This window comes from Amycolatopsis anabasis, assembly GCF_009765355.1.
In the GTDB taxonomy this organism is placed as follows: Bacteria; Actinomycetota; Actinomycetes; order Mycobacteriales; family Pseudonocardiaceae; genus Amycolatopsis; species Amycolatopsis anabasis.
The window spans coordinates 1-46388 of sequence record NZ_VTHK01000058.1 but is presented as its reverse complement, the minus strand read 5'-3'; the positions used below and the strand labels follow the sequence as shown (position 1 = coordinate 46388).

Annotated in this window: 40 protein-coding genes and 1 pseudogene; 28 read left to right on the top strand and 13 right to left on the bottom strand. The window is 70.5% G+C overall.

Annotated elements, in window-relative coordinates; all coding sequences use genetic code 11:
* From FXO23_RS51975 to FXO23_RS42010, 15 genes and pseudogenes are all read left to right on the top strand, one after another.
* Positions 1-379, top strand: a pseudogene (locus FXO23_RS51975) (ABC transporter ATP-binding protein); the annotation flags it as partial.
* Positions 376-1170: an MlaE family ABC transporter permease gene (locus FXO23_RS42075; protein ID WP_158893015.1), complete on the top strand. Its 795-nt coding sequence runs from the start codon at positions 376-378 to the stop codon at positions 1168-1170. The pseudogene FXO23_RS51975 and the gene FXO23_RS42075, both read left to right, overlap by 4 nt.
* A gap of 56 nt (positions 1171-1226) precedes the next feature.
* Positions 1227-2012, top strand: coding sequence for an MlaE family ABC transporter permease (locus tag FXO23_RS42070; RefSeq protein WP_158893033.1), 786 nt, complete (start codon positions 1227-1229; stop codon positions 2010-2012).
* A complete protein-coding gene (locus tag FXO23_RS42065) occupies positions 2009-3220 on the top strand; it encodes an MCE family protein (protein ID WP_158893013.1) in 1212 nt (403 codons plus the stop codon). The genes FXO23_RS42070 and FXO23_RS42065 overlap by 4 nt, the downstream gene beginning before the upstream one ends.
* On the top strand, positions 3217-4233 hold the full coding sequence (locus FXO23_RS42060; protein WP_158893011.1) for an MCE family protein: 1017 nt from the start codon (positions 3217-3219) through the stop codon (positions 4231-4233). The genes FXO23_RS42065 and FXO23_RS42060 overlap by 4 nt, the downstream gene beginning before the upstream one ends.
* The gene (locus FXO23_RS42055; RefSeq protein ID WP_158893009.1) at positions 4233-5246 is read left to right on the top strand and encodes an MCE family protein; all 1014 of its coding nucleotides are present in this window, start codon (positions 4233-4235) and stop codon (positions 5244-5246) included. The genes FXO23_RS42060 and FXO23_RS42055 overlap by 1 nt, the downstream gene beginning before the upstream one ends.
* Complete coding sequence (locus FXO23_RS42050) at positions 5243-6460, top strand: MCE family protein (RefSeq protein WP_158893007.1); 1218 nt, start codon at positions 5243-5245, stop codon at positions 6458-6460. Before FXO23_RS42055 ends, FXO23_RS42050 begins: the two co-directional genes overlap by 4 nt.
* Positions 6460-7476: an MCE family protein gene (locus FXO23_RS42045; protein WP_158893005.1), complete on the top strand. Its 1017-nt coding sequence runs from the start codon at positions 6460-6462 to the stop codon at positions 7474-7476. The genes FXO23_RS42050 and FXO23_RS42045 overlap by 1 nt, the downstream gene beginning before the upstream one ends.
* Complete coding sequence (locus FXO23_RS42040; RefSeq protein WP_158893003.1) at positions 7476-8588, top strand: MlaD family protein; 1113 nt, start codon at positions 7476-7478, stop codon at positions 8586-8588. Before FXO23_RS42045 ends, FXO23_RS42040 begins: the two co-directional genes overlap by 1 nt.
* A gap of 6 nt (positions 8589-8594) precedes the next feature.
* Entirely contained in the window at positions 8595-9113 is a 519-nt protein-coding gene (locus tag FXO23_RS42035) for a hypothetical protein (RefSeq protein ID WP_158893001.1), read from the top strand.
* Positions 9114-9122: 9 nt separating this feature from the next.
* A complete protein-coding gene (locus FXO23_RS42030; RefSeq protein WP_158892999.1) occupies positions 9123-9614 on the top strand; it encodes a hypothetical protein in 492 nt (163 codons plus the stop codon).
* 264 nt (positions 9615-9878) lie between these two features.
* Complete coding sequence (locus FXO23_RS42025) at positions 9879-10511, top strand: hypothetical protein (protein WP_158892997.1); 633 nt, start codon at positions 9879-9881, stop codon at positions 10509-10511.
* Positions 10512-10602: 91 nt separating this feature from the next.
* The gene (locus FXO23_RS42020; protein ID WP_158892995.1) at positions 10603-11832 is read left to right on the top strand and encodes a lipase family protein; all 1230 of its coding nucleotides are present in this window, start codon (positions 10603-10605) and stop codon (positions 11830-11832) included.
* A 7-nt stretch (positions 11833-11839) separates the two neighbouring features.
* On the top strand, positions 11840-13618 hold the full coding sequence (locus tag FXO23_RS42015) for a fatty acyl-AMP ligase (protein WP_158893031.1): 1779 nt from the start codon (positions 11840-11842) through the stop codon (positions 13616-13618).
* Entirely contained in the window at positions 13615-17196 is a 3582-nt protein-coding gene (locus FXO23_RS42010; protein ID WP_158892993.1) for a type I polyketide synthase, read from the top strand. Before FXO23_RS42015 ends, FXO23_RS42010 begins: the two co-directional genes overlap by 4 nt.
* 1 nt (position 17197) lies before the next feature.
* On the opposite strand, the gene FXO23_RS42005 is transcribed toward FXO23_RS42010, so the two are convergent.
* From FXO23_RS42005 to FXO23_RS41995, 3 genes are all read right to left on the bottom strand, one after another.
* Positions 17198-18439 (bottom strand): PucR family transcriptional regulator, encoded by a 1242-nt coding sequence (locus FXO23_RS42005; RefSeq protein ID WP_158892991.1) that lies wholly within the window; start codon positions 18437-18439, stop codon positions 17198-17200.
* 7 nt (positions 18440-18446) lie between these two features.
* Positions 18447-19775, bottom strand: coding sequence for a PucR-like N-terminal domain-containing protein (locus FXO23_RS42000; RefSeq protein ID WP_246258350.1), 1329 nt, complete (start codon positions 19773-19775; stop codon positions 18447-18449).
* 177 nt (positions 19776-19952) lie between these two features.
* Positions 19953-20894, bottom strand: coding sequence for an alpha/beta fold hydrolase (locus FXO23_RS41995; RefSeq protein WP_158892987.1), 942 nt, complete (start codon positions 20892-20894; stop codon positions 19953-19955).
* A gap of 326 nt (positions 20895-21220) precedes the next feature.
* Between FXO23_RS41995 and FXO23_RS41990 the strand changes: the two genes are divergently transcribed.
* Positions 21221-21862, top strand: coding sequence for a DUF6801 domain-containing protein (locus FXO23_RS41990; RefSeq protein WP_158892985.1), 642 nt, complete (start codon positions 21221-21223; stop codon positions 21860-21862).
* A gap of 54 nt (positions 21863-21916) precedes the next feature.
* Here FXO23_RS41990 and FXO23_RS41985 read toward each other — a convergent pair whose 3' ends face one another.
* Genes FXO23_RS41985 through FXO23_RS41975 form a run of 3 tightly spaced genes read right to left on the bottom strand, consistent with a single transcriptional unit; the run spans position 21917 to position 23567 of the window.
* Positions 21917-22171, bottom strand: a complete 255-nt coding sequence (locus FXO23_RS41985; protein ID WP_158892983.1) for a glutaredoxin domain-containing protein — start codon at positions 22169-22171, stop codon at positions 21917-21919.
* Positions 22168-22911 carry a bleomycin resistance protein gene (locus tag FXO23_RS41980; protein WP_158892981.1) on the bottom strand — a complete coding sequence of 248 codons (744 nt, stop codon included), beginning with the start codon at positions 22909-22911 and terminating at the stop codon, positions 22168-22170. Before FXO23_RS41980 ends, FXO23_RS41985 begins: the two co-directional genes overlap by 4 nt.
* Before the next feature lie 14 nt (positions 22912-22925).
* Positions 22926-23567, bottom strand: a complete 642-nt coding sequence (locus FXO23_RS41975) for a TetR/AcrR family transcriptional regulator (RefSeq protein WP_158892979.1) — start codon at positions 23565-23567, stop codon at positions 22926-22928.
* Positions 23568-23677: 110 nt separating this feature from the next.
* Here FXO23_RS41975 and FXO23_RS41970 point away from each other — a divergent pair, with 110 nt between their 5' ends.
* Both FXO23_RS41970 and mca read left to right on the top strand, forming a co-directional pair.
* Entirely contained in the window at positions 23678-25078 is a 1401-nt protein-coding gene (locus FXO23_RS41970; protein ID WP_158892977.1) for a DHA2 family efflux MFS transporter permease subunit, read from the top strand.
* Position 25079: 1 nt separating this feature from the next.
* Positions 25080-25991 (top strand): mycothiol conjugate amidase Mca, encoded by a 912-nt coding sequence (gene mca / locus FXO23_RS41965; protein WP_158892975.1) that lies wholly within the window; start codon positions 25080-25082, stop codon positions 25989-25991.
* Here the strand turns inward: mca and FXO23_RS41960 are convergent.
* Entirely contained in the window at positions 25888-26781 is an 894-nt protein-coding gene (locus tag FXO23_RS41960; protein WP_246258349.1) for a LysR family transcriptional regulator, read from the bottom strand. The genes mca and FXO23_RS41960 overlap by 104 nt on opposite strands.
* A 205-nt stretch (positions 26782-26986) precedes the next feature.
* On the opposite strand from FXO23_RS41960, the gene FXO23_RS41955 reads away from it, so the two are divergent.
* Positions 26987-27472: a cysteine dioxygenase family protein gene (locus FXO23_RS41955; RefSeq protein ID WP_246258348.1), complete on the top strand. Its 486-nt coding sequence runs from the start codon at positions 26987-26989 to the stop codon at positions 27470-27472.
* Between the two features lie 6 nt (positions 27473-27478).
* On the opposite strand, the gene FXO23_RS41950 is transcribed toward FXO23_RS41955, so the two are convergent.
* Complete coding sequence (locus FXO23_RS41950) at positions 27479-28831, bottom strand: aminotransferase-like domain-containing protein (protein WP_246258347.1); 1353 nt, start codon at positions 28829-28831, stop codon at positions 27479-27481.
* Between the two features lie 104 nt (positions 28832-28935).
* On the opposite strand from FXO23_RS41950, the gene FXO23_RS41945 reads away from it, so the two are divergent.
* The gene (locus FXO23_RS41945) at positions 28936-29745 is read left to right on the top strand and encodes an alpha/beta fold hydrolase (protein WP_158892969.1); all 810 of its coding nucleotides are present in this window, start codon (positions 28936-28938) and stop codon (positions 29743-29745) included.
* A 199-nt stretch (positions 29746-29944) separates the two neighbouring features.
* Positions 29945-30103, top strand: coding sequence for a hypothetical protein (locus tag FXO23_RS41940; RefSeq protein WP_158892967.1), 159 nt, complete (start codon positions 29945-29947; stop codon positions 30101-30103).
* 9 nt (positions 30104-30112) lie between these two features.
* Here the strand turns inward: FXO23_RS41940 and glpK (FXO23_RS41935) are convergent, their stop codons facing one another.
* Both glpK (FXO23_RS41935) and FXO23_RS41930 read right to left on the bottom strand, forming a co-directional pair.
* On the bottom strand, positions 30113-32047 hold the full coding sequence (glpK, locus tag FXO23_RS41935) for a glycerol kinase GlpK (RefSeq protein WP_158892965.1): 1935 nt from the start codon (positions 32045-32047) through the stop codon (positions 30113-30115).
* Positions 32041-32808 carry an IclR family transcriptional regulator gene (locus FXO23_RS41930; RefSeq protein ID WP_158892963.1) on the bottom strand — a complete coding sequence of 256 codons (768 nt, stop codon included), beginning with the start codon at positions 32806-32808 and terminating at the stop codon, positions 32041-32043. Before FXO23_RS41930 ends, glpK (FXO23_RS41935) begins: the two co-directional genes overlap by 7 nt.
* Before the next feature lie 155 nt (positions 32809-32963).
* Here FXO23_RS41930 and FXO23_RS41925 point away from each other — a divergent pair, with 155 nt between their 5' ends.
* The 6 genes from FXO23_RS41925 to FXO23_RS41900 all read left to right on the top strand — a co-directional run bounded on the left by FXO23_RS41925 (position 32964) and on the right by FXO23_RS41900 (position 40061).
* Positions 32964-33797 (top strand): MIP/aquaporin family protein, encoded by an 834-nt coding sequence (locus FXO23_RS41925; protein ID WP_158892961.1) that lies wholly within the window; start codon positions 32964-32966, stop codon positions 33795-33797.
* Positions 33790-35307 carry a glycerol kinase GlpK gene (glpK, locus tag FXO23_RS41920; RefSeq protein ID WP_158892959.1) on the top strand — a complete coding sequence of 506 codons (1518 nt, stop codon included), beginning with the start codon at positions 33790-33792 and terminating at the stop codon, positions 35305-35307. Before FXO23_RS41925 ends, glpK (FXO23_RS41920) begins: the two co-directional genes overlap by 8 nt.
* Before the next feature lie 607 nt (positions 35308-35914).
* Entirely contained in the window at positions 35915-36532 is a 618-nt protein-coding gene (locus FXO23_RS41915; protein ID WP_158892957.1) for a hypothetical protein, read from the top strand.
* A gap of 277 nt (positions 36533-36809) precedes the next feature.
* The gene (locus FXO23_RS41910; RefSeq protein ID WP_158892955.1) at positions 36810-37163 is read left to right on the top strand and encodes a hypothetical protein; all 354 of its coding nucleotides are present in this window, start codon (positions 36810-36812) and stop codon (positions 37161-37163) included.
* Positions 37164-37411: 248 nt separating this feature from the next.
* A complete protein-coding gene (locus FXO23_RS41905) occupies positions 37412-38275 on the top strand; it encodes a phosphotransferase family protein (protein WP_158892953.1) in 864 nt (287 codons plus the stop codon).
* Between the two features lie 112 nt (positions 38276-38387).
* Positions 38388-40061: a hypothetical protein gene (locus tag FXO23_RS41900; protein ID WP_158892951.1), complete on the top strand. Its 1674-nt coding sequence runs from the start codon at positions 38388-38390 to the stop codon at positions 40059-40061.
* On the opposite strand, the gene FXO23_RS41895 is transcribed toward FXO23_RS41900, so the two are convergent.
* Genes FXO23_RS41895 through FXO23_RS41885 form a run of 3 tightly spaced genes read right to left on the bottom strand, consistent with a single transcriptional unit; the run spans position 40021 to position 45191 of the window.
* Positions 40021-40998: an Lrp/AsnC family transcriptional regulator gene (locus FXO23_RS41895; protein WP_158892949.1), complete on the bottom strand. Its 978-nt coding sequence runs from the start codon at positions 40996-40998 to the stop codon at positions 40021-40023. The two genes, FXO23_RS41900 and FXO23_RS41895, sit on opposite strands and share 41 nt — an antisense overlap.
* Before the next feature lie 27 nt (positions 40999-41025).
* Positions 41026-43245 (bottom strand): heavy metal translocating P-type ATPase, encoded by a 2220-nt coding sequence (locus FXO23_RS41890; RefSeq protein ID WP_281356723.1) that lies wholly within the window; start codon positions 43243-43245, stop codon positions 41026-41028.
* Positions 43242-45191, bottom strand: a complete 1950-nt coding sequence (locus tag FXO23_RS41885; protein WP_246258346.1) for a bifunctional copper resistance protein CopD/cytochrome c oxidase assembly protein — start codon at positions 45189-45191, stop codon at positions 43242-43244. The genes FXO23_RS41890 and FXO23_RS41885 overlap by 4 nt, the downstream gene beginning before the upstream one ends.
* A 123-nt stretch (positions 45192-45314) precedes the next feature.
* Between FXO23_RS41885 and FXO23_RS41880 the strand changes: the two genes are divergently transcribed.
* Positions 45315-46103 (top strand): DsbA family protein, encoded by a 789-nt coding sequence (locus FXO23_RS41880; RefSeq protein ID WP_158892947.1) that lies wholly within the window; start codon positions 45315-45317, stop codon positions 46101-46103.
* Positions 46104-46388: the final 285 nt, after the last annotated feature.

The window sequence follows — 46388 nt, the reverse complement described above, 5'->3', positions numbered from 1 at the left end:
GACCAGCGACGAGCCGGTGGTGGAGCAGTTCCTCAACGGCCGCCGCCTCGGCCCGATCGGCATGTCCGAGGAGAAGGACTCCGCGCAGATGGCCCGCGAGCAGGCGCACGCGGAGGCCGGGCATTTCGACGGTCCGGACGAGGACGTGCGCGGCATCGTGCCGCAGTTGCAGCCGACGCCCGGGCTGCCGGTCCGCAACGCCGTGCGGCGCCGCAAGGACCGGGTGATGAAGATCCTGCACACCCTGCCGCCGCTGGCGCAGCACGGGATCCTGGCCAGCCTCACGCCCGAGGAGCGCGCCCGGTACCGGGTGCAGCCGCCGCGCGGTCACCGGCGTGACTCGGTGGTGCCCGCGTTCGGCCCGGGGAGCAGGCGATGACCCAGCTCGTTTCCCAGGCGCCGCAGAAGGCCCTCGCCGCGATGCGGGAGTTCGGCCGGATGTGCGCGATGGGCCTGGACATCATCATCGCGATCTTCAAGCGGCCGTTCCAGGCGCGGGAGTTCATCCAGCAGTTCTGGTTCATCGCGAGCGTGTCGATCACCCCGGCCCTGCTGGTGTCGATCCCGTTCGGTGCGGTGATCTCGTTGCAGATCGGCGGGCTCACCAGCCAGATCGGGGCGCAGCAGGCGAACGGCGCGGCCAGCGTGCTGGTGGTCATCCAGCAGGCCAGCCCGATCGTCACCACCCTGGTCATCGCCGGGGCCGGTGGTTCGGCGATCTGCGCGGACCTGGGTTCCCGGACGATCCGCGAAGAGATCGACGCGATGCAAGTGCTGGGCGTTTCGCCGATCCAGCGGCTCGTCGTGCCCCGGGTGCTCGCCGCGATGCTGGCCTCGGTGCTGCTGAACGGCATGGTCAGCGTGGTCGGGGTGGTCGGCGGCTACTTCTTCACGGTGGTGGTGCAGGGCGGGACGCCCGGGGCTTATCTGGCCAGTTTCAACATGCTCGCGCAGCTGCCGGACCTGTGGATCAGCACGCTGAAGGCGGCGATCTTCGGGTACCTCGCCGGGGTGGTGGCCGCCTACCGCGGGCTCAACCCGAAGGGCGGGCCGAAGGGCGTCGGCGACGTGGTCAACCAGTCGGTGGTCATCACGTTCCTGCTGCTGTTCTTCGTCAACACCGTGCTCACCGCGCTGTACCTGCAGCTCGTCCCGGCGAAGGGAACGTGACCGTGGCGACCATTCCGGACCGGGCACGGGCGGTGCTGAACCGACCCGGCGACACCATGTTCAAGCTCGGCGACCAGCTGCTCTTCTACGCCCGCGCGCTGGCCGCGATCCCGCTGACGCTGGGCAAGTACTTCCGCGAGGTGGTGCGGCTGCTCGCCGAGGTGACCTTCGGCAGCGGCGCGCTCGCGGTGATCGGCGGGACCGTCGGCGTGATGGTCGGCCTGTGCATCTTCACCGGCGTCACGGTCGGCCTGCAGGGGTACAACGCGCTGAGCCAGATCAACATCTCGGCGATGACCGGGTTCCTCACCGCCTACTTCAACACCCGGGAGATCGCCCCGCTGGCGGCCGGGCTCGCGCTTTCCTCCACGGTGGGCTCGGGTTTCACCGCGCAGCTCGGCGCCATGCGGATCTCCGAGGAGATCGACGCGCTCGAGGTCATGGCGGTGCGCAGCATGCCGTTCCTGGTCACCACCCGGATCGTCGCCGGGTTCCTGGCGATCATCCCGCTGTACGTGATCGGGCTGCTGATCTCCTACACCGGTTCCCGGATGACCACGGTGCTGTTCTTCGGCCAGTCCGGCGGCACCTACGACCACTACTTCCGGATGTTCCTGCCGCCCGGGGACGTGCTGTGGTCCTTCGGGAAGGTGCTGGTGTTCAGCGTCGCGGTCATCCTCACGCACTGCTTCTACGGCTACCGCGCGTCCGGCGGCCCGGCGGGCGTCGGGGTCGCGGTGGGCCGCGCGGTGCGGACCTCGATCGTGCTGATCAGCGTCCTGGATCTGTTGCTGAGCATGGCGATCTGGGGCTCGACCACGACCGTGCAGGTGTCCGGATGAGTAAATCGGGACGTGGTGCGCGGTTCGGCACCCAGCTCGCGGGCGTGGCCTTCCTGGTCATCCTCGCGCTGCTGGTGTGGTTCACGGTGGCCATCTACGACAAGCGGTTCACCCCGACCGCGATGGTGACGCTGAAGACCGACCGGGTCGGCAACCAGCTCGAGCCCAGCTCCGAGGTCAAGGTGCGCGGCGTCCCGTTCGGCGAGGTGCGCGCGGTCCGCAGCAGCGGGGACGGCGCGGAGATCGACCTCGCGATGGACCCGGCGCGGATCGGGGAACTGCCGAGCAACGTGTCGGCGCGCCTGCTGCCCAAGACCGCGTTCGGCCAGCGGTACGTGAACCTGGTGCTCCCGGACCAGCCGGACACGCGGAAACTCGCCGCCGGGGACGTGATCCCGCAGGACCGGTCGCGCAACGCGATCGAACTGGAACGGGTGCTCGGCGACCTGCTGCCGCTGCTGCGCGCGGTGCAGCCGCAGAAGCTCAACAGCTCGCTCGGCGCGATCGCGCAGGCGCTGGACACCCGCGGGAAACCGCTGGGCGACAGCATCGTCAAGCTCAACGACCTGCTGGCCCAGACGAATCCGCTGATGCCGCAGTTCAAAGCGGACATCACCGGGCTCGCGGACGTGTCGGACGTCTACGCCGCGGCCGCGCCGGACATCCTGCGCGCGCTGGCCGATCTGGCGGTCCCCGCGAAGACCGTGGTGGACCAGAAGGAGAACCTGCAGGCGTTGTTCTCCAGTGTCACCACGGCTTCCGGGGACCTGAACGACTTCCTGCGGAAGAACAAGGACAGCATCATCGGGCTGTCCGAGTCGAGCCGGCCGACGCTGGAGCTGCTGTCCCGGTACTCCCCGGAGTTCCCGTGCCTGTTCGACGCGGTGAACCGGATGAAACCGCTGATGGAGAAGGCGCTGGGCAAGGGCACCGGGGAGCCCGGCCTGCACCTCGAGCTGTCGGTGCAGCAGCCGCGCGGGAAGTACGTGCCCGGTAAGGACGATCCGGTCTACAACGCGAGCGGTGGACCGCGGTGCCCCGGTCAGGGCGTCTCGGGCGGCGGCGCCGCGGCCGGTTCCCCGGAGGAGCACCAGGTCGTTTCCGAAATCCTCGGGGCGGTGATGGGCACTTCCCCGTCGGAGGTGCCCAGCTGGAGCAGCCTGCTGGTCGGCCCCCTGCTGCGCGGAACGGAGGTGACCCTCAAGTGAAAGGCCTCGCGGGCCCGTTCCTCAAGGGCGCGATCTTCTTCCTGGCCACCGCACTCGCGACCGTGGCGCTCGGCATCACGATCGCCAACGTCGGGGTGAGCAACACGGTCGGCTACACCGCCCGGTTCGCCGACGCCACTTCGGTCAATCCCGGCGACGAGGTGCGCATGTCCGGTGTCCGCATCGGACAGGTCGACGGCGTCAAGGTGGTCGACCGGCGGCAGGCCGAGGTGGACTTCTCGGTGGACGCCAACCGGAAACTCTCCGCCGCGGCCACCGTGGCGATCCGGTACCGCACCCTGGTCGGCCAGCGCTACCTGGCCATCGACCAGGGCCCGGCGTCCACTTCGGACACCCTCCGGCCCGGGGCGTACATCCCGATCGAGCGCACCACCCCGGCGCTGGACCTGACCACCCTGTTCAACGGCTTCAAACCGCTGTTCCAGGCGTTGAACCCGAACGACGTGAACCAGCTCTCGTTCGAGATCATCCAGGTGCTGCAGGGCGAAGGCGCGACCGTGGACAGCTTCCTCAAGCACACGGCCGGGCTGACCGCCACCCTGGCGAACAAGGACCAGGTGATCGGGCAGGTGATCGGCAACCTGAACACCGTCCTGGACACCGTGAACGCCAAGGGGGACCAGCTCGCGAGCCTGGTGGACACCACCGAGCAACTGGTCCGCGGGCTCGCCGCCGACGCGAAGCCGATCGGCGACGCGATCGGGGGCCTGGGTGAGCTGAGCAGCAGCACCGCGGAGCTGCTCCAAGCGGGCCGCCAGCCGCTCAAGGACAGCATCAACACCCTCGGCGACCTGTCCCGCAACCTGGCCGACAACACCCCGGTGTTCGAGCAGTTCCTGAAGAACCTGCCGACCAAGTACGACCGGATCGGCAGGCTGTTCTCCTACGGCTCCTGGTTCAACGCCTACCTGTGCGCGGCGAAGTCCGACGCGCCACCCGCGCCCGGCGGCCCGCCCGTGGGATTGCCCGTGACCCAGGGGAGGTGTAGGTGATGCGGTTCAAGCCTTCGGAGTGGAAGCCGTTCCGGGAGCGCAATCCGGTCATCGTCGGTTCGCTCACCGCGGCCGTGATGGTCGTGCTCGGCACCGCCGCGTTCTTCTCCGAGGACCTCCCGATCGTCGGCGGCGGCACCACGTATGCCGCCGAGTTCACCGAATCGGCGGGGCTCAAGAGCGGGGACGAGGTCCGGGTGGCCGGGGTGAAGGTCGGTGAGGTCACCGGCGTCGAGCTGGCCGGGAACCACGTCGACGTGAAGTTCAAGGTCAAGGACATCTGGCTGGGCGACCGCACCACGGCCTCGATCAAGATCAAGACCTTGCTGGGGCAGAAGAACCTGGTGCTCGATCCGATCGGCGGCGGCGCCCTCGATCCGGACAACCCGATCCCGCGGGACCGCACCACGTCGCCGTACGACGTCACCGAGGTCTTCAACGACCTGGCGAACACGGTCGGCACGATCGACTCCGGTCGCCTCGCGGAAAGTTTCCGCACCCTGTCCGCGACCCTGGGCGCTTCGACCCCGCAGGACGTGCGGACCGCGCTGGACGGGATGTCCGCCCTGTCGCGGACCCTGGCTTCGCGGGACGAGGAGCTGACGAAACTGTTCGCCGGGACCAGCCAGCTGTCCAAGACCCTCGGCGACCGCACGCAGCAGGTGGAATCGCTGATCCGCAACGGGAACACGCTGCTGACCGAGCTGAACGCGCGCCGGGACTCGATCGCGAAGCTGTTCGAGGGCACCAAACAGCTCGGCATCCAGCTCAAGGGCCTGGTCGCGGACAACCAGGCGACGCTCGGCCCGGCGCTCGACCAGCTCGAGCGGGTGACGACCGTGCTGCAACGCAACCAGGACAAGCTCACCGAGAGCCTGCGCCTGGCCGGACCGTACTACCGGTTGCTGGGCAACGCGGTCGGCAACGGCCGCTGGATCGACGCCTACATCTGCGGGCTGGTGCCGTCCGGCCCGCCCGGGAGCTGCCAGCCGCCGAAGGGAGCGGGCCGATGACGCACGCGCTGGAGGATCTGGGCGCGCGGGCCCGGCGGCGGACCCTGTTCCGCCTGCTGGCCCTGGGGGTGGTCGCGGCACTACTGGTGACCGCGGCCTGGTCGATCTTCACCGGCGGCGGGGACAAGAAGATCACCGCGTACTTCGCCGCCGCGGTCGGCATCTACCCGGCCTCGGACGTCCGGGTGCTCGGGGTCACCGTCGGCACGGTCGACGCGGTCGAACCGCAGCCGGAGCGGGTCAAGGTGACGATGACCGTCGACGGGGACGTGGAACTGCCGGCCGAAGCGTCCGCGATCGTGGTCACCCCGAGCCTGGTCGCCGACCGCTACGTGCAACTGACCCCGGTGTACTCCGGGGGCGAGCAACTCGCCGACGGGGCCGAGATCCCGCAGGCGCGGACCGCGACCCCGGTCGAGGTGGACCAGCTGATGTCCAGCCTCAACGATCTGGCCACCGCGCTCGGGCCGAACGGCGCCAACGCCGACGGCGCGGTCACCGAACTGCTCAACCAGGGCGCGAAGACCTTGGACGGCAACGGGAAACCGATGGGCGAGGCGATCAAGCAGCTCGGCGAGTTCGCTCGGACCCTGAGCGGTTCCAAGGACCAGCTCTTCGGCACGGTCGACAACATCAGCAAGTTCACCTCGATGCTCGCCGCGAACGACGATCAGGTGAACCAGGCTTCCCAGCAGCTCACCTCGATCACCAAGGTGCTCGCCGACCAGCGGCAGGAGTTCTCCGGCGCGCTGAACGAGCTGACCCAGGCGCTGGGCACCGTGCAGGGCTTCATCCGGGACAACCGGGACAAGGTCAAATCCAATGTGGACAAGCTGGCCGGGATCGCCAAGATCCTCGCCGACCAGAAGGGTTCGCTGTCCGAAGCGATGGACACCGCGCCGAACGCGCTGACCAGCCTGCTCGGGGCCTACAACCCGCAGTCCAAGACGCTGGACGGGCGCGGCAACCTGCTCGAGTACTACCCGAAGCCCGGCGGCGGCAGTGCCGCCGCCACGGTCTCGGTGTGCGGGATGAACGACAAACTCGACGTGGCCGCCCTGCCCGCCGCGCTGATCAACGACTGCGCGTCGGTGAAACCGCGGTCCGACGGCCTGGTCGCGCAGCCGGAGTCCGCCGCGGACTCCCTGCCGGTGATGCCGCTGCCGACGGTCGGCGCGGTGTACTCGTCGGCGCCGAAGGAAGGTGGGCACTGATGGCCGCGAAACGCCGGACCGGCCGGGTACTGGCCGTCGCACTGCTGGCCGCGCTCACCGCCGCGTGCGGCACCACCGCGGACAGCGTTTACGATCTGCCGCTGCCCGGCGGCGTCGCGCTCGGCGACCACCCGTACCGGGTCACCGCGAGCTTCACCAACGTGCTCGATCTGGTGCCGCAGTCCGGGGTGAAGGTCAACGACGTCGCGGTCGGGCGGGTGGCCAAGGTCGAACTCGCCCCGGACGGCCGCAGCGCCCAGGTGATCCTGGAGTTGAACGGGGACGTCCAGCTCCCGGCGAACGCCGTGGCGCGGGTGCGGCAGTCCAGCATCCTCGGCGAGAAGTTCGTCGATCTCGCCCCGCCCGGGGACGCCACCCCGGTGGGCCGGTTGACCGACGGGGCGGTGATCCCGTTGAACCGCTCCAGCCTCGCCCCGGAGATCGAGGAGGTCTTCGGCGCGTTGTCGTTGCTGCTCAACGGCGGCGGGGTCGCGCAGATCCAGACCATCACGCGCGAGCTGAACCACGCGCTCGGCGGCAAGGAGAGCGCGGCGCGTTCGCTGGTGGAGAACCTGAACACGTTCGTCGGCGGGCTCGACGAGCACAAGGCGGAGATCACCCGCGCGCTGGACAGCGTCAACAAGCTTTCCGCGACGCTCGCCCAGCACACCGGCGAGATCAATGCCACGCTGACCGATCTCACCCCCGGGATCGGTGTCCTGGCCGAGCAACGCGAGGCGCTGACCGGGATGCTCAACTCGCTCGCGAATCTGACCAATGTCGCGGTGGACACGGTGAACAAGAGCAAGGACGATCTGGTGGCCGATCTCCGCGCGCTCGAACCGACGCTGCGCAAACTCGCCGACTCCGGGTCGGCGCTGCCCCAGGCGATGGAGATGCTGCTGACGTTCCCGTTCCCGGACAGTGCGCTCGACGCGATCCGCGGTGACTACCTGAACGGGTTCGTGCACCTGGACACGCGCACCGCGGGCGCCCTGATGGGGGGTGGGCGCTGATGTTGACCCGTCTGGTGCGCGTGCAGGTCGTGCTGTTCCTGGTGATCGCGATCGTCGGGGTGGCCTACGTGGGCGCGAGCTACGCCGGGCTGGACAAGTTGCTGTGGGACCGCGGTTTCACGGTCAAGGCGCGGTTCGTCAGCGGCGGCGGCGTGTTCACCAACTCGGAGGTGACCTACCGCGGGGTGGCCGTGGGCCGGGTGGGGCAGCTCCGGCTCACCGCCACCGGGATGGAAGCGGATCTGCACATCGAACCCGGTACGCCCGCGGTGCCCGCCGACGTGGAAGCCGTGGTGGCCAACCGGTCCGCGGTGGGGGAGCAGTACGTGGACCTCCGGCCGCGGCGCGACGGCGGCCCCTCGCTCGCCGAGGGCTCGGTGATCGAACAGCGGGACACCCGGATCCCGCTGCCGGTGGACGTGGTGCTGAGCAGCCTGTCCTCGCTCGCCGATTCGGTGCCCAAGGACTCGCTGCGCAAGGTGGTGGACGAGCTCTACGAGGCGACCTCCGGCGCGGGGCCGAACCTGGAAACGTTGGTGGACCGCGGGATCGAGTTCATCCAGACCGCGACCCAGCACGTCCCGCAGGTGACCCGGTTCGTCACCGACGCGCAAACCGTGCTCGACACCCAGAAACGGCAGTCCGAGGCGATTTCCTCCTTCGGCGCCAACGCCCGCCTGCTCGCCGAGACGATCAAGAACTCCGACGGCGACCTGCGCAAGCTGATCCCGGCGGTGCCGGCGGCGGCGCAGGAGGTGAGCACCGTGCTCCGGGACAGCGGCCCCAATCTCGGTGTGCTGTTGGCGAACCTGCTCACCACCGCCGACGTGATGGAGGTCCGGCAGCGCGGCCTCGAGCAGTTGCTGGTCACCACCCCGCAGGCCATCGCGGCCGGATCGTCGGTGATCCGCGACAACGGCGTGCACCTCGGGCTGTCGCTCACCTTCTTCGATCCGCCGCCGTGCACCAGCGGCTACGGCGGAACCCAGTACCGCAACGGCCTGGACACCACGCCGGGCCAGCCGCTGAACACCGGTGCGCGGTGCACCCTGCCCAAGGGCGACCCGACCGGCGTGCGCGGATCGCAGAACGCGCCGAAACCGGGGCGGTGACCGGTGATGGCGGGGAAGCCCCGGGGCGCCCAGTTCTGGACCGCCTTCGCCACCGCGCTCATCGCGGTCGCCGCGGTGGTCTGGTTCGGACTGTCCTGGTGGACCGCCGAACACGACGACGGCCTGCGGCAGGGCGCGGTCCGGGAGGAGGTGCTCAGCGCCGGGCGGCAGGGGATCGCGACGCTCAACACGCTCGACTACCGGCGGGTCGACGACGGCTACCGCCGCTGGCTGGACGCGTCCACCGGCGCGCTGCACGACGAGCTCGCGCAGAACCCCGACGCGAGCAAGGCCAAGATCGGGCAGGCGAAGGCCGTCTCGATCGGGAAGGTGGTGGACGCGGCGGTCACCGAGCTGGACGAGGACGCGGGCAAGGCCAAGGTCATCGCCGCGCTGGAGACCACGGTGACCCCGGAGGGCGGCCAGGAAGTGACCAAGCACAACCGGTTCGAGGCCGAACTGACCCGGACCGGCGCCGAATGGAAGTTGAACGCGGTCGGCCAGGTGCCGGTCGCCGAACCGTGAGCAAGCACTATGGAGAAAGCACTCAGCGCGATCGCGGTCGTGGCCGTGGGCATTGCCGGCTGGTTCGCACTCGAATCGCAGGAGGCCCGCGGCGCGGTCGACGGAAACAACTCGGCACTCGTGGACGCATCCGGCACCGCCGAGGTAATCGGTCAGGTGAATGACGGCCTCAGCCGGATTTTCTCGTACAAATTCGACGATCCGGCGGCCACCGATCAGGCGGCCGGTCAGGTGCTCGTCGGCCGGGCGCGGGAACAGTACGACCAGTTGCTCGCCGAGGCGCGCACCCAGGCGACGGCGCAGAAACTCGCGGTCACCACCCGGGCCGCGGTGTCCGGGGTGAAGGTGCTGGACGGCGACCGCGCGCTGCTGCTGGTCTTCCTGGACCAGCGGGCGGTTCGCGGCGACACCGGCGCGCCCGCGGTCGCCGCGTCCCAGCTGAGCGTCACCGCCGAACGCGGGGACGGGCGCTGGCGCATCACCGATCTGCGGGCGCTGTGAGGGGAGCGGAAGTGCGCGCCGATTTTTCGTACGCGGGGGACCGAATTCGAGTTTCCCACCCTTATTCGCGTGATAATTTTCCGGATGTTTCGCGGGTCGGGTAATTTATCGCGGTTTCGACTTGTCTGCCATGTTACGCAGCAGTAAGCTCATTTCAGGCAGAAAGTGGTGACCGCCACGATCCGCTGGTATCGCCGAGCTGGGTATTCGGCATTGCCGCAGTCCCTGCTACGGAATCTTCTGAGGACATAGGAGTTCTGGAAAATGATTCTTAACGCACGTCGCGCGAAGAGCGCTCGCAGACTGGGCGGTATCGCCGCCGTCGGTGCGGCTGCGGCTTTGGTCTGCGGCGTACTCACGCCCGGCACCGCCGCGGCCGCGCCCCTGCAACTCAAGTACAAGGTCACCGGTTCCGCGCACGTCGTCAAGATGAACGCGGACATCCCGATCGACGCGACCGTCGACGTCACGTTCGACGTGGCCAGCGGCAACTTCACCTCGAAGTTCAAGCAGGACAGCGCGCCGCACGTGAAGTTCAAGGCGTTCGGCGCGTTCGACAGCGAGGTGGACGTCGAGTTCTTCGAGGCGGCACCGTCCAGCGGCAAGATCACCGCCGGCAAGGTGGACTTCACCCTGCCGCTGCAGATCCGGTTGAAGAACATCACCGCGTTGGGCTTCCCGATCGGCGGCGGTGACGAGTGCGTGCAGAAGCAGGCCCCCGAGCTGAAGCTGCACTCGACCGGCCCGTTCAACCCGACCGTCGGCGGCGACCTGGAAAGCGAGCCCTACGCGCTGTCGGAGTGGACCGACGGCTGCGGCCCCCTCACCTTCCTGGTCAACGCGAACTCGACCGGGCCGGACAACGCCGCGAAGGTTTCGCTCAAAGCGGTGAAGTAGTTCCGCGGCACCAAGTCTCGTTCCGGCGGGCGGTCGGCGAACCGATCGCCCGCCGGAGCGGTCCAGGCACCTGTCGATGAGGAGTAAGAGAATGTCGATCCCGGTCCGCCGCGCGCTCGCGGCAGCCCTCGTGTCGGCCACCACTCTGGCGGTGCTGACCGTCGGCTCGTCCCCCGCCTCCGCCGACGAGGCTTTCTACACCCCGCCCTCCCCGCTCCCCGCGGGCCGCGACGGCGACGTCATCAAGTCGCAGCCCTCGAATGTGAACAACGCCAAGGCGACCCGGATCATGTACTTGACCCGGGACGCGAAGAACCAGCCGATTCCGGTCACCGGCACGGTTCTGGTGCCGACCAAGCCCTGGACCGGCCCCGGCCCCCAGCCGATCGTCGCCTACGCCCCGTTCACCGCGGGGATGGGCGACCAGTGCGCGGTGTCCAAGACCCTCGCCGGTTCGGGCAGCCCCGACCTCGCCTCCGGTTTCCAGAGTGGATTCATCAATCCCTTGCTGGAGAAGGGAATCGCTGTCGCCCAGACCGACTACCAGGGCCTGGGCACCCCCGGCGAGCACACGTACGTGGTCCGGGCCGCCGAGGCCCACGCGGTGCTGGACGTGGTGCGCGCGGCGCAGCGCCTGCCCGGCTCCGGACTGCCCGCCAACGGCCCGGTGGGCATCACCGGTTACTCCGAAGGCGGCGGCGCGTCGGCCTCGGCGGTGGAACTCGCCCCGGAGTACGCGCCCGAACTCGACGTGAAGGGCGCCTACGCCGGCGCCGCGCCCGCCGACAAGGCCGTGCTCGCCAAGTCCCTGGACGGGGGCTACGCGGTCGGCTTCCTCGGGTACGCGCTGATCGGCATCAACGCGGCCTACCCGGAGACCAAGATCCTCGACCTGGCCAACGAGCAGGGCAGGCAACTCTTCGAGGAGGCCCGCAAGACCTGCACGATGGACGCGGTGTTCAAGTACGCCTTCAAGCAGTCCAGCACCCTCACCAAGGACGGCCGCCCGGTTTCGGCCTACCTCAACGAGCCGCCGTTCCGGGCCGTGGTCGAGGACATGAAGGTGGGCAACCGCAAACCGGCCGCGCCGGTGCTGGTCGAGCACGCCCCGAACGACGACATCGTGCCCGCCCCGCAGGGCAGGCAGCTGGCCAAGGACTGGTGCGGCAAGGGCGCCAACGTCCAGTTCAAGGACATCCCCTCGGTCATCCCGGTGGGCTCGCACGTCCTGGGCATGATGGGCGCCGGCGGCAACTCCGCCAACTGGCTCGCCGACCGGTTCGCCGGTAAGCCCGCGAGCGGTAACTGCGGACAGTTCTGAGCCGATGATGCTGGCGAGTTCCGAGGGCACCTCGGCTCACCGGGCGGAGGCCGAGGGCGCGCGGAACCTGTCCGGGTTGCTCACGGAGTGGGCCCGGATCCGCGGCGACCAGATCGCGGTCACGCATCTGGACTACCGGTTCAACCCCGAAGGCGTCGCGAACACGCTGACCTGGCGCGAACTCGACGCCCGGGTCACCGCGGTCGCCGCGTGGCTGAGCCGGACCACCCAGCCCGGCGAGCGCGCGGCGATCCTCGCCCGGCAGAACGTCGACTACATCGTCGCGTTCCTCGCCGCGCTGCGCGCCGGGCTGGTCGCCGTCCCGCTCTTCGTACCGGGAGCCTTCGGCCGGGCCGAAGGCATCGCGTCCCTGATCGCCGACGCCGTGCCGAGCGTCGTGCTGACCACCCGGGACGTCCTGATGCACGTCCGGACCTTCCTCTCCGGTCGCCAGCCGCGCGTGCGGCAGGTGGTGGCGGTCGACGCCGTGCCGAACGAGGCGGGCACCGGTTTCGTCCCGCCGCCGTGCGGCCCGGAGGATCTGGCCTACCTGCAGTACACCTCCGGTTCGACGCGGTCCCCGGCCGGTGTGATGGTCACGCACGCGAACGTGCTGGCCAACGCCCGGCAGGCCGCGTACGCCTACGGGGCCGCGCCGGACCGGTCGGTCGCGGTGAGCTGGCTGCCGCTGTTCCACGACATGGGCCTGGTGCTGGCGATCGCCGCGCCGGTCACGATCGGGATCCCGGTGGTGCTCATGGATCCGCTGGCGTTCCTGGAGCAACCGGTGCGCTGGCTGCGGGCGCTGTCGGCCCATCCCGGGGCGATCAGCGCCGCCCCGAGTTTCGCCTACGGGCTGTGCGCGGCACGCGTCGGCAACCGGGAGAAGGCGTTGCTGAAACTGGACCAGGTCACCGCGCTGATCAACGGCGGCGAACCGGTCCGGCCCACGACCGTGCACCGGTTCCAGCGGGCGTTCGCCGACTGCGGCCTGAAACCGCAGAGCCACCGGTCCTCATACGGGCTCGCCGAGGCCACCGTGTTCGTTTCGGCTTCCCCGTCCGGGGTCGCGCCGCGGAAGGCCACCTTCTACCGGGCGCAGCTCGCCCTGGGCGAGGCGGTCCCGGCGCCGCCCGGCGAGGCGAGCACCACCACGCTGGTGTCCTGCGGTTTCCCGGTGGGGCAGCACGTGCGAGTCGTCGACCCGGAGACGCGGCGGGAGCTCGAATCCGGGCGGGTGGGGGAGATCTGGGTCAGCGGCCCCAATGTCGGGCGCGGCTACTGGCGGCGGCCGGGCCTGTCCGCGGACACCTTCTGCGCCCTGATCGAGAACGCCGACGAGGAAAGCGAACCGCGCTGGTGGCTGCGCACCGGCGATCTCGGTGTGCTCGCCGACAGCGAGTTGTACGTGACCGGCCGGATCAAGGATCTGGTCATCGTGGACGGACGCAACCACTACCCGCAGGATGTCGAGGCGACCGTCGAGCGGGCGCATTCGGCGATCAAACCGCATGTGGTGGCCTGCTTCGCGGTGCCCGCCGAGGACGGGGAGAAGGCGGTCGTCGTGGCCGAACTCGCGGGCTGGGCGGGCACCGCGGCCGCCGATCGCACCGAGGCCGAACTCGCCGTGCGGCAGGCGGTTTCCGCCGAACACGGGCTCGCCCTGCTCGACGTGCTCCTGCTGCCGCCCGGCGGGGTGCCCCGGACGACCAGCGGCAAGGTGGCCCGCGCCGAGTGCCGGGAACGCTACGCCGCGGGCGCTTTCCTCCCCGGCGTTCCCGGATGAGCGAGTCCGACGAAGCGGCGCGGCTACGGCGCCGCCTCACCGCCCGGATCGCCGAACTCACCGGGCTGGCGCCCGAACACATCGCGCCGGACGTGCCGATCCGCGAACTCGGGATGTCCTCCCGGGACGCGGTGGTGGTCGCGATCGAAGCCGGGGAATCCGCGGGCCGCGCGCTGCCGGTCGGGCTGCTCTGGGAGCACCCGACGATCGAGTCGCTGGCCGCCGCGCTCGCCGGGGAGGCCGGGCGCGTCTCGCCGGTGGAGCCGGGCGAACCGGTGGCGGTCGTCGGGATCGGGTGCCGCCTGCCGGGCGGCATCGAATCCCCGGCCGCGCTGTGGCGCCTGCTCGACCGGGGCGAGGAGGCCGCCGGTTTCCCCGACGTCACGGGTTTCGACGCGGCGTTCTTCGGGATCGCCGCCCACGAGGCCGCCGCGATGGATCCCCGGGAACGCATCCTGCTGGAAGTCGCCTGGGCCGCCCTGGAACACGCCGGCATCCCGCCCGGTTCGCTGCGCGGCGGCCGGACCGGTGTCTTCGTCGGGGCGTCGGCGGACTCGGTGCTGGCCAACCGGCTTTCCGACCGGCTCGGCGTGCTCGGCCCCGGCCTGGTGGTGGACACCGGGTGCTCGTCGTCCCTGGTCGCCGTGCACCAGGCCGTCCACGCCCTGCGGACCGGAGACACCGAACTCGCGATCGCGGGCGGAATCGACCTGGCGGGGTCGCGCGGTGCGGGATGCGGGATCGTGCTGCTCAAACCGCTCGCCGGCGCGCGACGGGACGGCGACCGGATCCTGGCGCTCCTGCGCGGTTCGGCGATCAACTCGAACGGGATGACCACCCCCGATCCGGAAACGCGGGAACAGGTGCTGGCCGACGCCTGCGCCGCCGCCGACTGTCATCCGTCCACTGTGGACTACGTGGAGGCGCACGGGGCCGGTGACCCGGTCGAGGCGTATGCGCTCGCCGAGGTCCTCGGGCGCGGCCGGGACCGGCGGCGGCCGTTGCTGCTCGGCTCGGTGCGGACCAACCTGGGGCACCTCGGATGCGCGGCCGGGATCGCCGGGCTGATCAAGACCGTGCTCGCCCTGGCGCACCGGCGGATTCCGGCCAGCCCGCGCTTCACCGAATCCGATCCGCGGTTCGACTTCGACCGCTGCGGGCTGCGCGTGGTGGCCGCCGCCGCGCACTGGCCGCGGTACTCGGGCACCGCCCGCGCGGGGGTGTCCGCGTTCGGTTCCGACGGCACGGACGCGCATGTGGTCCTCGAAGAGTGGGCGCGGCCCCTTGCGCCCACTCTTCGCACCTCGCGCTGGGGCGCGCACCGGCACGTGTTCGCGTTGTCCGCGCGGACCGAAGACGTGTTGCGCCGCCGGGCGGCCGACCTCGCCGGCTGGCTCGCCACCCCGGCCGCCCGGGAGGTGCCGCCGCGCGAACTCGCCGCGGCGCTGGTGCGGCGGCGCGACCAGCTCCCGGTCCGCGCCGCGGTGGTGGCTTCCGGCCGGAAGGAGCTGATCGGCAAGCTGCGCGCCCTGGCGAACGGCGAGCCCGGCCCGGCCACGCGGACCGGCCGGGCGGGCGGAGGAGCGGGGCCGGTGTTCGTGTTCTCCGGAGTCGGTTCGCAGTGGCCGGCGATGGGCCGATGCCTGCTCACCGAGGAACCGGACTTCCGCCTGGCCGTCGAGGAACTCGAACCGCTTTTCCTGGCCACCGCGGGGTTCTCCCTGCGCAAGCGGCTTCGCGACGCCCACGAGCCGGCCGATCCCGCGCTGGTCCGGCCGGTCCTGTTCGGCATGCAGCTCGCGCTCGCCGGACTGTGGCGCGCGCACGGGGTCGAACCGGCCGCGGTGGTCGGGCACGCGATGGGCGAGGTCACCGCGGCGGTCGTGACCGGCGCGCTGGAGCCCGTGGACGGGCTGCGGATCGTCCTGGCCGGCGAGGTGCCGGACGAGTCGCGGGCGACCGGGTGGTTCACCGACGCGGTCGCCGCGGTCCTGGCCGACGGGCACCGGACCTTCGTCGAGGTCTCGCCGCATCCGATCGCCCTCGACGTGGTCGAAAAGGTCGCCGCCGCGGCCGGGATCGCGGACGTGGTCACGCTGCCCAGCTCGACCCGGGACACCGCGCGGCAGCACGATTTCCTGGTCAGCCTGGCCGAGTTGCACGTCAGCGGCCAGCCCGGCGCGCTGGCCCTGCGCTATCCGGACGCGCCGGTGCTCGAACTGCCGCCACCGCCGTGGCGGCGCACGGCCGTCGAGCCGGTTCCCCGGTCCGGCACGAACTTCGAGATCCGCTGGGAACAGGCCGAGACCCCGGCCGACGTGCCCCGGGGCGCCCGGAGCTGGCTGCTGCTGACCGACGGCGATCCGGACAGCCTGGCCCGATCCGTCTCGTTCGCGCACGCGCTGGCCGCGGTCGGCGACCGGGCGTTCGCCCTGCCGCACGACGAACTCGGCGAACTGCCCGCGGTGCTCGGCGAACCGCGCGCCGGGGTCGTCCTGCTGATCGGCTCGGCGCTGGAGTACGAACTGCCGGACCTCGCGCGGCGCCTGCTGTGCACGATCACCGATCTCGTGCGGCGGCTGGTCGAGGCGGCGAGCGTGCCGCCCCGGCTCTACCTGGCCACCGCGCCCGGCGCGGTCGTGCGCGCCGGGGAGGCGGGTGCGCCCGGGCTCGCGTTCCTGCGCGGACTGGTGCGCGTCCTGGCGTGCGAACACCCGGAGTTGCACGCCACGCTGGTCGAACTGGACGAAGTGTCCGGTGTGGACGCTCTGGTCCGCGAACTGTGCGCCGGGCTGCCCGACGACGAGGTCGCGTGGCGGCGGGGCGCCCGGTTCGTCGCGCGGCTGGCGCGGGTGGAACCGGTCCCGGCCGCGGCGCCGGTGGTCCGCGACGGGGCGTACGTGATCTCCGGCGGGCTCGGCCGGCTCGGGCTGGCCACCGCGCGCTGGCTGGCCGAGCACGGGGCCCGGCGGATCGTCCTTTGTGGACGATCGGCACCGGAGAGGGACGCCGGATCGGCGTTGTTCGCGATCCGCGCGCTGGGCGCCGACGTGCGGGTGGTGCGCGGGGACGTGGCCGAACGCGGTGTCGCCGAACGGCTGATCGAGGTGGCCCGGGCGGACGGGGTCGCGGTGCGCGGGGTCGTGCACGCGGCGGGGGTGCGCGGCGACCGGCCGGCGATCGACGTCGGCACCCGGGAACTGGCACGGGTCTGGCGGCCGAAGGTGCTCGGCGGATGGCGGTTGCACGAGGCCACCGTCGAACTGGAGCTGGACTGGTGGCTGGCGTTTTCGTCCGCCGCGGCGATGTTCGGTGGCCGCGGGCAGACCGCGCACGCCACCGCGAACGCCTGGCTGGACGCGCTCGTGCGCTGGCGCCGGGGCCGCGGCCTGCCCGCGGCCACCGTCAACTGGGGCCCGTGGGGAGAAACCGGTGGCGACGCCGTGCTGACGCCCGCCGAAGGAGTCAAGGCGCTCGAGGCGGTGCTGGCGAGCGGGCGGGTCGCCACCGGCGTTGCCCGCCTCGATCCGGCACGCGCCCTCCCGGCCCGCCCGTTCTTCAGCGACCTGCCGGGCTGAGCTATTCGGGATCTTCGGCGCGGGCGAGGGCGCGGGTGGCGCGCAGGGCGAGGACCATTTCGAAGCGGCGATCGGGATCGGTGAGGCTCGCGCCGAAGAGCGCGTCGAGTTCCTGGGCCCGGGAGCGCACGGTCTGCGGGTGGATCGACAGCCGTTCGGCGACTTCCCGGACGTTGCCCCGGGTCTCCAGCCAGGCGAGCAGGGTGTCGGCGAAGCGGTCGCGCTGTTTCCCGGTGAGGTTGTCCAGCGGGGCGAGCACGCGCTTCGCGAGTTCGGCGACCAGCAGCGGGGCGCCCGCGAGCCAGAGGTCGAAGAGGTGATCGTCGGCCCGGGTGACCGGGGTGTCCGGCAGCAGCCCGGTCCGCACCAGGCGCAGGGTCTGCCGGGCCCGCCGCAGCGAACGCGCGGCCTCGGCGAGGGGCACCCGCGGCCCCGCCGCCGCCCGCCAGCCGGGTAACGCGGCGACCGGCCGCGCGGAGCCGGGGAGCAGCAGGCAGGGCGCGTCGCCCTCCAGATCCACCAGCACGTCGTCGGCCACCGGCGGCGCCGGGGTCTCGTGCAGATCCGCGAGTGGTTCGAGGGCGATCGCGACCACGTGCTCCGGCGCCGTCCACTGCGCCGCGGCGGCCAGTTCCGCGATCGAATGCGCCGGGGCGGGCGGATGCGAAAGCAGCAGCGACATCAACGCGCGCCGCCGCCGCTGGCGGGCCCCGGCGGCACTCGCCTGCGCCGTCGCGTGCCCGTGGACCGACAGCGCGGAAAGTTCGTCGATGTAGGCGAACACCGCTTCGGCCAGCAGGCACAGCGTCGACGCCGACACCCCGGCCGCGGTGCCCACCGCCGACATCCGGCGCCACGCGACCCGCGCGCCCACCCGGTACGCGGCCTGCAGGGTGTCCACGCTCCGGCCCAGCCGCATCTCGCGGCGGCCCAGGTCGCGGAAGATCTGCCCGCGTTCGTCGCGCGAGGATTCCCGGCCCTCCAACCGGTCGAGAAACCGGAGAACGGCCTGCTGGATGACATCGCTGACCCGGGCGCCGCACGGACCCGGATCGGGCGCCGCGTACTCGGGGATCGCCTCGCGGATCTCGCGCAGGATCTCGTCGGTGACGTCGGCGACCCCCGGCCGCAGCACCGCGGCCAGTTCGCGCGGCAGCAACGACCACAGCTGCACCAGCCGGCCGTCGTCCGTGCCCGGACCGGCGGGCGCCAGCAGCGAATCGAAGGTCGCTCGTACGCTCATCGCCGGCTCAGTCCGTTCGCATGAGCCGCTGCGCGCGCAAGGCGATCTCCATGTTCATCCGGTCGTCGGCGTTGTTCAGGCGATCGCCGAACAATTCCTCCAGCCGGTGCATCCGGTAGCGCACGGTCTGCGGGTGCACCTTCAGCTTCTCGGCGATTTCCGGGGCGCTGCCCCGGGACTGGAGCCAGACCAGCAGCGTTTCGCCGAGCCGCGCGCGCTGTTTCGGGGTGAGGTCGCGGAACGGCGCCAGGCTGCGCTCGCTCAGTTCCTTGATCAGGAACTCGTCGGTCAGCAGCCACAGCGTGGACAGGTGATCGGTGGCGTAGGCGACCGGTCCGCATGCGATGACCCCGCGCCGCATCAGGGCCAGCGACCGCCGCGCCCATCGCAGGGAGACCGCCGCGTCGCTGAGTTTCACGCTCGGGCCGACGGCCGCGAGCCAGCCGTTCAGCTGCGGCCGCAAATCCGCCAGGTGCCGGTCCGGATCGGCGGTGAGCAGGCAGGGCGCGGGACCCTCGAGGTCGACGAGCACCTCGCTGTCCAGGGTCAGCTGCGGGCATTCGGCCTGTTCGGAACCCGACGCCAGCGCCACCGCGGTGACCTGGTTCGGCCGCTTCCACCGGGCGGCCGCGGCCAGGCTGGCGATCGCCTGCGGGGAAGCGGGCGGATCGGCGAGGATCAGTTCGAGCAGCCGCCGTCGCCGCCGGGCCATCGCGCCCGCCGCCTGGGCCTGCGCGGCCGTGTACCCCTCGATGGACAGCGCGGAAATCTCGTCCACGTAGGCGAAAATCGCCTCGGCGGCCACGCACAGCGAGTCCGCGCTGCCGCCGAGCGCCTGACCGACCTCGGCGATGTGCCGCCAGGCGACCCGGCCGCCCACCCGGTAGGCCGTCTGCAACTGGTCGAGGCTGCGGCCCTCGCCGAACTCCAGTTTGCCGATGTTGCGGTAGATGCTCATCCAGTTCTCTTGCGGCACCGTGGGATCGCCGACGTTCTCCAGGCAGTGCAGGATCGCCTGCTCGGTGCCGTGCACGAGCACCTCGCCGAGCGGGCCCTCCAGCGGCTGGGCGTATTCGGGCACCACCCGCTGGATCTCCTCGACGATCGCCCGGGCCATGGTGTCGGCGTAGGGCCGGAACTGGTCGGCGAGTTCGCGCGGCAGCGAGGACCACAGGCGGCTCGCCCGCCCGATTCCGGCCGGTCCCTCCGGCGAGGAGTTCCGCCCCGCCGAGGCGCCACCCGGTGACCACAGGAAATCGGGAATGTCCAGTTCACACAACTGTCGTGCACTCGTTCTCGGATCGATCGCGTTCACCGTGTCCGGCCTGGCCATCATGGTTACCTCTGTCCGCCGCGAAACCGGCATCTTCCGCATTGAAGCCAACGAGATTTGCGGCTCTATGGAACGTAAATTCGGGTCGCGCGGGGTGTCAACCGATAGTCGCGCGGTCGACCGGAAGTGATATTTTCCGGAACTTCCACTCGTCTCGGCATGACAATCGCATTCGTACGATCAGGCGATTTCCGCGCGGAGGCGTTCGGCGACCTCCTCGAGCTTCAGCCGGGCCGGTTTGGTTTCGGCCAGGAACGTGGTGAGCGTGTCGGCGAACCGCGCGGGGTCGGCCGCGTGCGGGAAGTGCCGTGCCGTTTCGAAGATCTCCAGCCGGCTGCCCGGCATCAGCTCGGCCGCCCGGTGCGCGTGCCGGACCGGGATGATCCAGTCCTTCGCACCCCAGACGACGAGCGTCGGCGCGTTCTCCGCCAGGTACAGCCGGTCGAGCGCGGTGGCCCGCTGCCCGCGCAGGTCGATGACTCCGCGTGCGGTGTTGACGAACGCGGTCCGCCGTCCCGGATCGGCCAGGGACCACAGGTGGAACCCCAGTTCGCGGGTCTCGGCGGACAGGCGGCCGCCGAGGGCACGGCCGATCGACGCGAGCCCGCGGGCCGCCGCGTGGGTCAACCGGTTGACCAGCAGGGCCAGCGTCGGTTTGGTGCCGGGCAGCGCGGTGGCGCGCAGCACGAAGGTGACCTCCGGGCCGAGCCCGCCGCTGTCCACCAGCACCAGCCGGCCGGTCATCTCCGGGAACTGGTAGGCGAACTGCATCGCGACCCCGCCGCCGAGGGAGTGGCCGACGAGCGTCGCGTGCGAGTGGCCCTCCAGCGCCAGCAGATCGCGGATCCCGCTGGCGAAGCTGCCCAGCCCGTAGTCACCGCGGGGTTTGGCGGATTCGCCGTGGCCGAGCAGATCGGGCACCAGGACGCGACGGGGGAACTTCCGGCGCTCCAGTTCGTCCAGGACCGGTTTCCAGGTCCGCCCGCTGCCGGCGATGCCGTGCAGTAGCACCACCACGTCGGCGTCCAGCTCCGCGGCCCCGGCGGCCGCGGGTTCCGGGACGTACTCCCAGAATCGGATGGTGTGCCCGTGCAGCACGACGTCCCGGGCAATCAGTGTCATGGCAATCCTTTCCAGGGGTGACCCGAAAAAGCTAACCCAAGTTCGGGGCATTCGGGAAAGCCGGGCACTCGGAAGAATGAAAACAATCACGTACGGCACAGTGCCGGCCAGGGGAAGTCGTCCGGATGTGACAACTTCTCCGGAGGCCCGAAACTGCCGGGAAAACTGCTGGTCTGCGCCTTGCGAACCGCTTCACATGTTAGTAACCTACTGGGCAGTCGGGTGTCTCGGCCGCGTTCTTCCAGGGGTCTTTCCAAAAGATTCTTTTCCTGCGATCGCCGACCCTGCCCGCATTCAATCATATCGATCAAATTGAGGAGAGATCGATGTCCCTGCGTTCGTATTCGTTGAGAACCCGCAGTGCCGCGGTGGTCGTGACGGCCGGATTGCTGTCGCTCACCGGTGCGGCGGTCGCTGCCGGGACGGCATCCGCGGACGCACCCGCGATCGCCGGACCGGTGACGAAGTCGGTCACCTTCTCCTGTGAGTTCCCGCTGGTGGGCGTCAAGAAGGTACCCGTCGACGTCTCGCTCAACTTCCCGGACTCCGGGAAGGTCGGCGAGGTCATCCAGGTCACCGATCTCAAGGTGGACGGCAAGCTCGATGCCGACATCACGAGCGCGATGCAGCTGATCGGCGCCAAGACCGTCGAGGCCACCGACGTGTCCACCGATGTCGACGTGAAGATCAACGACACCGAGCTCGGCGTGACCCTGAACGGGTTGAACATGCCGCAGGTTCCGGTGCCGGACAGCGGCGACACGCCGTTTTCCATCTTCGGGCCGATCCCGGGCCTCACCGTGAAGAGCCCGGGTTCGGTGTCCTTCGCGATCGGCAAGAAGTTCGTCGCGCAGAAGGTCACCCCGAAGGACGCCAACGGGCAGCCGACCGACCTCGGCACCTTCCCGCTGAACTGCACCCAGGATGAGGGCCAGGACACCGCGCTGGCGACGATCCCGGTCAGCTGAGCCGTTCCATACCGTCCACAGTGGCCGGACACCCCGCGCGGGGTGTCCGGCCGTTCAGCGTTCCAGGTGCGCGGTCAGCTCTTCGTCGCTCGGTTCGACCAGCTGCGTGCCGTCCGGCCACACCAGCGTGGGGATGCGGCGCTCGCCGTCCTGCAGGCGGCGCACCAGAGCTTCGGCCTGCTCGTCCTGTTCGACGTCGACGTAGCGGTAGCCGATGCCCTCCCGGTCGAGCAGGGCTCGGCTTCGCTTCACGTCGGGGCACCAGTCTGCCCCGTACACGGTCAGCTGCTCGGGTGCGGAGTCGGTCATGATCGCGAATCTACCCCGCCGCCCGCGATCAGGTCTTCGAGATCGCGAATCCGGCGCCGCTCATCGGAAAGCGCGGCGGAATCCGCCTCGCCCAGCGGGATCTTCCCGGCCTGGTCGAGGAACGCGCGGGCCTGCCCGTCCTCGCCCAGCCGGACCGCGACGTCGGCGCGCAGCACCAGTGCCCGGAGCCGGAGGTCGTCCGGAGCGGGACCGGGTTCGGCCAGCGCCCGGTCCAGCAGCCGGGCGGCGGCCGCCGGATCGTCGTGGGAGTCGGCGAAGATGGTCGCGGTTTCCAGTACGCGGGCCAGTTTGGGTTGGTCGGCGGAGCGGACGTCCGCGAGCCCGTTGTTCAGTTCGCCGATCTGCTGGCCGATCCGCACGTAGTTCCCGCCGGGGTCGACCACGACGAACTGGCGCATTCCCGAGCGCAGATCCTTCACCGGGTTGACGCGCGGCACCCCGCGGGCGGGGAGCTTGCCGAGCAACGCGCGCAACCCTTCGGTGAAATCGCGGTAGAGCGTGTCCACGTCGTCGGTCTTCACGTAGCAGGTGCTCCAGTTGGCGGTCGGGTCCAGCTGCTTGAGCACGAAGAACTGCAGTTCGATGCCGCCGCGTCGCACGGCGGCATAGGTGTTCGGCCGAGCCTGGCGGTAGGTCACTTCGAAGCCCAGCGCCTGGTAGAAGGTCAGCGTCTCGTCGATGGACAGGCAGGGGAGGATCGGGATCGTGGTCTCGGTCACCCGGCCGAGTGTACTCAAGTTTGAGTGCCCGGGTAGGCCCCGAGCGACGGTTCGAGCAAATCGAACGCGGCGGTGGCGGAATCCCGCAGCCCGGCGGCGATCGCCGGGTTGTCCTCGCCCGCGAGCGTCCGCCGGAACACCTCGTGGAACAGGACGCGCAGCGTCGCGGTCAGCTGTCCGGCCACCACGCGGGGCTCGATGTCGTCCACCGGGACCCCGGCGGCCTCGGCGAGGGTCTCGGCCAGGGCCTGTTCCAGGTGTTCGTGGATTTCGCGGATCCGGCCCAGCAGGGCCGGGCTGTCGGCGATGGTGCGCACGAACTCGGGGCCGGAGAAGCCGAGCAGGGCGTCCCGCTCGTCGAGCCGTGCGAGGTACCAGCGCCGCAGGGCGGTCAGCGCGGATTCACCCGGCTCGCGCTCCGCGACCGCCCGGGAAGGGGCGGCGACGAGTTCCTCGTGCAGGTCCAGCACGAGGTCCTCCTTGCGCGGGAAGTGGTTCGTCACGGTCATCTTGGCCACCCCCGCGGCCGCCGCGACGTCGGCGATCGTCACCGCGTCGTACCCGCGCTCGATGAACAGCCGGGTGGCCACATGGGAGATCGAGTCCCTGGTCTGCTGCTTGCGGAGTTCGCGCAAGCCCGTCGATGTCCTGCCCATGGGGCCACCTTACAACGGTTGGTTAGGTCGAACATAAATTTAGACTTGACCTAGTTGATGGGTTCGACCTAATGTTAGGTCCGACCTAATCAACTGGGAGGAAGACCTCGATGACCGCACCTTCGGCCGCCGCGCGGCGGCTGGATCCGGCCCTGCTGCGCATGGGTGGCGTGCTGAGCCTCGGCGCCATCCTGGCCACGCTGGACACGACGATCGTCAACGTCGGCATCGACGCGGTCGCCCGTGACTTCGCCAGCCCGCTGGCGACCATCCAGTGGGTTTCCACCGGTTACCTGCTGGCGCTGTCGGTGGTGATCCCGCTGACCGGCTGGATGATCTCGCGCTTCGGCGCCCGGAGGATGTGGATCGCCTCGGTCGCGGTGTTCACCGCCACCTCCGTCCTCTGTGGACTGGCCTGGTCGGCGCCGGCGCTGATCGTGTTCCGGGTCCTGCAGGGCCTCGGCGGCGGCCTGATGCAACCGATCGGCCAGGCGATGATCGCGCAGGCCGCCGGGCCGTCCCGGATCACCCGCGTGATAAGCGTCCTCGTCGTGCCGATCACGTTCGCGCCGGTCGTCGGCCCGGTGCTCGGCGGCTTCATCGTGCGTGAACTCGACTGGCGCTGGATGTTCTTCGTCAACGTGCCGATCGGCGTGGTCACCGTGCTGCTCGCGGCCCGGGTCCTGCCCGCCGACGGCCCCCGGGAAGCGGGCGCCCGCCTGGACACGCTGGGCCTGTGCTTGCTGTCGCCGGGGCTGGCGGCGGTCGTCTACGGCCTGTCCGAGGCGGGCAACACCGGGGGATTCGGCGCCGGGCACGTCGTGTTCGCCCTGCTCGCCGGGGTGGCGCTGCTGCTGGGCTACGGCGTGCACGCAGTGCGGGGCCGCATCGCCGCGCTGATCGATCTGCGGCTGTTCGCCCGGCGCGGATTCGCCGCGGCCACCACGAACTCGTTCCTGCTGGGCGCCTCGCTGTACAGCTCGATGCTGCTGCTTCCGCTGTACTACCAGCAGATCCGGCACGCCGACGCGTTGGCGGCCGGGCTGCTGCTCGCGCCGCAGGCACTGGGCACCGCGGTGGTGCTGACCTTCGCCGGCCGGCTGACCGATCGGTTCTCCCCGCGTGCGGTGATCCTCGGCGGGATCGGCCTGTCCCTGGCCGGGACCGTGGCGTTCACCCAGCTCGGCTCCGCGCCGCCCGCCTGGCTGCTCACCGCGTCCCTGGTGCTCCGCGGTGCCGGGATCGGCTCGATCATGGGGCCGAACATGGGCGCGGTGTACGCGAGCGTCGATCGCGCGGACGTGCCCAAGGCCTCGGCCGCGCTCAACGTGCTCAACCGGGTCGGCGGTTCGCTCGGCACCGCGGTGCTCGCGGTGATCCTGCAGAACCAGCTCCAGCACACCCCGGACGCGCCCGCCGCGTACGGCCACACGTTCTGGTGGGCGCTCGGGCTGTCCGCGGTGACCGTGCTGCCCGCGCTGTTCTTTCCCCGTCGTACCGAGAAGGACTGAGATGACCCTGCGCCTGATGACCGTGCACGCCCATCCCGACGACGAGTCGAGCAAGGGCGCCGCGACCATGGCCCGGTACGCCGCCGAAGGCGTGGACGTGCTGGTCTGCACCTGCACCGGTGGCGAACGCGGCGATGTGCTGAACCCGCGCCTGGACCGGCCCGAGGTGCGGCGGGACCTGCCCGCGATCCGGCGCCGCGAGATGGCCGCGGCCCGGGAGATCCTCGGTGTGCGCCACCGTTTTCTCGGGTTCGCGGACTCCGGGTTGCCGGGGCCCGGCGAAGCCCTGCCCGAGGGGTGTTTCGCCCGGCAGCCGGTGGCCGAGGCGGCGCGGCCGCTGGTCGCCGCGATCCGCGAATTCCGGCCGCACGTGCTGGTGACCTACGACGAGAACGGCGGCTACCCGCATCCGGACCACCTCATGACCCACCGCGTCACCATGGCGGCGATCGACGCCGCGGCCGACCCGGCTCGCCATCCGGAAACCGGTGCGCCCTGGGAGACGCCGAAGCTGTACTACCTGGTGTCCTTCTCCCGGGAATGGTTCCAGGCCATGTACGACGGGATGACCGCGCGCGGACTGCCGTCGTCGCATGGCGAGGTGCTCGCGGAACTGGACCCGGACGCCCCGTCCTGGCCGGTGACCACCCGGGTCCCCTGCGGGGAGTACTTCGAGGTGCGGGACCGGGCGCTGCTCGCGCACGCCACCCAGATCGACCCGGACGGGCCGAACTTCTCCTGCCCGCTGGACGTGCAGCGCGAGATCTGGCCGACCGAGGACTACCACCTGGTCCGCAGCACGGTCGAGGTCAGCCTGCCGGAAGCGGATCTGTTCGCGGGGATCGCGCCGCCTCGCCCAGGGCGTCGAGCACGACCCGGATCGTCGGCACCCGGCTCAGTTCCGGCCAGATGAACGCCGAGATCGCGCGCCGCATCTCGGGTTCCACCGGGCGGGTGGCCAGATCGGCGTGGCGGGCCGCGGCCAGCAGGAGCTGCGGGATCACCGCCACGCCGAGCCCGGCGGCGACCAGGCTCTGCACCGCCAGGTTGTCGTCGGTGGCGAAGGCGAGATCGGGGGTGAATCCTTCGGCCGAACACGCGGTGAACAGATATTCCTGGCAGCGCGGACAACCGCCGATCCACGGTTCGTCCGCCAATTCGGTGAGCCGCACCGCGGGCCGCGCGGCCAGGGCGTGTTCGGCGGGCAACAAGGCGATAAGCGGATCGGAAAGCAGGGGCAGCCGGAGCAGTCCGTTCGTCTCTTCGGCGGTGTCCGGATAGTCGAACGCGAGGGCGATATCACATTCTCCGGCGCGCACCAGATCAATCGATTCCGGGGGTTCGGCCTCGGTCAGCGACAGGGCGATTTCCGGATGCCGCCGACGCACTTCCGCGGCCGCCGGGGGCACCAGGGTCGCGCTTCCGCTGGGGAACACCACCAGCCGGACCCGGCCGGCCCGGCGGCCGGCGATCGCGGCCAGGCTGGTCTCCGCGGCGGCGATGTCCCGCAGCACCACCTCGGCATGCCGGAGCAGCTCCCGGCCCGCGTCGGTGAACACCACCTTCCGGCCGGCCTTGACCGTCAACGGCGTGCCGACCGCCCGTTCCAGCGCCCGCATCTGCTGGCTGACCGCGGGCTGGGTGTAGCCGAGACTGCGCGCGGCGGCGGAGTAGGAACCGGCACGGGCGATCTCTCGCAACATCCTCAGCTGGCGGACTTCAAGCACTGGTAAATATCTACCACTTCGTGATCGGGAAAGCGACAACGGTCGCGCCAGTGACCTATAAGAAAGAGTTCGGGCACCGCTGTGAATTTCTTATTGGACCAAAGTTATGGCCAGTCGTGACAATTCGTGGCGGAGGTGGTTCTGCGTGCTCACGGCGGCCATGCGTGGATTTGTCGGCAGGATGGAAAGATTGGTCGATCGGGTGGGTGACCCGGATGAGCGGGCGCGTGCGGCGGCGGAAGCGTTGCGCGGGCTGCTCGCGCGGGACGATGTTCTCACCCCCGAGCACCGGGAGCCCGATCCGGAACGTTACCGCCAGCACCTGGTCCACGTGGACCCGCGGGGCCGGTTCTCGGTGGTGTCGCTGGTCTGGCTGCCCGGTCAGTGCACCCCCGTGCACAGCCACGCGTGCTGGTGCGTGGTCGGGGTGCTCGCGGGCCGGGAAGAGGAGACCCGGTACCGGTTCGACGAACGGCGGCGGTTGGTCAAGGACGGCACCGCGGTCAACGAGCGGGGCGACGTCTGCTGGCTGGTGCCCCCGGACCGGGACATCCACAAGGTCACCAACGCGGGTGCGGCCCTGGCGGTTTCGCTGCACGTGTACGGCGCCGACATCGGCGAACTCGGCTCCAGCGTGAACGAGATCTTCCCCGATCCGGACGCCTGAGCGGGATCAGTCCACCCCGGTGTCCTCCGGCAATCCACGGGCGAGCCCGGCGAGCTGGTCGAGCGCGGTGGCCAGGACGTCGAGGGCGGGCGAGGCGAGCGCGAGCCGCACGGCGTTCGGCGCGTGGCCCGAGCCGACGGTGAACGCGGCCGCGGGGGTCACCGCGATGCCCCGGCGGGCCGCGGCGGCCACGAACGTCTCGGCCCGCCACGGTTCGGGCAGTTCCCACCAGCAGTGGTAGGCGTGCGGGTCGGCGCGGATGCCGAATCCGGTGAGCCGCTCGCGCACGATCTCCTGGCGGGCCGCCGCGTCCCGGCGCTTGGCGTCCTGGACCGTGCTCGCGGTGCCGTCGCTCATCCAGCAGGTCGCCGCGTCGAGCGCGAAATGCGAGGCCGTCCAGGTGCCCGACCGCAGGGCCGCCGCGACGCGATCGGTGAGGTCCGCGGGCGGGGCGACGAAACCCAGGCTCAGCCCGGGCGCGAGGCGTTTGGACAGCCCGTCGGCGAGTACGGTCCGCTCCGGTGCGAAGGCGGCCAGCGGGGGCAGTGCGTCGTCCAGGAAGGCGTAGATGGTGTCCTCGATCGCGGGCAGGTCGAGTACGCGCAGGGTTTCCGCGAGTTCGGCACGCCGCGACTCGGGCATCGTGCTGCCGAGCGGGTTGTGCAGCGTCGGCTGGAGGTAGACCGCGCGCAGCGGGGCCGCGCGGTGCGCGGCGGTCAGCGCCTCGGGCAGCAGCCCGCGCTCGTCCACGGCGATCGGGACGAGGGTGACACCGAGGCGGGCCGCGATTCCCTTCACCACCGGGTAGGTGAGCGCCTCGACGCCCAGCCGCTCGCCGACCGGGACGAGGGTGGCGATGGCGGCGGCGATCGCCTGGCGGCCGTTGCCGGCGAACAGGAGCCGATCCGGATCCGGCGCCCAGCCGGTGCGGGTGAGCAGGGCGGTGGCGGCCTCGCGTGCGGCCGGGGTGCCGGTGACGCTCACCGGGAGCAGGGCGGCGCCGAGGCGGTCGGGTCGGAGCAATCCCGCCAGGCTGCGCGCCACCAGGTCGGGTTGATCGGGGAGGACCGAGAAGTTCAGCTCGAGGTCGACCCGGGCCGCTCCGGGTTCGGCGAGCGCGGGTTCCGGCGGGCGTTCGGCGGCCCGGATGAAGGTGCCGCGACCGACCTCGCCCACGGCCAGGCCGCGCCGGACCAGTTCGCCGTACACCCGGCTGGCGGTCGATCCCGCGATGCCCCGCCGCCGCGCGAACTGGCGTTGCGGCGGCAACCGGTCACCCGGCCGCAGGCGCCCGGCCGCGATGTCCCCGGCGAGTTCGTCCGCGATCAGCCGGTAGTCCTTGTCGGGCGCAGCAGCCACGCGAACTCCCATAATTGCACCGAGATCAATGTTTTCATTGCTCCGACATATTGCACCGGTTAGTTTCGGATCGTCAAGCGGAGCAATGCTGGAGGCGGTGCGGGATGACGAGGGTTTCGCTCGGTGAAATCACGATCGGATACGACGACCGGGGCAGTGGGCCGCCGCTCCTGCTGGTTCACGGGCACCCGTTCGACCGGTCGATGTGGGGACCGCAGCTGGAGCACTTCGCGGCGGCCGGGTGGCGCGTGGTCGCCCCGGACCTGCGCGGGTACGGCGAGAGCACGGTCGTGCCCGGTAAGACGCCGCTGGCCACCTTCGCCGGCGACCTGGCCGCCCTGCTCGATCACCTGGGACTGGACCGGGCCGTCCTGTGCGGGCTGTCCATGGGCGGGCAGATCGTCCTCGAATTCCAGCGGCTGTTCGCCGACCGCGTCCGCGGGCTCGTCCTCGCCGACACGTTCGCGCGGGCGGAGACCACCGAGGGGCGGAAGGTCCGCAACGCCACCGCCGACCGGCTGCTGCGCGAGGGGATGGCGGGGTACGCCGAGGAGGTGCTGACCAAGATGGTCTCGCCGGAAAACGCCCGAACCCAGCCGTGGGTGGCCGACCACGTGCTGACGATGATGCGCGGCGCGCACCCCGAGGGCGCCGCGGCCGCGTTGCGCGGACGAGCCGAGCGGCCCGATTACGTCGGCCTGCTCCCGCGGATCGCGGTGCCGGCGCTGGTCGTGGTCGGCCGCGACGACGAGCTGACCCCGGTCGGGGACGCCCGGCTCCTGCACGAGCGGATTCCCGGAGCGAAGCTCGCGGTCGTCGAGGGCGCCGCGCACCTGCCGAACCTGGAGCGCCGCGCCGCGTTCAACCGGGTTCTGGCGGGCTTCCTCGAAGGGGTATTCACCTCAATCGGGTGAGTTCTAATGGAGCAGGTGCGAGAGATTTTCGGAAGTGGCTCGCGTACGGTTACCCCCGGTAGGTAGTATTACTCCCGGTAACAGCCAGTCAGGGCATGGGAAGCCCGGGTGCAGGGACCGGGGCGGCATGCCGCGGGGACGCATCGCGTGGAGATGCGTTCGCGCGAGGTCCTGAACGGCAGCGAGGGGAAGGACGACCATGAACGCCACCGAAGAGCAGGAGAGCACGCCCATTTTCGCCGAGCTCGCCGAGCAGTTCGGTTTCGGTCAGGACACCTCGTCCGGGGCCGAGGGCAAGCACGGCAAGGCGGAGCAGCCGGCCGCGGAGCCGCAGGGGGAGACCGGGAAACACCGCTGAGGCGGCTTCCTACGGTGCGACGGAACCGCGCGCGCTGGTGAATCGCCTGCCCAGCGCGGCGCGGTCCGGAGCGGACAGGGTGCGCCGCAGGTGGTTGAGCACGGTCCGCTCCTCGGCGCTCGCATGGGCGCCCACGATCGCGGCGAGCCGCTCCAGCGCCTCGTGGTAGGCGTCGGTCTCGCCGGGTTCGATCTCCATCAGGGCGCGCAGCGCCTTGACGACCTCGACGTGTTCGGTGTCGACGAGGTGCTCGCGCTGCAACGCCGGATGCAGCATGCGTTCGGTCGCCTCCAGATGCGCGGTGAGCAGGCTTTCCAGTTCCGCGCGCGCCGCCTTCCGGTCGGCCTCGGCGTTGCGCAGTTCGCGGAAGAGTTCGTCGAACCTGCGATGATCGGCGAGGACCAGTTCGACGATGTCCGCGGCCGGGCCGGGATCGGTGCCGCTGGGCCGGATCCAGCCGAAGGTCAGCTCGACCGCCCGCCGCCACGCGGCGAACTCGCCGGCCCGGCGACCGGGCTCCATGCTCGGCGACCATTGCGCGGCCCGGTGCCAGTTCCGGCGCAGCCCTTCCAGATCGGGCCAGTACCCCACGGACAGCCCCGCGGCGTAGGCCGCGCCGAGCGACACGGTTTCCGCGACCATCGGGCGGACCACCGGCACGTCGAGCACGTCCGAGACGAACTGCATCAGCAGGTTGTCCGCGGTCATGCCACCGTCCACTTTGAGCGTGGACAACGCCAGCCCGGAGTCGGCGTTCATCGCGTCGACCACCTCGCGGGTCTGCCAGCCGGTGGCCTCGAGCACCGCGCGGGCCAGGTGGCCCTTGGTGATGTACGAGGTGAGCCCGGCGATCACCCCGCGGGCCTCGCTGTGCCAGTGCGGCGCGAACAGACCGGAGAAGGCCGGGACGATGTAGCAGCCGCCGTTGTCGTCGACGGTCCGGGCGAGCGTCTCGATCTCCGGGGCGCTGCCGATGAGTTCCAGGCCGTCGCGGAACCACTGCACGAGCGATCCGGTGACCGCGATGGAGCCTTCCAGTGCGTAGACCGCGGGCTCCTCGCCGATCTGGAAGCCCACCGTGGTGAGCAGGCCGTGGGCGGAATGCACCGGGGTGCCGCCGGTGTTGAGCAGCAGGAAACTGCCGGTGCCGTAAGTGCATTTCGCCTCGCCCGGCGCGAAACAGGTCTGTCCGAAGAGGGCGGCCTGCTGATCGCCGAGCGCGGCGGCGATGCGGATACCGGGGACCACGCGGGACGTGCGGCCGTAGGTCTCGGTGGACGACCGGATCTCCGGCAGCATCCTGGCGGGCACGCCGAAGAACGCGAGCAGTTCGTCGTCCCAGGCGAGGGTGCGCAGGTTCATCAGCATGGTGCGGCTGGCGTTCGTGACGTCGGTGACGTGCACACCGCCGTCCGGGCCGCCGGTGAGGTTCCAGATCAGCCAGCTCTCCATGGTGCCGAACAGGATGTCGCCGCGTTCGGCGCGTTCGCGCAGCGCGGGGGAACGTTCGAGCAGCCAGCGGATGCGGGGCGCGGAGAAGTAGGTCGCCAGGGGGAGCCCGCACCGCTCGCGAACGCGCTCGGCCCCGGGCTCCTGGCCGAGTTCGGTGATCAGATCGTCGGTGCGGGTGTCCTGCCAGACGATCGCCCGGCCGACCGGCACGCCCGTGTGGCGGTCCCACAGCACGGTGGTCTCCCGCTGGTTGGCGATGCCGAGGGCGACCACCTGGTCCGCGGTGGCCCCGGCCTGCTTGATCGCCTGCGGGACGATTCGCTCCAGATTGCGCCAGATCTCCACCGCGTCGTGCTCGACCCAGCCGGGTTTCGGGAAGTGCTGCTGGTGCTCGCGCTGCACGACCGAGACGAGCCGCCCGCGGGAGTCGAACAGGATGCACCGCGTGGAGGTGGTGCCCTGGTCGATCGACATCACGTACCGCGTCACCATCGCGACGCTCCGAGATCCCGGGACACCGCACGGGCCGCGTCCCGCACCTGCGCCACCAGCTTCGTGCCGGGATTGCCTTCGCTGTCGCAGATCCGTTCCACCGCACCGGAAATCCCGATCGCGCCGACGACAAGGCCGCCGTACCCGCGGATCGGCGCGGCGATACCCGCCTCACCCGGGGTCATCTCGCCGTTCTCCGCGGCCCAGCCGGTTTCGCGGACCTTGGTCAGGGCGCGTTTGACCGTGGTCGCCGACACCAGGGTCCGGCGGGTGTAGGACTCGAGCCGCCCGCCGCGCAGCGACGCGGTGAGGTCCGCGTCGTAGGCGAGCAGGACCTTGCCCAGTGCGGTCGCGTGCAGCGGCAGCAGCGACCCGACATCGAGGGTCTGCAACGAGTCGTCCGGGCGGAAGACGTGATGTACGACGAGCACCTGGCCCTCCAAGGGGGCTCCGATGCGGACGGCCTCACCGCTGCGTGCGGCCAGCGCGTCCGCCCAGTTGATCGCGCGTGAGCGTAACTCGTTCACGTCGAGATAGCTCGTGCCGAGATGCAGAAGTGCCGCGCCGAGTTGGTATTTGCCGCTGTCGCGGTCCTGTTCGACGAACCCGACTCGCTGTAGCGTACGCAGGATTCCGTGAGCGGTTCCCTTGGCCAGCTCCAATGAAGTGGCGATTTCACCAACTCCGAGGCGGCCGGAACCGCGCGCGAGCAACCGCAGGATCGCCGCCGCGCGCTCGATGGACTGAACCGGGCCGGGCATACCGGTGACCCTAGCGTGACCGGCGGGTATTCGACAATGTCGAACCCGGTTTCCGGGGGTTCGACATTGTCGACCGAGGTTTGTTGACCGGGGGTTACGCCGAATTTAACGTCCCTGGCCAGTGCAAGGGGGCACGGTCCTTTGTGGAGGAAGCAATGGCGCAACGCCTGAAGGCCCACGGATTGCTCGGCGAACTCGCCGCCGAGTTCGTGGGAACGCTGATTTTGATCCTGTTCGGTTGCGGGGTGGTGGCCCAGGTGGCCGCCGGTGACATCGGCGATCACGACAGCATCGCCTGGGCCTGGGGGCTCGGCGTCACGCTGGGTGTCTACGTGGCTTCGCGGGTCAGCGGCGCGCATCTCAACCCCGCGGTGACCGTCGCGCTCGCCGTCTTCAAGGGTTTCTCGTGGCGCAAGGTCGCCCCGTACGCGCTGGCGCAGACGGCGGGTGCGTTCGTCGCCGCGTTGCTCGTGCGGTGGAACTACAGCGAGGTGCTGGCGAAGGTCGACCCCGGGCACACGATCAAGACCCAGAGCGTGTTCTCCACGTTGCCGGGTAACGGCACGCTCCCGGTGACCGACTGGGGCGCCTTCCGCGACCAGGTGATCGGCACGGCGATCCTGTTGCTGCTCATCCTCGCCATCACCGATCTGCGCAACACCGCGCCCGGCGCCAACATGGCACCGCTGATCATCGGATTCGCGGTCGTCGGGATCGGCATGGCCTGGGGCACCAACGCCGGATACGCGATCAACCCGGCGCGGGATTTCGGCCCGCGGCTGGCGTCCTTCTTCACCGGTTACGACACGGCGTTCTCCGATCAGTACGGATCGCCGTACTGGTGGGTGCCGATCGTGGCGCCCGTGCTCGGCGGCCTGATCGGCGCCGGCCTGTACAAGCTCCTGATCGAACGCTTCCTGCCCGCCGACGGTGCGCCGGAAGCCGTGAGCATCGAAACCCCCACCGCGGCAAGGAGTTCCCATGCCTGACTTCGTCGGCGCGATCGACCAGGGCACCACCAGCACACGTTTCATGATCTTCGACCACGGCGGCAACGAGATCGCCCGCCACCAGCTCGAGCACGAGCAGATCCTGCCGCGCCCGGGCTGGGTGGAGCACAACCCGACCGAGATCTGGGAACGCACCCGCGCGGTGATCGAAACCGCGCTGCACAAGGCGAACCTGACCGCCACCGATCTGGCCGCGATCGGCGTCACCAACCAGCGCGAGACCACGGTCGTGTGGAACCGCCGCACCGGCCGCCCGTACTGCAACGCGATCGTCTGGCAGGACACGCGCACCGATCGGATCGCCTCGGCGCTGGACCGTTCGGGCCGCGGTGACGTGATCCGGAAGAAGGCCGGCCTGCCCCCGGCCACCTATTTCTCCGGCGGCAAGCTGCAATGGATCCTGGAGAACGTCGACGGGGTGCGGAAGGCGGCCGAGGACGGGGACGCGATCTTCGGCAACACGGATTCCTGGCTGCTGTGGAACCTGACCGGGGGAGTCGACGGCGGCGTGCACGTCACCGATCCGACCAACGCCAGCCGCACCATGCTGATGGACCTGGAAACGCTGCGGTGGGACGACGAGCTGCTGTCCTTTTTCGACATTCCCCGGGCGATGCTGCCGGAGATCAAACCGTCGTCCCATCCGGGGTTCTTCGGGGTGACCAGGGCGCTGGGCCCGGTCGGCGGCGAGGTGCCGTTGACCGGCGACCTCGGCGACCAGCAGGCGGCGACCGTGGGCCAGGTGTGCTTCCGGCCGGGTGAAGCCAAGAACACCTACGGCACCGGTAACTTCCTGCTGCTCAACACCGGGCACGAACTGGTCCGGTCGAAGCACGGCCTGCTCACCACGTTGTGCTACCAGTTCGGCGACGACAAGCCGGTGTACGCGCTGGAGGGTTCGATCGCGGTGACCGGTTCGGCCGTGCAGTGGCTGCGCGACCAGCTCGGCATCATCAGCGGTGCGGCGCAGAGCGAGGCGCTGGCCCGCGAGGTGGCCGACAACGGCGGGATCTATTTCGTCCCCGCGTTTTCCGGTCTGTTCGCGCCGTACTGGCGCTCGGATGCGCGCGGCGCGATCGTCGGGTTGTCCCGGGCGACCACCAACGCGCATCTGGCGCGGGCGACCCTGGAGTCGATCTGTTACCAGAGCCGGGACGTGGTCGAGGCCATGCAGGCGGATTCCGGGGTCACCCTGGACGTGCTGCGTGTGGACGGCGGGGTGACGGCGAACCAGTTGTGCATGCAGTTGCAGGCCGACGTGCTGGGTGTGCCGGTATCCAAACCGGTGGTCGCCGAGACCACCGCGCTCGGCGCCGCCTACGCCGCCGGGCTCGCCGTCGGTTTCTGGCGGTCCACCGACGAACTCGAACAGAACTGGAACGAGGACCGGCGCTGGCAGCCGTCCTGGAGCGACGAGCAGCGTGCGAAGGGCTACGCGGGCTGGCAGAAGGCCGTCGGCCGCACCCTCGACTGGGTCGACGTGGACTGACCGAGACGACTGACGCGGGGGAGTGACCGGGGAGCCAGAGGTCCAAGTGGTGTCGACTCGGACGGGTGCATACGAACGCCTACCCGGGTGACAACCGGCCCAGCAGCACGAGAAAGTGGTAATTCAGAGGGACCACTGCTTTCTCGCTACCTGGGCGAAGGAGGTGAGAAAAGTGCTCCTGATGGCCACATTCCCACTCGGACTTGCTCTTGCATCCCTTGCGGGAACCCTCGCGGCGGGGATCGCCGGCGTTCTGTTGCCACGTTGATCGATCGCCGGTACCGCGAATTCACCGAGAAGCCGTGATCCGGTGGCTGACGTGCGGGGAAGGCCCGCACCAGCTCGGCCGGGCCACCACGGGCTCGTCGATGTCCAGACCGACCGTGTCGGCCCGCCAGCCGAGAACCCGGGCTGGCGGGCGACATGTTCGGCGACAGCCACCGAGCTTTTCCGGACCAGGAATTGGCGGATCGTCGCGTTGCCGCCTCCCGGGTGGGAGCCGAGGGCACGGGTGCGGCGGGAAGCCCCGGGTGTACGGATTGCTTCGTCTCGGCGCACACTTGCTGATATGCAGGACGAAACGGATACGGCTGCCCGCAGCGCGCCCATGGCCGACGCTGCGGAGGGCGCCCGGGACGAGCGGGATCGCGCCGCCGACCAGCGCGAGCAGACGGCTGACGAACGCGAGCAGGCGGCCGACCAACGCGAGCAGGCGGCCGACCAACGGGAGAGCCTGGCTGATGGGCGTGAGCAGGGGCTCGCCGACTGGGAACAGCGGCTGGACCGGCGCGACCGCCAGCTCGGTATGCCGGTCCCCACTTCGCAGGAGCGAGGGCGGGAAGCCATCGGGCGGGCCCGCGCGGCGTTGGAAGCCAGCATGGCACGGCTGGACCGCAGTGAAGCGGCGTTGAGCCGCACGGAGCAGGCACACGACCGGGAGCAGCAACAGGTCGATCGCGAGGCAGCCGAATCGCTGCGGGAATGGGCGTCGCACGACGACGACGGCGGATCGGCGCTCGCGCTGGCGGCCGCGGCCGAGCAGCTGCGGACCGAACTGGTCACGGCGGCCCGCAAGCTGTCCGAGGTGCAGGATCTCATCGCCGCCCGTGGTGACCGGCTGGCCACCCAGGAGCCAGAGAACGAGCAAGAGCACCGGCGCCTGGCCGAGAGTGCTCGCACCACAGCACAGCGGGCGCGCGACACAGTGCATCGGTTCTCGTGCTGACCGGCGAGGACGATTAGCCCGCCGCACTCCTTCGGATCGGCCAGTGCCGGGTGCGCCGGCTCGGGCAACAGCACGGTCGAGCCCTGCACCCGGGGTGAGGCCCGGACCACGTCGGCGGCATGAGCCGGTTGAGCAGTACGTTGAGCACGCCCAAGTCGGTTTCGATCGTGGTCACGCTGACTCCGGCGACGTTGCGGGCGCGCGGGTATCGGTCACGGAATCGTCCTCCGCGGTATCGAATGTGGATTTGGTACTGCGACGTGGGACAATGCGGCGCATGAGGTTCCGGCCGACCCGTGCACACGCCATCGCCGTGCTGCTCGCACTCGACGTCGGCGCGCGGACCCTGGCCGGGGCGAGTAAAGCCCTCACCCTGTGGCAGTGGGTGTTTCTGGTAGTCGCCGTGCTTGTGGCGGGTTCGACAGGGCTGCTCAACGAATCTGTTTTCAAAAAATCCTTGCGACACCACTTTTGGTCCAACACTGGCGCAGTTGTGGGGCGAAGAGACCACCGCGTGGATCTTGAAGTGCTCTCTTGTGGTCATGCGGTTGAACAGGCGCGGGAATGGTCGTCCCGCTGTTCGGCGCGCCTCTGCTCGCGGGTGACGGGCTTCAGCGCGCAGTCGCACTAGCCTCAGCCCGGTGGCACGTCGGCGGAACCGGCCGAGTGCGGTCGATCAGTGAGGCGAACAGGTCGCTTGCGTTCGAACAACTCGGGTGGGTGGATTCGTGAGCGGTGTGTGGGGGTTTTCCGCCTCGACACTCCGGGCGGGCATCGCTAACTTGGCAGCAGGACGTTGCACAGAATGGGGATCACGTGACTGGGGAGCTCCTTCCGGAGCGGGCGCTTCACTGGGTGCGTCGGGTTGTCGGTGCGGAGATGGCGATCGGCTCCGTTCGTTACCTGGGCCGCGGTTCGACCACGCTGCATGCCATCGATGCCGAGGCGGCGACCGTGGCGGAAACCGAAGAATTCGTGCTGCGCCGCTTCCACGACACCGAGCGGATAGTCCGGGATCCGTGGTATCGCCCGGCCAATGAAGCCGTGGCGCTCCGCTTGCTCGCCGAGACCGAAGTTCCGGCGCCCGAACTCGTCGGGATCGACCTCACCCCGCAGACCTGTGACGTTCCGGCCCTGCTCACCACTCGGATTCCCGGCGACACCGAGGACGTTCCCGACGACCTCGACCGATTCCTCGGTCAGCTCGCGGATATGCTGGCCACCATCCACGAGGTCGAAATCGACCCGGGCGATCCCCTCGCCCCGCAGCCGTACGACACCTACTACGACCCCGCGATCGACGGGGAACGCGAAGTTCCGCGCTGGTCGGCGAAACCCGTTGTCTGGGAGAAGGTTTTCACCATCCTCGACGGCCCGCCGCCGCGCGACACCGTCCGGGGCGCCGACGGTTTCCTCCACCGCGACTTCCACCCGGACCAGGTCCTCTGGCGCGACGGGATCCTGACCGGGGTCGTGGACTGGACCACCGGCTGCATCGGTCCGCACGGCATCGATCTCGCGCGCATGCGGATCAACCTCGTCCAGCAGTACGACATCGGCGTCGCGGACCGGTTCCTCGCCGGGTACCGGTCCGCGTCCGGGCAGGATCGGCATCACCCGTACTGGGACCTCCTCGACGCGGCCGATTCGGTCCTCGACGAAGTGGAACCGGAAACGGCTGATGATCACGTCGCCTGGCAGCACTTCGAGAACTGGGTGGAACGCGCATTGCTTAGCCTCTGAAACTAACGGGCACTGCGTCATTCGGAGGATAATCGGACACAATCCGGCCGGGTGGGCCTATCTTGTCCTCGGGACGCCGCGCGGGCTGCGCCGGCGTGAAGGGGGACTTTCGATGGTGATGCCAAGAAGCGCGCAAACCGGCCTGCTCGCGACCTATCTGCTTCCGTTCCTGCGCCGCACGGCGGCCGAAGACCAGGAGACCCGCCGGGAGACGTTCCGGCGCAGGCGGCGGCCCGCCCAGCACGATCCCGATCTCGACGGCGCGCTGCTCACCGAACTCGCCCTGCTCCTGGAAAAGGACCCGGAACTGCGCGGCCTCGCCGAAGACGGGTCTCCCGACGCCCGCCGCCAGGCCGCGGCCCGCCTGGCCACCCTGCTGGTCGACGTGGACCCGAGCGCGCTGGAAATGATCTGGGCCCGGATCGCCGAGCCCGTGGGTGGGTCGCCGGGCGCGAAACGGCCCGCCAAGCCCAAGCGCGCCACCTGGCTGCGCCGCCAGATCGCCAGCGGCGCCATGAACCTGCTGATCGGCCTGGTGGTCCTGGTGACGTTCGTGTTCGCCTGGCTGCCGGCCCACCGGCACTGGCCGCTCGATGTGACCTTCCTGGCGCTGTTCGCGTTGTGGTGCCTTTCCTTCCTGCCCGGCTGGCTCTACATCCGGTTCCTCGGCCAGCGCGCGGGCGCGCTCTGGGACGAATACGTGCTGTACCTGCACCGGTTGAAGCTGGACGAACCGCAGTACCTGCCGCGGCCCCCGTCCACTTCGGAATACTTCGCCGAGTGGGTCAGCGGCGGCGGTCCGCTGTACACCGGGCGGCACAGCATCTACCGGCAGAAGTTCGACGCCTACTACGGCCAGTCCGTGTCCAGCGGCGAGGTCGACGCCGAGTCCGGGGTGCGGGTCGGGAGCCTGTTCCCGCTCTTCCTGCTCACCGTCACGCTCGCGGTGGGCTGGGCCGCGGTGCTGTGGGACTTCGGTTTCCTCACCGCCCCCGAGGGCGGCTGGGACGTGCTCAAGTACGCCTTCCTCGGCGCCTACTTCTTCATCACGCAGACGTTGCTCCGCCGCTTCTTCCAGAGCGACCTGCGGCCGAGCGCGTACGCGGCCGCGGTGCTGCGCATCATCGTCGCGTTGCTCGTCGTCGCCGCGCTGTACCAGGTGATGGGCGGGATCGAGGTGCACGTCCAGCTGGTCGTCGCGTTCGTGGTCGGCCTGTTCCCGATCGTCGGCCTGCGCGCCCTGCAGCGGGCCGCCGCCGTCGCGCTGCGCGACGCGGTTCCGTCGATCAGCCCGGACTACCCGCTGACCCAGCTCGACGGGATGAACGTGTGGTACGAGTCGAGGCTGCTCGAAGAGGGCATCGAGGATCTGCAGAGCCTGACCACGGCGAATCTGGTCGAGGTCATCCTGCACACCCGGGTACCGGTCAGCCGGATCGTCGACTGGCTCGACCAGGCGCACCTCTACCTGCGGCTGGGCCGGACGGAGAACACGCGCAAGGAACGCAAACTCGCGAAGGACAACCCGGACGTGCATCTGCGACAAGGCACCAAGGACCGCGATCTGTTGCGGAACCAGGGAATTCGCACGGCAACCGACTACCTCAAGACGTACCCGCCGGTCGACGGCGAAGTCCCGGCCCACCCCGGGCAGGTCGACGAGGCCACCAAATGGCGGGTGCTCAGCCACGTGCTGCACGCCGAACCGGCCCTGAACCCGGTGTGGAACTGGCAGAAGCGCGGCGTCAAAGGGATCGAAGCGGTAGCGGCGTCCCCGACCGCTTGACCGTCCGGACCACCGGCGCCGTCTCCACGGTGTGCACGGCGTCCAGCGGGCTGACGCGTTCGGTCAGGTACCGGTACAGATCGGCGGAGTCCCGGCAGGCGACCACCGCGACCAGGTTCGTCGCGCCGGTGGTGACCGCGACGAACAGGATCTCGGGGTGCCCGGCGAGCGTTTCGGCCACCGAGACCAGATCGGACGGCCGTACCGACATCCACAGCCTCGCCTCGGCGCGGTACCCGAGCGCCGCGGGCGGGATTTCCAGCTGGTAGACCAGAATCCCGGTGCGGCGCAGCTGTTCCAGACGCCGTTTCACGGTGGATTCCGACCAGCCGGTGCTCGCGGCCAGTTCCGCGTAGCTCGCCCGCCCGTCGCGGGACAGCGGCTCCAGCAACGCGTGCTCGTCCTCGGCCAGGGCGATCGGCTCGTCCCCCGGATCCGGCGGGGCGGGCCGCAGGCGTTCGGCCTGTTTCGCCGACAGCGCGACCGCGCCACCCCAGCCGTCCGGTCCGGCGAAGCCGCGCAGGATGGAATGCGCGCTCATCGCGAGCACCCGGTTCGTGCGCGGTAGTTTCTCCAGCAGCAGCGCGTCCCGTTCGTCCTCGCCGCGAGCCTGGGCGTTGCAGGAGATCTCGGTGCCCCCGGACAGGATGTGCACCCAGAACGTGTCCGGCCGCCGCGCGAGCGCCGCGGCCAGCGGGCTCGCCGCGTCCGGGGTGCACCGCAGCCGGATGGTCCACGAGACGTACCCGAGCCGGACCCCGTCCACGGCGCCCACCACCCGCAGCACTCCGGCCGACCGCAGCCGCCGGTAGCGGCGGGCGACGGTGTTCTCCGAGACGCCGAGCACGTCGGCGATCCGGCTGAACGGGGCGCGGCCGTCGAGGTGGAGCGCGTGCACGAGACCGCGATCCACCCCGTCGAGGGTGACGGTTTCCACCCTGGGGAACCTAGTCCATGCCGGAAATCAGCTCCCGGTGAAGTTGCGCAGCCGCAGGCTGTTGGACACCACCAGCACCGACGACAGCGACATGGCCGCGCCCGCGATCAGCGGGTTGAGCAGCCCGAACGCGGCGAGCGGGAGCGCGGCGAGGTTGTAGCCGAACGCCCAGAGCAGGTTGCCGCGAATCGTGCGCAGCGTGCGGTGCGCGAGCCGGATCGCGTCCGGCGCGACCCGCAGATCCTCGCGGACCAGGATGAGGTCGGCCGACTTCATCGCGATGTCCGTGCCGTGCGCCATCGCCATCCCGAGGTCGGCGGTGGCCAGCGCGGGCGCGTCGTTGATGCCGTCGCCCGCCATCGCGACCACCCGGCCCTCGTGCTGCAGGCGGCGGATCGTGGCGGCCTTCTCGTCCGGCAGGACCTCGGCGATCACCTCGCCGATGCCGACCTCGGCGGCGACCGTCCGCGCGGTCGCCGCGTGGTCCCCGGTGAGCAGCACGGTCCGCAGGCCCAACCGGTGCAACGCGTCGACCGCGGCCCGTGCCGACGGTTTGACCTCGTCGTGCACCGCGAGGGCGGCCAGGGTGCGATCGTCACATGCGAGCACGACCACGGTGGCGCCGCGTTCCTGTTCGGCGGTAACGGTTTCCGCGAGCTCGTCGGGGACCGGGACGCCGTGCTCGGCGAGCAGCCGGGACCGTCCGATGAGGACTTTCCCGCCGTCCACAGCGGCCCGGGCGCCGAGGCCGGGCAGCGCCTCGAAACCGGTCGCCTCCGGCAGCGCGCCCACCTCTTCGCGGGCGAGGGCGGTGATCGCGGCGGCGATGGCGTGTTCGGACGCGGCCTCCACCGCACCCGCCAGGCGCAGGACCTCCGCACGCGACACCCCGTCGACGGGATGCACCCCGCTGACCGTCATGCGGCCGGTGGTGACCGTGCCGGTCTTGTCCAGCACCACGGTGTCGATCTCCCGGCTGGCCTCCAGCGCGTCCGGCCCCTTGATCAGGATGCCGAGCTGCGCGCCGCGCCCCACGCCGACCATCAGGGCGGTGGGCGTGGCGAGCCCGAGCGCGCACGGGCAGGCGATGATCAGCACGGACACCGCCGCGCCGAACGCCGCCCGGCCCGGTTCGCCCGCGAAGAGCCAGCCCGCGAAGGTCACGGCGGCCAGGGCCAGCACCGTCGGCACGAAGTAGAAGCAGATCCGGTCGACCAGCTTCTGCACGTTCGCCTTGCGTTCCTGCGCCTGTTCGGCGAGCACGCTCATCCGCGCGAGCTGGGCCGCGGCGCCGACCGCGGTCGCGCGCACGACGAGCCGCCCGCTGGTGCTGACGCTGCCGCCGATGACCCGGTCGCCGGGGCCGATCTCGGCGGGGACCGATTCCCCGGTGACCGTGCTGGTGTCCACCGCCGAGCCGCCCCGCACGACCACCCCGTCGGCGGCGATCTTCTCGCCGGGTTTGACCACGAACTCGTCACCGGTGGCCAGCTGCCCGATCGGCACCAGTCGCTCGACGCCGTCGGCGAGGACGCGCACCTCCTTCGCGGCCAGGGCGTCGAGCGCGCGGAGCAGGTCGGCGGCGCTGCGCCGGGACCGGGACTCGAAGTACCGCCCGGCCAGCAGGAACGTGGTGACCCCCGCGGCCACGTCGAGGTAGACCGCGTCCGCCCCGGCCGCGGTGGCGCCGAACCCGAGCCAGTAGCCCGGCCCCGACGGATCGCCGAACAGCACCGACCAGGCCGACCAGCCGTACGAGGTCAGCACGCCGAGCGAGACCAGGGTGTCCATAGTGGACGTCCGGTGCCGGAGCCCGCGCAGGGCGGCGCGGTGGAACGGCAGCGCGGACCAGAACACGACCGGGGTGGCCAGTGCGAGGCAGACCAGCTCCCAGTACGGGAAGCGCAGGGACGGGACCAGGGCGAGCGCGATGGAGAGGTTGCCGAGCGGCAGCGCGAGCAGTGCCGCGACGGTCATCCGGCGGCGCAGATCGAGCGCGCGAGCCGTGTTCTCGTCGACGGGCTCGGGGCCGGCGAGCGCGGCCGAGTACCCGGCGCGCTCGACGCAGGCCACCAGCTCGCCGGGGTCGAGGTCGGCCGGAGGGTGCACGGTCGCCTTCTCGGTCGCGTAGTTGACCGTGGCCCGCACGCCGGGGAGCTTGTTCAGCGAACGTTCCACGCGCGCCGCGCAGGCCGCGCAGGTCATGCCACCGACCGCGAGCTCAACCGGCTCGGTTTGGGAGATCACGGTCCACCAGTCGGGTGCCGGGCGTCCCGAGTTCCCGCGGCGAGCTGGGCGAGCATCGCGTTGTAGGCGGCCAGCTCGTCGTCGTGGCCCTGATCGGCTCGGCGGTCCGCGCGGCGGGCGGCGCGTTCGTCGTGCCGGGCCCACTGGACGAGCAGCGCGATCAGCACGATCACCAGCGGGATCTCCCCGGTCGCCCACGCGATCCCGCCGCCGAGCCGCTGGTTGCCGAGCAGATCGGGCAGCCAGGGCAGCGAGAGGTAGCGGTAGAACGTCTCCGCGATCACGGTCTGCTTGTTCATCAGGACCACCGCGAAGAACGCGTGGAACGGCATGACCGCGAACAGCATGCCGAGCTTCGCCAGATGCGGCAGGGTCCGCGGCGCCTGGTCGACACCGATCACCAGCCAGTAGAAGAGGTAGCCGGTGACCAGGAAGTGCACGTTCATCAGCTGGTGCGCCCAGTGGTACCGCATCGCCTCGCCGAACAGGCCGGAGAAGTAGAGGGCGTAGTAGGAGCCGACGAACAGCGCGGCGGCGACCAGCGGGTGGCCGAAGAACCGCGCGACCCGGGAGTGCACGACCGACCGCAGCCACTCGCGCGGACCGGGCGGATTCTCCTTGCCCGCCACCGGAAGCGCGCGCAGTGCGAGGGTGATCGGACCGGCCAGGACGAGCAGCACCGGGGCCAGCATGTTCAACGTCATATGGGTGACCATGTGCAGCGCGAACGTGCTGGGGGAGTACTTGCCCAGCCCGGACGAGGTGGCGGCGAGCACCGCGGCCCAGCCGCCGATCCACGCGATCGTGCGGCCGACCGGCCACCGGTCGCCCCGCCGCCGCAACCGGCGCACGCCCAGCAGGTACAGCGTGACGGCCAGGACCCCGAACGCGCCGAGGATCAGGTCGAACCGCCATTCGGTGAGCAAGGCGAGCACGGTGGGCGGGTCCGGCAGCTCGTACCCGATGAGCGTTTCGATCGCCGACGCCGGATGGCTGAAGAACGTCGGCGGCGGCAGGTGGGCGAGGCCGACCGACACGCCCATCATCAGGCCGAGGATGACGAGTTCGACGACCACCACCCGGCTCGCCGAGTTCGTCCCGAAGCGGCGGCGGACGAACACGCACCCCGCGCCGAGTGCGAGGAGCCCGGCGAGTTTCACCAGGACGAGGCGCCCGTATCCGGTCGACGTGAGGCCGCCCCACCCGGCGCCGATCACCCCGTTCACCACGCCGGACGCACCGAGCACCACCCAGCAGCACACGGTCAGCCGGTGGTAGCGGCGCAGCGCCAGGTCCCCGCCGCCGCGCCGGAGCCGGGCCAGCAGCGCGACCAGCGCGCCGATCCACACCGACGCGGCCACCACGTGCCACACGATCGAGTTCGTCGCCACGTCGTGCCAGGCGCCGATCGACGCGTGCCCGACCAGGACCGGCGGCAGCAGGGCGAACAGCGCGAGCACGGCCAGCAGCAGCGTGGTGCGCCAGGACAGCACGAACCGGCAGGCGACGGCGACGATCGTGGTCGTGGCCAGCGTGATCAGCCACGCCTTCGGCTGCTCCATCGCGTCGATCAGCTCGGGCAGGTGCGCGAGGGACACCGGCTGCCCCGAGCCGTCCGCCGCGTCGAACGGCACCAGCGCGGCCGCGGCCACCGACCACACGGCGGCCGCCCGCCCGGCGAGCCGCAGCGCGGCGTACCCGTCCACGTCGAGCCTGCCCGTCGAGCTTCTGGCCAGGAACACGGCGAACACCAGCGCGCCCGCGCACACCGCGCCCGCGCCCTTGGCGACCAGTCGCAGCAGACCCGCGCCGAACGAGGTCAGGGCGCCGGGATCGGTGTCGCCGAGCAACGCGTACACGTCGCTCGAGGCGAGCGTGATGGCGACCACCACCGCGGCCGCCAGGAGCGCGGCGACCAGGAGAGCACCGCGAGAACGTCCCAGCACGATTCCACTGGTCGGCCGCGGTTCGGACCGAGTTCCCGCTTGTGGTCTCGGTCGCACCGGGAACCGAACCGGTCCGGTATCCGACTCGTGAGACGGACGAGAAGTACGCGAAAGGGATCTTCAGTGGCTGGAACCGGGAATCGGAAGCGGAGCAAGGGCGCGAAGGCGGTGGCCGCCGCGAGACCGGGCGCCCGGCGCTCGACGATCGTCGCCGTGGTCGCCGTGGTCCTGCTCGCCGCCGGGGTCATCGCCGGGGTGTACTTCACCAAGTCGAAGACCGAGCGGACCGCCGAGCAGGCGATTCCCGTGGTGTCCAAGGAGGTGGGCTACCCGGTCGCCCGCGACGGGGGCACCGTGCTCGCGGGCAAGGACACCGCGAAGCTCACCGTGGACGTCTACGCGGACTTCCTGTGCCCGGCCTGCGGGCAGTTCGAGAAGGCGAACTCCGCGGACCTGGAGCGGAACCTCAACGCGGGCACGATCAAGGTCCGCTACCACATGCTGCCGATGCTGAACTCCGCTTCGAACCCGCCCGGGTACTCGCTCGATTCGGCCAACGCGGCGCTGGCCGCGGCCGACGGCGGCAAGTTCGTGCAGTTCCACGACAGCCTGTTCGGCAGCCAGCCCGACGAGGGTGGCCGGGGGTACGACAAGCAGCAGCTCATCGCGCTCGGCCGCGCGCTCGGCCTCGGCGACGACTTCGCGCAGGCGGTCACGAGCGGCAAGTACGACCAGGAGGTCAACGCCGGGATGAGCGCCGCCGAACAGGCGCCGCATCTGCAGGCGACCCGGCGCGACGGCTCCAAGGGCTTCCGGGGCACGCCGACGGTCGCGGTCGGTGACCAGGTCGTGGACACCTCGGTGCCCGGCTGGCTGGACGGTTTGATCAAGGCGGCCGGTAACAAGCAGTAGCGGGTCGTGAGTGTTCCGTCCGGTTCTAACCGGCGTAAACGCTCACGACCCCACGCACTCGGCTCCCTTGCTTGTGCTTGGTCGGCGAAGTGCGGTTCCAGCGGGCGACCGAAAGTGCACGCGTTTTCGGGTACTCGGCGGCACTTTCCCGCCAGAGTGCCGCCCCGAGCGGGCCGGGTGCGGTTCGGGACCCGTCGCCGATTGGGGTGGGTCGTGAGTGGACAGACCGGTTCTATTGATTCGTAAGGCAAATATGGCGTGTCAGTCTGCGGCGTAGCGGGTTTC

Coding starts and splice junctions, on each gene's coding strand:
- FXO23_RS42075 (WP_158893015.1), top strand. CDS start 376: ATGACCCAGCTCGTTTCCCAGGCGCCGCAGAAGGCCCTCGCCGCGATG.
- FXO23_RS42070 (WP_158893033.1), top strand. CDS start 1,227: ATGTTCAAGCTCGGCGACCAGCTGCTCTTCTACGCCCGCGCGCTGGCC.
- FXO23_RS42065 (WP_158893013.1), top strand. CDS start 2,009: ATGAGTAAATCGGGACGTGGTGCGCGGTTCGGCACCCAGCTCGCGGGC.
- FXO23_RS42055 (WP_158893009.1), top strand. CDS start 4,233: ATGCGGTTCAAGCCTTCGGAGTGGAAGCCGTTCCGGGAGCGCAATCCG.
- FXO23_RS42050 (WP_158893007.1), top strand. CDS start 5,243: ATGACGCACGCGCTGGAGGATCTGGGCGCGCGGGCCCGGCGGCGGACC.
- FXO23_RS42045 (WP_158893005.1), top strand. CDS start 6,460: ATGGCCGCGAAACGCCGGACCGGCCGGGTACTGGCCGTCGCACTGCTG.
- FXO23_RS42040 (WP_158893003.1), top strand. CDS start 7,476: ATGTTGACCCGTCTGGTGCGCGTGCAGGTCGTGCTGTTCCTGGTGATC.
- FXO23_RS42035 (WP_158893001.1), top strand. CDS start 8,595: ATGGCGGGGAAGCCCCGGGGCGCCCAGTTCTGGACCGCCTTCGCCACC.
- FXO23_RS42030 (WP_158892999.1), top strand. CDS start 9,123: ATGGAGAAAGCACTCAGCGCGATCGCGGTCGTGGCCGTGGGCATTGCC.
- FXO23_RS42025 (WP_158892997.1), top strand. CDS start 9,879: ATGATTCTTAACGCACGTCGCGCGAAGAGCGCTCGCAGACTGGGCGGT.
- FXO23_RS42020 (WP_158892995.1), top strand. CDS start 10,603: ATGTCGATCCCGGTCCGCCGCGCGCTCGCGGCAGCCCTCGTGTCGGCC.
- FXO23_RS42015 (WP_158893031.1), top strand. CDS start 11,840: ATGCTGGCGAGTTCCGAGGGCACCTCGGCTCACCGGGCGGAGGCCGAG.
- FXO23_RS42010 (WP_158892993.1), top strand. CDS start 13,615: ATGAGCGAGTCCGACGAAGCGGCGCGGCTACGGCGCCGCCTCACCGCC.
- FXO23_RS42005 (WP_158892991.1), bottom strand. CDS start 18,439: ATGAGCGTACGAGCGACCTTCGATTCGCTGCTGGCGCCCGCCGGTCCG.
- FXO23_RS42000 (WP_246258350.1), bottom strand. CDS start 19,775: ATGATGGCCAGGCCGGACACGGTGAACGCGATCGATCCGAGAACGAGT.
- FXO23_RS41995 (WP_158892987.1), bottom strand. CDS start 20,894: ATGACACTGATTGCCCGGGACGTCGTGCTGCACGGGCACACCATCCGA.
- FXO23_RS41990 (WP_158892985.1), top strand. CDS start 21,221: ATGTCCCTGCGTTCGTATTCGTTGAGAACCCGCAGTGCCGCGGTGGTC.
- FXO23_RS41985 (WP_158892983.1), bottom strand. CDS start 22,171: ATGACCGACTCCGCACCCGAGCAGCTGACCGTGTACGGGGCAGACTGG.
- FXO23_RS41975 (WP_158892979.1), bottom strand. CDS start 23,567: ATGGGCAGGACATCGACGGGCTTGCGCGAACTCCGCAAGCAGCAGACC.
- FXO23_RS41970 (WP_158892977.1), top strand. CDS start 23,678: ATGACCGCACCTTCGGCCGCCGCGCGGCGGCTGGATCCGGCCCTGCTG.
- mca (WP_158892975.1), top strand. CDS start 25,080: ATGACCCTGCGCCTGATGACCGTGCACGCCCATCCCGACGACGAGTCG.
- FXO23_RS41960 (WP_246258349.1), bottom strand. CDS start 26,781: ATGTTGCGAGAGATCGCCCGTGCCGGTTCCTACTCCGCCGCCGCGCGC.
- FXO23_RS41955 (WP_246258348.1), top strand. CDS start 26,987: ATGGAAAGATTGGTCGATCGGGTGGGTGACCCGGATGAGCGGGCGCGT.
- FXO23_RS41945 (WP_158892969.1), top strand. CDS start 28,936: ATGACGAGGGTTTCGCTCGGTGAAATCACGATCGGATACGACGACCGG.
- FXO23_RS41940 (WP_158892967.1), top strand. CDS start 29,945: ATGAACGCCACCGAAGAGCAGGAGAGCACGCCCATTTTCGCCGAGCTC.
- glpK (WP_158892965.1), bottom strand. CDS start 32,047: ATGGTGACGCGGTACGTGATGTCGATCGACCAGGGCACCACCTCCACG.
- FXO23_RS41930 (WP_158892963.1), bottom strand. CDS start 32,808: ATGCCCGGCCCGGTTCAGTCCATCGAGCGCGCGGCGGCGATCCTGCGG.
- FXO23_RS41925 (WP_158892961.1), top strand. CDS start 32,964: ATGGCGCAACGCCTGAAGGCCCACGGATTGCTCGGCGAACTCGCCGCC.
- glpK (WP_158892959.1), top strand. CDS start 33,790: ATGCCTGACTTCGTCGGCGCGATCGACCAGGGCACCACCAGCACACGT.
- FXO23_RS41915 (WP_158892957.1), top strand. CDS start 35,915: ATGGCCGACGCTGCGGAGGGCGCCCGGGACGAGCGGGATCGCGCCGCC.
- FXO23_RS41910 (WP_158892955.1), top strand. CDS start 36,810: ATGAGGTTCCGGCCGACCCGTGCACACGCCATCGCCGTGCTGCTCGCA.
- FXO23_RS41905 (WP_158892953.1), top strand. CDS start 37,412: ATGGCGATCGGCTCCGTTCGTTACCTGGGCCGCGGTTCGACCACGCTG.
- FXO23_RS41900 (WP_158892951.1), top strand. CDS start 38,388: ATGGTGATGCCAAGAAGCGCGCAAACCGGCCTGCTCGCGACCTATCTG.